This window comes from Polaromonas sp. JS666, assembly GCF_900103405.1.
Lineage (GTDB): Bacteria > Pseudomonadota > Gammaproteobacteria > Burkholderiales > Burkholderiaceae_C > Polaromonas.
The window spans coordinates 1-55,754 of sequence record NZ_FNHX01000004.1 but is presented as its reverse complement, the minus strand read 5'-3'; the positions used below and the strand labels follow the sequence as shown (position 1 = coordinate 55,754).

Sequence of the window (55,754 nt, the reverse complement as noted above, 5' to 3'; positions counted from 1 at the left end):
TTGGCCTGCATAGGCGGGGTGGCATCCAGGCCCCGGGCTTCCAGGGTGCGTGGCACCAGGGCCATGCGCGCCAGCAGGTCGCCCTCGGTCTTGCGAGTCATGTCCCAGAGGCCGGTGTGGGCCGGAAAGTCGCCATAGTCATAGCCCATGGCCTGCAAGTGGGCGCGCAGCAGGCTGAAGTGCTGGGCCTCCTCGGCGGCCACCTTGAGCCAGTCAAGGTAGTAGGCGCGCGGCATGCCGGAAAAGCGCCAGACCGCGTCCAGGGCCAGGTTGATGGCGTTGAATTCGATGTGCGTCACGGCGTGGAGCAGGGCGGCCAGGCCTTCGCGCGTGAAGGGCGAGCGTTTGGGCACGTCCAGGTGGGAGCGCAGCTCGGGGCGCTGCGGGCAGCCGGGCAGGCCGGCCGGGGCCTGGAGTTCGGCGTCGGCCGCAAGCGCCAGCGTGCCCGATTGCGCCATGGCCTGCCGCGCCACCAGTACTTTTTGCGCGGGATCACTTTCCAGCAGCGCCCGCAGCGCCAGCTGGCGCAGTTCCGCGGGAGGAGACTCGCTTGTCATGGGGGGATTGTCGGCGATACGGCAGTGGCTCCTTACAATCGGGGGTATCGGGGCCGGCTGGGTGCTGGCCTTCTTTTTTTGACCCTGACCCCCAAAGTACAAGACCCATGGCCCTCTACCAACTGGACAACCTCGCCCCCGCCGTTCATGAATCCGCCTGGGTGGCCGACAACGCCCAGGTGATGGGCAATGTGAAACTGGCCGAGGACAGCAGCGTCTGGTTTGGGGTGGTGATACGGGGCGACACCGAGACCATTTCCGTGGGCCGCGGCTCCAACATCCAGGACAACAGCGTGCTGCATGCCGACATGGGCCTGCCTCTCACCATAGGCGAAAACGTCACGGTCGGCCACCAGGTCATGCTGCACGGCTGCACCATAGGTGACGGCTCGCTGATAGGCATCCAGGCGGTGGTGCTCAACGGCGCCAAAATCGGCAAGAACTGCCTGGTCGGCGCCGGGTCGCTGGTTACCGAAGGCAAGGAATTCCCCGACGGCTCCATGATCCTCGGAAGCCCGGCCAAAGCTGTCAGGCAGCTGTCCCCGGAGCAGATAGAGGGTTTAAAAATGAGCGCGAAGCACTATGTAGACAATGCCCGGCGCTATAAGACCGGGCTCAAGAAGGTAGGCTGAGGCCGGCCTTCTTTTTTTATTGGCCCGCCACTTCTACCTTTTTCCCGCTATGTCTGAACTCCATAAATTCATCTTTGACGGTTTGCCCGTGCGCGGCATGCTGGTGCGCCTGACTGGCTCCTGGCAGGAAATCCTCAAGCGCCGGGAGGCAGCCGGCGGCTATCCGGCCGAGGTCACCAACCTGCTGGGGGAAATGACGGCGGCCGGCGCCCTGATGCAGAGCAACATCAAGTTCAACGGCTCGCTGATCCTGCAAATATTCGGCGATGGGCCGGTCAAGCTGGCCGTGGCCGAAGTGCAGCCCGACCTGAGCCTGCGCGCCACCGCCACGGTGACGGGCACGGTGGATCCGGGCAGTTCGCTGAGCCAGTTGGTCAATGTGAACAACCAGGGGCGCTGCGCGATCACCCTGGACCCGAAAGACAAGCTGCCCGGGCAGCAGGCCTACCAGGGCGTGGTGCCGCTGTACGGCGACCAGCGCGAGAAGATCGAAAACCTCGCCGAGGTGCTGGAGCACTACATGCTGCAGAGCGAGCAACTGGACACCAAGCTGATCCTGGCGGCCGACGGTGATGTGGCCGCGGGCCTGCTGATCCAGCGCCTGCCGGTCAAAGGCCAGGGCAACCTCGAAGGCCAGATAGACCGCGACGCCAACGAAGACCAGATAGGCGTCAACGAGGACTACAAGCGCATCGCGATGCTGGCCGGCACGCTCAAGCGCGAAGAGCTGCTGGGCCTGGATGCCGACACCATTTTGCGCCGGCTGTTCTGGGAAGAGCAGGTCACGCGTTTTGAACCGGTGACGCCCAGCTTTGCCTGCAGCTGTTCGCGCGAGCGCGTGGGCGGCATGCTGCGCAGCCTGGGTGCTGACGAAATCGAGAGCATTATTTCCGAGCGCGGCAAGGTGGCGGTCGACTGCGAGTTTTGCGGCGCGCAGTATGAATTCGACCCGGTGGATGCGGCGCAGCTCTTTACCAGCCAGACCAACCAGCAGCCGCCGACCTCAACGGTTCAATAAGCGGCGCGCTGCGCCAGCAGGTCGCTCAGCAGGCGGTGTTCGCAGGCCGGGTCGCTGCATTTGTCGCAGACCCACACCCAGGCCTTGCTTTTGCCGGCCGGCGCCTGTTGCCGCAGTGGCGACCCCGGCAGCAGGCGTTCAACGGCGGCGAGCGCCTGCTCCAGGCGCTGCGGGGCGCTTCCATAGAGCACGCAATAAGCCGTGCCGGCGGCGGCCAGGGCCGACCGTATGGACTGGTCGGCCGCCTGCCGGGCCGCTTCGGCCGACTCCAGCCCGCACAGCAGCGTCAGGCCATAGCCGGTATGGCTGGTATGGCCGGCTGCACTGCCTGAAGACGCGGGCGGATCTGTCACGGCCACCTGCGCGTCCCGGCCCGCGTCCTTGAGGGCGCGCTCCAAGGAGGAGGCCAGATGGTGTTTTCCGGTTGACAGGGCGCCGGTGATGGCGATTTTCAGCACGGTCAATCCGTCAAGCGCACCGGCAGGCCTGCCCCAAGCCTACTTGGTGACCTGCACGAAGATTTCATTGGGCTTGACCATGCCCAGTTCGCTGCGGGCCTTTTCCTCGACCATTTCCAGGCCCTCCTTCAAGTCCCTGACTTCCGCCGTGAGCTGGTCGTTGGCGGCCTGGGCCTGGGCGTTCTTGGCTTGCTGCTCGGTCAGCCGGTGCTGCATCTCGCGCACGCTGGGAACGCTGCCCCGGCCCACCCAGAGTTGCGCATGGAAGATGACCAGCAGCGCAATCAGGACGGCAGGGACGAGTCGGTTTCCCACGTGCGGCGCGTGCGTTTAACGCAGGTTGTAGAAGGCCGCGCGGCCGGGGTAGGACGCGACGTCACCGAGGTCTTCCTCGATGCGCAGCAGCTGGTTGTACTTGGCCATGCGGTCCGAGCGCGAGAGCGAGCCGGTCTTGATCTGGCCGGCGTTGGTGCCCACGGCGATGTCGGCGATGGTCGAGTCCTCGGTTTCGCCGGAGCGGTGCGAGATCACGGCGGTGTAGCCGGCGCGCTTGGCCATCTCGATGGCGGCGAAGGTCTCGGTCAGGGTGCCGATCTGGTTGATCTTGATCAGGATGGAATTGGCAATGTGCTTGTCGATGCCTTCCTTGAGGATCTTGGTGTTGGTGACGAACAGGTCGTCGCCGACCAACTGCACTTTTTTGCCGAGCTTCTCGGTGAGGATCTTCCAGCCGTCCCAGTCGCCTTCGGCCATGCCGTCCTCGATGCTGATGATGGGGTATTTGTCGACCCAGGTCGCCAGGATGTTGGTCCACTCTTCGGCCGAGAGGCTCAGGCCTTCGCCGGACAGCACGTACTTGCCGTCCTTGTAGAACTCGGAAGCCGCGCAGTCCAGGCCCAGGGCGATCTGCTCGCCGGCCACATAACCGGCCGCGGAAATGGCTTCCAGGATCATCTGGATGGCCGCCTCGTGGCTGGGCACGTTGGGGGCGAAGCCGCCCTCGTCGCCGACGGCCACGCTCATGCCCTTGTCATGCAGGATTTTCTTGAGCGCGTGGAAGACTTCCGCGCCGTAGCGCACGGCTTCACGAAAGCTCGGTGCGCCCACGGGGATGATCATCAGTTCCTGCAGGTCCAGGTTGTTGTTGGCGTGCGCGCCGCCGTTGACCACGTTCATCATGGGCACGGGCATCTGCATGGCGCCGCTGCCGCCGAAATAGCGGTACAGGGGCAGGCCGGCCTCTTCGGCGGCGGCGCGGGCGACGGCCATGCTGACGGCCAGCGTGGCGTTGGCGCCCAGGCGCGATTTGTTGTCGGTGCCGTCCAGGTCGATCAGCGTGCGGTCCAGGAAGGCCTGTTCGCTGGCGTCCAGGCCCAGCACGGCTTCGGAGATTTCGGTGTTGATGTGCTCGACCGCCTTGAGCACGCCCTTGCCGAGGTAGCGAGACTTGTCGCCGTCGCGCAGCTCAATCGCCTCGCGCGAACCGGTGGAGGCACCGGAGGGAACGGCCGCGCGGCCCATGACGCCGGACTCCAGCAGCACGTCGCATTCAACGGTAGGGTTGCCACGGCTGTCGAGAATTTCACGGCCGACGATATCAACAATTGCGCTCATTTAGGCTCTTTCAAAAATCAGAAAAACAAAGATAAAAAACAAAAACGGTTACACGCCTTCGACCAGCACCATGCGCATGACGGCAATGCCCTGGCGCGACTGGCGCGCCGCTTCGTATTCGGCGGATTCGTTGAAGGCGCGGGCCTGCTCCACGCTGGGGAACTTCAGCACCACGATGCGGCTGGGTGTCCAGTCGCCTTCCAGCACTTCGATCTTGCCGCCGCGCACGCAAACCTCGGCGCCGTGCGCCTGCATGGCAATGCTAGACAGTTTTTTGTACTGTTCGTATTGTTCGGGGTTCGTAACCGTCACGTTGGCAATGATGTAGGCGCTGGGCATGTGGGGTTCCAGAAGTTTTTAAGAGTATCCGCATGCCCGGCCGGCGCGGGACGGTGTGTTACCGGTGCCCGCGGGTGTGTCCGGGCACGCCACATCCATGGTCAGGCGGAAAAATTGTTTTCGAGGTAGCCGTTTTTCTTGGTGACGCGGTCGAGCGCCAGCAGTGTTTCGAGCAGCGCTTTCATGTGCCTGAGCGGCACGGCATTCGGGCCGTCGCTCATGGCCTTGGCCGGGTCGGGGTGGGTTTCCATGAAGAGGCCGGCGACGCCGACCGCCACCGCGGCGCGCGCCAGCACAGGCACCATTTCGCGCTGGCCGCCGCTGCTGGTGCCGTTGCCGCCGGGCAGCTGCACCGAATGGGTGGCGTCGAACACCACGGGGGCGTTTGTCTCGCGCATGATCGCCAGGCTGCGCATATCGGACACCAGGTTGTTGTAGCCGAAGCTTGCGCCGCGTTCGCAGGCCATGAAGCTGTCTTCGTTCAGGCCTTTTTCGCGCGCGGCGGCGCGGGCCTTGTCGATGACGTTCTTCATGTCGCCGGGGGCCAGGAACTGGCCTTTCTTGATGTTGACCGGCTTGCCCGATTGCGCCACGGCGTGGATGAAATCGGTCTGGCGGCACAAAAAGGCCGGGGTCTGCAGCACGTCGACCACCGAGGCGACGGCGGCGATGTCGGCTTCGGAATGCACGTCGGTCAGGATGGGCAGGCCCAGTTCTCGCTTGACCTTGGCCAGGATTTCCAGGCCCTTGGCCATGCCGGGGCCGCGAAAGCTGGTGCCGCTGGAGCGGTTGGCCTTGTCGTAGCTCGACTTGAAGATGAAGGGAATGCCCAGCGACGCAGTGATTTCCTTGAGCGTGCCGGCGGTGTCCATCTGCAGCTGCTCGGACTCCACCACGCAGGGGCCGGCGATCAGGAAAAACGGTTGGTCAAGGCCGATATCGAATCCACAAAGCTTCATGGTCAGGCCACCGCCTTCAGGGGCTTGGCCGCGGGTTTGCCGCCCTGGCCGGCAGTGGCGCGCAGCTGGAGCACGGCCGCGATGTAGGCGTTGAACAGCGGGTGGCCGGCCCAGGGCGTGGATTTGAACTCGGGGTGGAATTGCACGCCGACAAACCAGGGGTGGACGTCCTGCGGCAGCTCGACGATTTCGGTGAGCTGCTCGCGCTGCGTCAGCGCGGAGATGACCAGGCCCGAGGCGCGCAGGGCGTCCAGGTAGTTCACGTTGGCTTCATAGCGGTGGCGGTGGCGTTCGGTGACCACGTCGCCGTAGATCTTGTGCGCCAGTGTGCCGGGCGTGACGTCGGAACTCTGCGCACCCAGGCGCATGGTGCCGCCCAGGTCGGACTTGGCGTCGCGCGTCTTGATGGTGCCGTCGGCGTCTTTCCATTCGGTGATCAGCGCGATGACCGGGTGCGGCGTCGCGGGGTCGAACTCGGTGCTGTTGGCGTCCTTCAGGCCCGCGACATGGCGCGCGAACTCGATGGTGGCGACCTGCATGCCCAGGCAGATGCCGAGGTAGGGCATCTTGTTCTCGCGCGCGAAGCGGGCCGCGCAAATCTTGCCTTCGACGCCGCGCACGCCGAAGCCACCTGGCACCAGCACGCCGTCAAAGCGCGCCAGGCGCGAAACGTTGTCCGGCGTAATGGTCTCGGAGTCGACGTACTCGATGACCACCTTGGCATGGTTTTTCATGCCGGCGTGGCGCAGGGCTTCATTGAGCGACTTGTAGCTGTCGGAGAGGTCGACGTACTTGCCGACCATGGCGATGTGCACTTCGGTCTGGGGGTGTTCGGTCTCGTAGACCAGGTCGTCCCAGCGCCGGAGGTTGGCCGGCGGCGTATTGAGGCGCAGCTTGTCGCAGATCAGGCCGTCCAGGCCCTGCTCGTGCAGCATGCGCGGCACCTTGTAAATCGTGTCCACGTCCCACATGGAGATCACGCCCCATTCTGGGACGTTGGAGAACAGTGAAATCTTTTCGCGCTCTTCGCTGGGGATGGGGCGGTCCGCGCGGCACAGCAGCACGTCGGCCTGGATACCGATTTCGCGCAGCTGCTTGGCGGTGTGCTGGGTCGGCTTGGTCTTGAGCTCGCCGGCGGCGGCGATCCAGGGCAGGTAGCTCAGGTGCACAAAAGCGGTGTTGTTGGCGCCCAGGCGCAGGCTCATCTGGCGCACGGCTTCCAGGAAGGGCAGGGACTCGATGTCGCCGACGGTGCCGCCGATTTCGACAATGGCGACGTCGACGGCATCGGGTGTTTCGTAGCCGGCACCGCGCTTGACGAATTCCTGGATTTCATTGGTGACGTGCGGGATGACCTGCACGGTCTTGCCGAGGTAGTCGCCGCGGCGCTCTTTTTCGAGCACGCTTTTGTAGATCTGGCCGGTGGTGAAGTTGTTGGCCTTGCGCATGCGCGTTTCGATGAAACGCTCGTAGTGGCCCAGGTCCAGGTCGGTTTCGGCGCCGTCGTCGGTCACAAAAACCTCGCCGTGCTGGAAGGGCGACATCGTGCCCGGATCCACATTCAGGTAGGGATCGAGCTTGATTAAAGTGACTTTGAGGCCTCGCGATTCCAGGATCGCAGCTAAGGAGGCTGAGGCGATTCCCTTGCCCAGGGAAGACACCACACCGCCGGTGACGAAGACAAATTTGGTCATGTCAGGTACGAACCGCAAGTTCGTAGAGGTGGTAAACGGAGATTATACGGGTTGACCGCCGGGTTACCCCTTGCAGGGGATACTGAATTTCAGCCCAATGCCGTTTCAGGCCGCGCCTGGCGCCCGCAGCGAAAAGCGTGGGGGCTTAACTGATACATTGCGGAACATGACGAATCAAGCGAATCCCATGGGAAGCGGGCCGGACGGCGATGAAGCCCTGGACCTGGCCGGCAAACACATCGTGCTGGGCCTGTCGGGCGGGATCGCCTGTTACAAGGCGGCCGAGCTGTGCCGGGCACTGATCAAGGCCGGGGCCACGGTGCAGGTGGTCATGACCGAGGCGGCCGAGCAATTCATCACGCCTGTTACGCTGCAGGCCCTGAGCGGCCGGCCGGTCTACACCAGCCAGTGGGACAGCCGCGAAGACAACAACATGGCGCACATCAACCTGTCGCGCGAGTCCGACGCCATCCTGGTCGCGCCCATGAGCGCCGACTTCATGGCCAAGCTGTTGCACGGCCGCGCCGACGACCTGCTCAGTCTGATGTGCCTGGCCCGCCCCATCGACAAGGTGCCGCTGCTGGTGGCGCCGGCCATGAACCGCGAGATGTACGCCCACCCGGCCACGCAGCGCAATTTTGTGCAGCTGGACGCCGACGGCGCCACGGTGCTGGGCGTGGGCAGCGGCTTCCAGGCCTGCGGTGAGACCGGCGACGGGCGCATGCTGGAGCCCGAGCAGATCCTCGAAGACCTGGTGGCCTTCTTTGCGCCCAAGGCGCTGGCCGGCCAGCGCGTGCTGGTCACCGCCGGCCCCACTTATGAAGCCATAGACCCGGTGCGCGGCATCACCAACCTGTCCAGCGGCAAGATGGGTTTTGCTATTGCGCGCGCGGCGCGCGAGGCGGGCGCCGAGGTGACGCTGGTCGCCGGCCCGGTAAGCCAGCCCACGCCGCGCGGCGTGACGCGCATCGACGTGAGGTCCGCGCAGCAAATGCTGGAAGCCGTGGCGGCGCGCGCCCAGGCCGCCAGCGTCTTCATCGCCACGGCGGCGGTGGCCGACTGGCGGCCCGCCGCGCCCTCGGCCCAGAAAATCAAAAAAGACGGCTCCGGCCAGGCGCCGCAACTCGCGTTCACCGAGAACCCGGACATTCTGGCCAGCGTGGCCCAGTCCGCCGCGGCGCAGGCCGGCCGGCTTTTCTGCGTGGGATTCGCGGCGGAAAGCCAGGACCTGGCGGAAAACGCCGAGGCCAAACGCCTGCGCAAAAAAGTGCCGCTGCTGGTCGGAAACATCGGCCCCGACACCTTCGGCCAGGACCATAACGCGCTGCTGCTGGTGGACGCGCAGGGCAGCAAAGCCTTGCCCCGGGCTTCCAAGCTCTCGCTGGCGCGGCGGCTGGTAGGCGAGATCGCGGCCAGGATGGCGGATGCCTCCAAGGGGAAAGCGGCCGCACCGTGAACCTTCCCTCCAACACGCCGCCGGACGGCGATTTTGTGGCTTACGTGGAGCGCCTCACCCATGCGAATGCGCATGCGTCGGCCGAAGCCCGTGAAGACCGGCTCAAGCCCGGGGAAAAGGCCGCACCGCGCACCTCGCCTACGGCGAGCATCGCCAAGCCATCCGCTCAATCCGCTAAACCCGCGCCCGTCGCCGCCACCGTCGCCGCCTTTGCCACCCACGTCAAATGGGTGGTTATCCTATGGATCGCCACCCAGGTCTTGTCCGAGGTGGTGCCCGGAACCGGTTTCCTGTTCCTGCCCGCGTTGCTGGTGTACGGCGCGTGGGCGGTCTGGCAGGCCAACCGCCGGTCCTCCGGGGCGCTGCTCCAGCGCCTGCGCGAGCTCGCGCGGCAAGCTGCCGAAGAAGCCGAAAAGGCTCAAAAAAATCAACCATCCAAGAAAAAATAGTTCATGCACATCGACGTCAAGATTCTCGACCCGCGCCTTCAGAACAACCTTCCCACCTATGCCACGCCCGGCAGTGCCGGCCTGGACCTGCGCGCCTGCCTGGATGCGCCGCTCACGCTGGCGGCCAACGCCTGGCAACTGGTGCCCACCGGCATCGCCATCTACCTGCACAACCCGGGCTATGCCGCGCTGATCCTGCCGCGCTCCGGCCTGGGCCACAAGCACGGCATCGTGCTGGGCAACCTGGTGGGCCTGATCGACAGCGATTACCAGGGGCAGCTGATGGTCAGCGCCTGGAACCGCAGCGACGTGCCCTTCACGATTGAACCCATGGAGCGGATCGCGCAGCTGATGATCGTGCCCGTGGTACAGGCGCAGTTCAATGTGGTGTCTGAATTCCCCGCCAGTGAGCGCGGGGAAGGCGGCTACGGCTCCACCGGCAAGGCCTGAGTCTGGTCCGCCGCGCCTTGCAGGGGTGGGGGGTTTTCCTACAACCCTTGCAACAAGGCTCCCACGCCGCCACAGGCCCTATCCCCACCCGGGGAAGAGCGGGCCGCATCCTTAATAAGCCATGAGAGTCCATGCGCCTTGATGCCGGGATCTCATGAACTTACCAAAAGGAGAGACTCATGCGAAACACATCCCGCTTTATTTCATCCGCATCCGTGGTGCTGGCGCTGGCCGCCCTGGCCGCCTGCGCGCCCATGAGCCCGCCGTCGGTGTCCGACGCGAATTACCCGCCCCCCTATCCCAACACCGCCAGCTACCCTAACCAGACTTATCCGGCTGGAACCTACCCGGCAGGCACCTATCCCGCCAACCAGCAGAACCGCTATGTCGAATACGGACGCGTCAGCAACGTCGAAGTGTTTCGCACCCAGGAACAGGCCAGGAGCTCGGGCGTAGGTGCCATCCTCGGCGGTGTGGCCGGCGCGGTGGTGGGCCACCAGATCGGCGGCGGCACCGGCAAGGACGTGGCGACGGTTGTCGGGGCAGTGGGCGGCGCCGTGGCTGGTAATGCGATTGAGAAGAACCGCAATCCCGGTACGGTTCGCGAAACCTACCGCGTGTCTGTCCAACTCGACAACGGCACCGGCCGTGCCTATGACGTGCCTTCCACCGGCGACTTGCGCATAGGCGACCGCGTGAGGATTGAGAACGGCCTGCTGTACCGAATGTAAGCGGCCGGGGTTGTCAAAAGGCGGCGGCATGCCGCCGCCTTGGCCTTAGTGCAGGGTGCCGCTTCCGGGCGAGAGCGGCTCGAGCTTGAAGAAACCGGTGCCCAGGGAGCCCTGGCTGATTTCCTCTTCGCTTGCTTCACGCACCGACTCCACCTTGACCGTCAGCCGGATGGCGATGCCCGCGAGCGGATGGTTGCCGTCCAGAACCACGTGGTCGGGATAGATTTCGGTGACCGTATAGATATGGTCGTGCGGTGCCGTTCCGCTGACACCTTTGGGCAGCGCCGCGCCGTCGAAGGTCATGCCTTCTTCGAGTTCGGCCGGGAAAACCTTGCGGGGCTCGAGAAACACCAGGTTCTCGTCATAGTCGCCAAAGGCGTCTTCGGGCTCCAGGTGCAGCTCAAGCTTGTCGCCGGTTTCATGCCCTTGCAGGGCCTGCTCGATCTTGGCCAGCAGGTCGTCACCGCCCAGCAGGAACTCGATGGGCTCATCCAGTTCGTCCAGCACATCGCCCAGGGTGTCTTTCAGCGTCCATGTCAGGGCTACGACGCATTGCGGGGTGATTTTCATCGGACAATTGTCCCATGGATGTAAACCAATCTCTAGCGCTCCTTGCCGGCCTGAGCCCGGCGCAATTCATGCGCCGCCACTGGCAAAAAAAGCCGTTTCTCGTTCGCCAGGCTCTGCCCGGATTCCAGCCTTTGCTGAGCCGCGCGGCCTTGTTCAAACTGGCCGCGAGCGAACAGGTGGAGTCGCGCCTGATTGTCCAGCAGGCCAAGGGCTGGCGCATGAAGCAGGGGCCTTTTGCGCCGCGCAGCTTGCCGCCGCTGAGCCAGAAGGCCTGGACCTTGCTGGTGCAGGGCGTGGACCTGCATGATGCCGGGGCGCACGAGCTTCTGCAGCGGTTTCGTTTTGTTCCCGATGCACGGCTTGACGACTTGATGATCTCGTTCGCGACGGCGGGCGGCGGCGTGGGGCCGCACTTTGACAGCTATGACGTGTTCCTGTTGCAGGCCAGCGGGCGGCGGCGTTGGAGGATAGGGCAGCAAAAAGACCTGACGCTGCAGGAGGGCGTGCCGCTGAAGATTTTGCAGAACTTCGAGCCCGAGCAGGAGTTTGTGCTGGAAGCCGGCGACATGCTGTACCTGCCCCCGCGCTACGCCCATGACGGCGTGGCCGAAACGGCGGCACCGGGTGATGGCAAGGCGGCCGACTGCATGACCTATTCGATCGGCTTCCGGTCGCCGGGGCGCGGCGAACTGGCGGCGGAACTGCTGCAGCGCCTGGCGGAATTCAGCGAGGACGACAGGCAGGCGGATGCTCCGGCGGGGCGCCGCGCGGCCAAAGCACCCGAGATCTACCGTGATCCCGGGCAGGACGCCACCGCCAACCCGGCAGCCTTGCCGGTTGAGCTGGCCGCCTTCGCCAGCCAGGCCGTGCAGGACGCGCTGAAAGACCCCCTCGCGCTGGCCTGCGTCCTGGGTGAATACATGACCGAACCCAAGCCCTCCGTATGGTTTGACGAAGCCGCGGACGAATGGGATGCAGAGGCCGCGCGGGCCGGCCGCGCAGGGGTCAGGCTGGATGCGCGCACCCGGATGATGTATGACGCCGACCATGTGTTCATCAACGGGGAGAGCTACCGCGCCAAAGGCGCCGATGCGACGCTGATGCGCCGGCTGGCCGACGGACGCGGCTTGGCGCCGCATGAGTTGCGCAAGGCCGGCGCCTCCGCGATGGCCTTGCTGGGCGACTGGCACGATGCCGGCTGGCTGCGACAGGAGCCGTCTGCGGATTCATGATCGGCCCAGCGCCTGTTTGCCACTTTTGCCAAGGAGATGCTCCATGGAACCTGACACAACACCCACCCCGCTGCAGGCCTTGCCGGAAGGCCGTTTCAGCGGGCGCGCCGACTTTACCGAGATGATCCGCCAGGCTTTTTCCGCGGCGGCGCAGCAGGGCTGGCGTGAAATCATCGTCTGCGACCCGGATTTTGAAGACTGGCCCCTGGGAGAACGCGCGGTGGTGCAGGCCTTGAACGACTGGTCCAAGACCGGCCGGACCTTCACCATGCTGGCCAGGAACTACGACGAGGTGCTGCGCCGGCATGCGCGCTTCGTCACCTGGCGGCGGACCTGGGCCCATATCATTGAATGCCGTGCCAACGCGTCGGCCCCGGCCGATGACCTGCCCAGCGCCTTGCTGGGGCCGGGCTGGGTTTTTGAGCGCCTGGACCTGCAGCGTTGCACGGGCATGGCCGGGTCCGAGCCGGCGCGCCGGGTTGCGCTGAGGGAGCGGCTCCATGAAAGGCTGCTGAAAAGCTCACCGGCCTTCCCGGCCACCACCCTGGGTCTTTGAATGCAAGGATTGCGCAAGCCTCACACGGGGCCGTTATAAGGGCATGCTTTGCCGACTAAGGGTTTCCGGACTTGTAATATCCAGCATATAATTTAAAGCTGGGTAGAAAGAGCTCGAGTCCTTTCCCCGGTCAAAAATAACTTGAATTCCGGTTTGGGTTTCTTTTGACAATTTCCGGAAATTGTTTTCTTAAATATCATCAAGGATCGTAAAAATGAACAAGTCCCTCGTTTTGGCAGCAATCGTTGCCGCTGTTGCACTGGCTGCTTGCGGCAAGAAAGAAGAAGCCGCAGCTCCTGCAGCACCAGCCGCTGCAGCATCTGCACCTGCTGCTGAAGCTTCCGCACCAGCCGCTGCTGCATCCGCACCTGCTGCCGATGCGTCCGCACCTGCCGCCGCCGCATCCGCTGCTCCTTCCGCTGACGCTGCTGCTGCCGCTGCCACCTCCGCTGCTGCCAGCGCTGCCAAGAAGTAATTCTTCAGCGAGTCGAAAAAAGCCGCCGCAAGGCGGCTTTTTTTATGGCCGCTGTTTCCCTGTCGTGGACGCGGCCGGCGCTGCGTCCCATGTCCGCGGCCTCAAAGCGAAAGCCAGGGCGTTCCGGTGTCGGGCCTGGCCACGACGATGTCGTCCGAGCCGCAACCCAAGGTTTCGGCCATCAGCGCCTGCACCAGCGCAGGCCGGTTGTTCTGCGCGCTCAGGTGCGCGGCCACCAGGTGCCTGAAACGCCCATGAACCAGGGTGCGGGCAATCTCGACCGCCGCGGCATTGGAGAGGTGGCCGTACTGGCCGCCCACGCGCCGCTTTAAAAAGGGCGGATACGACGACCGCGCCAGCATGTCGGTGTCGTGGTTGCACTCCAGCATCAGGGCGTCGCAAGCCATGAGATGCGACATGACATGGGTGGTGGCGTGGCCCAGGTCGGTCAGGATGCCGAGCTTGGCAGAGCCGTCGGTGCAGCTGAGCTGCAAGGGTTCCCTGGCGTCGTGTGGCACGGTAAAGGGCGTGAGCTGCAGGCCTCCCAGTTCTATGGCTTTGCCGTCACGCGCGGTGTGCAGCAGCCCGTCGAAATCCGGCGCCCCTAGGGCGGCATGTGTGCCGTGGCTCATCCAGACCGGGATGCGGTAGCGCAGGGCAAGCGAGCGCGCGCAGCCGATATGGTCGCCGTGTTCATGCGTGATGAACACGGCATGGATGTCCTCGGGCTGCAAGCCGGCTTCGCCCAGCCGGTAAAGCAGGTGCTTGAGGCCCAACCCGCAGTCGACAAGAACCCGTGAAGGTGCGATCCCGGCCGCTTCGACCACGGTGGCATTGCCCGAACTGCCGCTGCCCAGGCTTTTAAACCTCAACATAGGCGTCGCAATGCGTGGCCGGGACGGTCGGGCGGCAAGCCCGGATTACTTGAGGTCGTCGGCGATCACCTGCACGATGCGCTGGGCATTGGCCGACGATTCGGCGGCGCCCTGTGCATTGAGGACGGAAACCGTGGTGCTCTCGCCTTGGCTCTTGACGGCGATACGGTACTTCAGGGGCGGCGTGGCGGCCGGCGATCCGCTGAACAGCTTGCTGAAGAAGCCGGGTTCGGTCTTGTTCACGACAGGCTCGACGTAGCGCACGAAGTAGGTGCCCTGGCTGCGGTCGCGGTCTTCAACGGTGAAGCCGGTGCGGTCCAGCGCCAGGCCAACCCGGCGCCAGGCGCGGTCAAAACCTTCGTCGATCTGCACGACAGGCAGGTTGTTGACAGTGGCGATGCGCGAGGTCTGTTTGGTGGCGCCCGCGGCCACCAGGGCCTTGGACTGCTCTTGCGACACGCCCAGCTTGACCATCAGGCGGCGCAGGAATTCGGCTTCGAGTTCCGGATCGGCGGGGCGGGGCTGCCAGACAGTGCTGTCGCCGGAAGCGGCGTTGCCGGTTTTTCCGCCGGTGATCACTTCAATCATGCCGCGGTGGCTGACGTAAATTTCGGTGCCGCCATCGGGGCGGCGCTCCAGGCGCGTGCGGAACTTGTCGCGCTCACCGGTCGAATAGAGGCCGTCGAATACCTTGCCCAGCGCGCTGCGGATGAAGTCCTGCGGCAGCTTGGCGCGGTTTTCGGCGAAGTCGGTTTCCATGATGCCCAGGTTTTCCTGGTCCTGTGCGAGCAGGAAGCCGCTTTCCAGCCAGAAGTCGCGGACAGGGCCCCAGAGCTTGTCGGCGGGCCGGTTCACGACCAGCCAGCGCTGGCTGCCCGCGCGCTCGATGCGCACGTCGCCGACGGCGGTGGCGGCCGTCTGCACGGCCTGCGTGGGCTGGCCCACCTGGTAGCTGCTGGCGGATACCGCCGTGCCGGGCACCACATAACGGGTGTCACGGCTGAGCTGGGTCAGGTCGGGGGGGATGTCCAGCGAAGGACCCTTGGTGCCGCTGCTCTTGTAATCGACGCGTTCACCGTCCATCACATCGCGCAGGGAGGAACAGCCGGCGAGCAGGCCGAGGGCAACCAGCGCGGACACAGCTGCGGCGCTCCGGGCTTTTGAAAATGCAGGACGTGTTGGCGATATCTTCACTTGGGTTCCCTTAAAAATCAGATCAGGCAAATCAAATCAGGCCGCAGGCGCGCAAGGCATTTTCCACGGCCGCTTCGTTCGATGTTTCCAGCGGCGTCATGGGCAGGCGCAAGGTGCCGCCGCAAAGACCCATCCGGGCCATGGCCCATTTGACGGGAATCGGGTTGGCTTCAATAAACAGGTTTCTGTGCAGCGGCAGGAGCTTGAGCTGCAGTTCCATGGCGCGGCGCGTGTCGCCCGCCACGGCGGCGACGCATAGCTCATGCATGAGCCTGGGCGCCACGTTGGCCGTCACGCTGACGTTGCCCTGGCCGCCGCAGAGCATGAGCGCCACGGCGGTCGGGTCGTCGCCCGAGTACACCGCAAAGCCCTTGGGCACTTCCTTGATCAGCCACTGCGCACGCTCGATGTTGCCGGTGGCTTCCTTGATGCCGACAATGCCGGGCACCTGGGCCAGGCGCAACACGGTGGCGTGCGCCATATCGGCCACGGTGCGGCCGGGCACGTTGTAGAGCACGGTGGGCAGATCGCCGACGGCTTCGGCAATCGCCTTGAAGTGCCGGTACTGGCCTTCCTGCGTGGGTTTGTTGTAGTAGGGGACGACCTGAAGCTGGCAGTCGGCGCCCACCTGCTTGGCGAATTTGGCGAGTTCGATCGCCTCGGCGGTGGAGTTGGCGCCGCAGCCGGCCATGATGGGCACGCGCTTTTTGGCCTGCTCCACCGAGACGCGGATGATTTCGCAGTGCTCCTCGACGTTGACGGTCGGGGATTCGCCGGTGGTGCCGACCACGCCTATGCAGTCGGTGCCTTCGGCGATGTGCCAGTCCACCAGTTTGCGCAGGGTGGGGTAATCTACGCTGCCGTCATCATGCAAGGGCGTTGCCAATGCAACGATGCTGCCAGTAATGGGTTTCATGCTGTACTTGTAAACGTTCGCGGCCGGATAGGGCCTGGCCGAAATAACGCCGGGCCGGCCCCGAAAAGCCAATCCTGCATTCTACCCAGAGCCTAGGGCAGGAAATAGCGCGGCGGTGCGGGCAAACCCGCAGTCGAGGCGGTTTCACGGACGGCCGCGATGCGCTGGATGAAGCGCTGCGGGTTTTCGTGGAACCCTTCCTCGAAGGCCACTACCCGCAGGCCCGCGCAGATTTCCAGCAATTCGCCGGTGCGCAGCAAAAAATCGGGCCGCGAGGGCTTGCCCACGGACTCATTGCCTTGCGTAAAAGTTTCGTAAATCAGCACGCCACCCGGCGCCAGGCCGGCCAGCAGGGTCGGCAACAGCGGGCGCCAGAGGTAGTTGGTGACGACGACCGCGTCAAACTGGCGACCCGCAAAAGGCCAGGGGCCGGCTTCAATATCGGCCACCACGGCCTCGCAAGCCGATGCCGGGAGGGCGCTTGCGGCGGCCTCCAGGGCTTCCTGTGACCGGTCCACCAGCACCAGGGAGTGGTTTCGCCCGTGAAACCAGCGGGCATGGCGGCCATAACCGCAGGCGACGTCCAGCACCACGCCGCCTTCGCGCACCAGGTGCGACCAGCGCTGCACCCAGGCGGAGGGCTGCTCCATGCCATGCGGGACACTGCTCATATCAAAGCGGCTTTACTTCGTCTTTAAGCGCCGCCAGCGCCATCGCCTCGACCCGGCCGGGCGCGATCAGCTTGAGCCAGCGGCCCAGCTTGCCCTTGGCCGTCATGACCACCTCGCGGTCCCGGCGCTCCATGCCCTGCAGGATCAGCCGGGCGCATTCCTCCACGCTCATGGCCTTGTCCTCCTTGAGCCCGCTGGATCCCGCGGCCACGCCCGCCGCGTTGAAGCCGCGGTGGCGGATGTGGGTGGCGACCACACCCGGGTAGGCGGTGGTCACGCCGACCCCGGCGCCCTTCATTTCGGCGCGCAGCGCCTCGAAAAATCCCACCATGGCGAATTTGGTGGCGCTGTAGGCCGTGCGGCCCGGCACGCCTATCAGCCCGGCCAGGCTGGAAACGGCGACGATGCTGCCGTGGCGCAGCCTCAGGTAGGGCAGGGCGGCATGGGTGCACCAGACGCTGCCCCAGAAGTTGATGCGCATGAGCTGCTCGTACCAGCCCAGGTCCTGGGCCTTGACATCCTCCAGCAGCGCCTGCGCCGACATGCCGGCGTTGTTGATCAGGGCGTCGATGTGCCCGAAGCGGCCGACGGCGGCATCCACCAGGTGCCGGCATTGGGCCTCGATGGACACATCGGTCTTGACGGCCAGGGTTTGGGCGCCGTGCGCGGCGCACTGGTGCGCGACCTCGTCCAGCAGCGTTTCATTGCGCGCGGCCAGCACCAGTGCCACGCCGGCGCCATGGGTTTTGGCCAGCTGCCGCGCCATTTCCGCGCCTATGCCGTCCGATGCGCCGGTGATGATGATGGTTTTCATGCTGTCCTCTTCCCGTTTTTTAGGGGCGCTGCCCCTGATCAGTCGCAAAACCGCCGGGCAGGCCCTAAAAACAAGCCCAGATCTGGTTGGCGAGTGTGAACAGGAATTCCGGCCGTGTGTAGAGGGCAAACACCCCCAGCGACGCGATGACCGCGAGCGCCCACAGGCCGGCTTTTTTGGCCATCTCAGGCCCCTTGCGGCACGCCGGCGCGCGCAATCGGCGCCTCGCGCACCGGCAGGTTCACCAGGGCGGCGAACACGCCCAGCGCGATGGCGATGTACCAGACGATGTCGTAGCTGCCGGTGCGGTCATATAGATAGCCGCCCAGCCAGACGCCCATGAAGGAGCCGATCTGGTGGCTGAAGAAGATGAAGCCGCCCAGCATCGACAAATGCTGGATGCCGAAGATCTGCGCCACCACCGCGTTGGTCGGCGGGATGGTCGACAGCCACAGCAGTCCCATCAGGCTGGCGAAGATGTACACGCTCAGCGGGCTCAGCGGCGCCGCCAGGAACACGGCGATCACCACCGCGCGCGAGAAATAAATCGTCGCCAGGATTTTCCGCTTGGCGATTTTCTGGCCCAGCGAGCCGGCGATATAGGTGCCGAAGACATTGAACAGGCCTATCAGCGCCAGCGCGTAGCTGGCCACCTGGGGCGACAGGCCCTTGTCCTTGAGGTAGCTGGGCATGTGCACGCCGATGAACACCACCTGGAAGCCGCAGACGAAATAGCCCGCCATCAGCAACTGGAAGCTCGGGTACTTGAAGGCCTCGCGCAGCGCCTGGCCTATGGTCTGTTCGCGTTTGGCCGGCTGGCCGCCGGCAAAGCCAGCCTCGCGCAGGCCCAGCGCCAGCGGCGCGATCAGCAGCACCGCGCCGCTGAGCGCCAGCAGCGCCTCTTTCCAGCCCAGGCCGCTGATCAGCAGGCCCTCGACCGGCACCATCAGGAACTGGCCGAAAGAGCCCGCCGCCGCGGCCACGCCCATGGCCCAGGAGCGCTTTTCCGCCGGGATGTTGCGGCCTATCACGCCGTAGATCACGGCATAGGTGGTACCGGCCTGCGCTGCGCCTATCAGCACCCCTGCCGTCATCGTGAACAGAAAGCCCGTGGGCGACAGCGCCATGCCCACCAGGCCCAGCCCGTACAGCAGGGCGCCGCCCGCGATCACGCGGAACGCGCCGAAGCGGTCGGCCGCCATGCCGGCGAAGATGCCGAACACGCCCCAGGACAGGTTTTGCACCGCCAGCGCGAAGGCAAAGGTCTCCCGCGTCCAGCCCTGGGCCTGGGTGATGGGCTGCAGCCACAGCCCGAAGCCGTGGCGTATGCCCATGGACAGCGTGACGATGGTGGCGCCGCAGATCAGCACCTGCAGCATGGAGAGTTTTTTGGTGTCGGTGGTCATGGGTGGCCGCCGCAAGCGGCGAAAAAAGGAAGAGGCCTGGGTGGCCAGGAACTGATTCGCCGACTGTAACGAAAATGGCAAAACGCTGCCGTACCCGCCCCCGGTTTCCACGCCCAAATCAGGTTGGCTGTATGTCCATACAGTGACTTTTGCGGCCCGGACTACAATTGCGGCAATTCTTTCATCTGCCATGGCTGACAAACTACCCACCGAATATTCCGAAGGCTCGATCCGCGTGCTCAAGGGCCTGGAGCCCGTCAAGCAGCGCCCGGGCATGTACACGCGCACCGACAACCCCCTGCACATCATCCAGGAAGTGCTGGACAACTCCGCCGACGAGGCCCTGGCCGGCTACGGCAAGAAGATCAAGGTCACCCTGCACAGCGACGGCTCGGTCAGCGTGGACGACGACGGCCGGGGCGTTCCCTTCGGCATGCACCCGGAAGAAAAAGCGCCCGTGATCGAACTCGTGTACACCCGGCTGCACGCCGGCGGCAAGTTCGACAAGGGCAAGGGCGGCGCCTACAGTTTCTCGGGCGGCCTGCACGGCGTGGGCGTCAGCGTGACCAACGCGCTGTCCAAGCGCCTGGAGGTCACCTCCTACCGCGAAGGCATGGTCGCCCACCTGGTGTTTTCGGGAGGCGACGTCACCGAAAAGCTGCACCTGCGCAAAAACGGCGACGGCGACCGCAAGACCGGCACCACCGTGCGGGCCTGGCCGGACGCCAAGTACTTCGAGTCGGCGGCCTTGCCCATGGCCGAGCTCACCCACCTGCTGCGCAGCAAGGCCGTGCTCATGCCCGGCGTCACCGTCACGCTGGCCAACGAGAAAACCAAGGACACCCAGACCTGGCTCTATAAGGGCGGCCTGCGCGACTACCTGATGCAGACCCTGACCGGCGACCCGGTGATCCCGATGTTTGAGGGCGAGGGGTTTGCCGACGCCCAGCACGACAGCTTTGCCGAAGGCGAGGGCGCCCAGTGGTGTGTGGCCTTCATCGAAGACGGCCAGCCCATGCGCGAGAGCTACGTCAACCTGATCCCGACCAGCGCCGGCGGCACCCACGAAAGCGGCCTGCGTGACGGCCTCTTCAACGCCGTCAAGAGCTTTATCGACCTGCATTCGCTGCTGCCCAAGGGCGTCAAGCTGCTGCCCGAAGACGTTTTCGCCCGCGCCAGCTATGTGCTGAGCGCCAAGGTGCTGGACCCGCAGTTCCAGGGCCAGATCAAGGAGCGCCTCAATTCGCGCGACGCGGTGCGCCTGGTTTCCAGCTTTGTGCGGCCGACGCTGGAGCTGTGGCTCAACCAGCACGTCGATTACGGCCGCAAGCTGGCCGAACTCGCCATCAAGGCCGCGCAAACCCGCCAGAGGGCCGGCCAGAAGGTCGAAAAGCGCAAAGGCTCGGGCGTGGCTGTGCTGCCCGGCAAGCTGACCGACTGCGAAAGCCGCGACCTGGCACACAACGAAGTCTTCCTGGTCGAGGGCGACTCGGCCGGCGGCAGCGCCAAAATGGGCCGCGACAAGGAAAGCCAGGCCATCCTGCCGCTGCGCGGCAAGGTGCTCAACACCTGGGAGGTTGAGCGCGACCGCCTGTTCGCCAACACCGAAATTCACGACATCGCGGTCGCCATCGGCGTCGATCCGCACGGCCCCAACGACACGTCCGACCTCAGCGGCCTGCGCTACGGCAAGGTTTGCATCCTGAGCGACGCCGACGTCGACGGCTCCCACATCCAGGTGCTGCTGCTCACGCTGTTTTTCCGCCACTTCCCCAAGCTGATTGAATCGGGTAATGTGTATGTCGCGCGGCCGCCGCTGTTCCGGGTGGACGCGCCGGCCCGGGGCAAAAAGCCGGCATCCAAGTTTTATGCCCTTGATGAGGGCGAGTTGACCGCCATTCTGGATAAATTGCGCAAGGACGGCGTGAAAGAAGGCGCCTGGAGCATCAGCCGCTTCAAGGGCCTGGGTGAAATGAGCGCGGAACAGCTCTGGGAGACCACGCTGAACCCGGATACCCGCCGTTTGCTGCCCGTGCAACTGGGCAACCAGGATTTCCTGCAAACCGAGAGCCTGATCACCAAGCTGATGGGCAAGGGCGAAGCCGCGGCGCGGCGCGAACTGATGGAGTTGCACGGTGACGCCGTGGAAATTGATATTTGATGAACTTGCCTGAGACTTTTCTTTCCTTTCTGCGGCGGCCCCTGCGCGCGCTGGGCCTGCCGCTGGCGGCCATGGGCCTGGCCGCGCTGTTCGCCTCCCCCGCCCATGCCGACATCTGGGGTTATGTCGACAAGGATGGCATCGCGCACTTCTCTGCCGTGCGGCTGGACGACCGCTATGAACTCTTCTTCCGCGGCGGCGAAAGCTTCAGTGCCGACGGCAGCAACACCGGCCGCAGTGGCAAGGCCGTGGGCAGCGGCGCCAACCGCGCCACCGGCGTGGCCGCCGCGCCGCCCAAGCTGCTGGCTTACTTCGACGTGTCGCCCAACTACAAGGCCGTCAAGCATTTGCTGCGTGAAGCTTCGGCCACGCACGGCATCGACTACGAACTGCTGCAGGCCCTGATCGCCACCGAGTCGGGCTTTAACACCCAGGCCGTCTCGCCCAAGGGCGCGGTCGGGCTGATGCAGCTGATCCCGCCGACGGCGGAGCGCTACGGCGTGCGGGCCAGCAAGGATTCCACGGTCCACAAAAAGCTCACCGACCCCAAGACCAACATCCGGGCCGGCTCCAGCTACCTCAGCGACCTGATCGCCATGTTCCCCGGCCAGCTCGAGCTGGCGATTGCCGCCTACAACGCCGGCGAGGGCGCGGTGCAGCGCGCGGGCAACAAAATCCCCAATTACCCGGAAACCAAAAACTACGTCAAGACCGTGATGCAGCTCTACAACCACCTCAAACCCCCCAGCATGATGGCCCCCGGCGGCCGCGTGCGCATGGAGATGATGGGCGGCAGCACGGGCCGCGGCAACATGGTGCCGACCACGGTCGCGGCCACCACCACGCCAGAGGCCCCACCCGAGCGGAACTGAGACCCATGCAGCTGGCGTTTCGCCGGAACATCCGGCAGCGCTGCAAAGCGGCGCCCCCTTTTTTCTTTTCATCATTCCGTACCGGCTGCGCTTAAGCATGCCGGCCCGGTATCAACCGACTTAGCCCCAAGCCAAATTCACGATGGACGATCTCTTTACACCGGACGCAGTCGCCCCCATTCCCGAACCCGCCGACCAGGATTCGCTGGCCGCGTACGCGCAGCGGGCCTATCTTGAATACGCGCTCAGCGTCGTCAAGGGCCGGGCCTTGCCCGACGTCTGCGACGGCCAGAAGCCGGTGCAGCGCCGCATTCTTTTCAGCATGTCGCGCATGGGCCTGGGTTTTGGCGGCGCCAACGGCGCCAGCGGGGCCAAGCCCGTCAAAAGCGCCCGCGTGGTCGGCGACGTGCTCGGTAAATACCACCCGCACGGCGACCAGGCGGCTTATGACGCCATGGTGCGCATGGCCCAGGATTTCAGCCAGCGCTACCCGCTGATCGACGGCCAGGGCAACTTCGGTTCGCGCGACGGCGACGGAGCGGCGGCCATGCGCTACACCGAGGCGCGGCTGGCGCGCATCACGACCTTGCTGCTCGACGAGCTTGACGAAGGCACGGTCGACTTCGTGCCCAACTACGACGGCTCCTTCGAGGAGCCGCGCCAGCTGCCCGCGCGCCTGCCGTTTGCGCTGCTCAACGGCGCCAGCGGCATCGCCGTCGGCCTGGCCACCGAAATCCCCAGCCACAACCTGCGCGAAGTCGCCGACGCCTGCGTGGCCCTCATCAAGACGCCCAAGCTGTCCGACGACGAGCTGTTTTCGCTGATCACCGGCCCTGACTACCCGGGCGGCGGGCAGATCATCTCCGGCAGCGCGGAAATCGCGGCCGCCTACAGCACGGGCCGCGGCTCGCTCAAGGTGCGCGCGCGCTGGAAAATCGAGGAACTCGCGCGCGGGCAGTGGCAGCTGGTGGTGCAGGAACTGCCGCCCGGCGTCAGCACCCAGCGCGTGCTCGAGGAGATCGAGGAGCTCACCAACCCGAAGATCAAGGCCGGCAAAAAAGCCCTGAGCCAGGACCAGGTGCAGCTCAAGCAGACCGTGCTGGCCGTGCTCGACGTGGTCCGCGACGAGTCCAGCAAGGACGCCCCGGTGCGCCTGGTGTTCGAGCCCAAGACCAGCAAGATCGGCCAGTCCGAACTCATCAACACCCTGCTGGCCAACACCAGCCTTGAAAGCTCCTCTCCGATCAACCTGACCATGGTCGGGCTGGACGGCAAGCCGACGCAGAAAACCCTGCGCCAGATGCTGGGCGAGTGGATTGAATTCCGCCAGACCACGGTGCAAAAACGTTCACAGCACCGCCTGGACAAGGTGCTGGACCGCATCCACATCCTCGAAGGGCGGCAACTGGTGCTGCTCAATATCGACGAGGTGATCGCCATCATCCGCCAGTCGGACGAACCCAAGGCCGCGCTGATTGAGCGTTTCAAACTCAGCGACCGCCAGGCCGAGGACATCCTGGAAATCCGCCTGCGCCAGCTGGCGCGGCTCGAAGCCATCAAGATCGAGCAGGAGCTCAAGAACCTGCGTGAAGAGCAAGGCCGGCTCGAGGAAATCCTCGGCAGCCCGGCAGCGCTCAAACGCCTGCTGGTCAAGGAAATCGAGGCCGACGCCAAGCAGTTCGCCGACGCGCGCCGCACGCTGATCCAGGCCGAGAAAAAAGCCGTGCTCGAAGTCAAGGTGCTCGACGAACCCGTGACCGTGGTCATCAGCGACAAGGGCTGGGTGCGCGCGCGCAGCGGCCACGGCCATGACCCGGCGGGTTTTGCCTTCAAGGCCGGTGACGGGCTGTACGGCACTTTTGAATGCCGCACCGTCGACACGCTGCTGGCCTTCGGCTCGCGCGGCCGGATTTATTCGGTGCCGGTGTCCTCGCTGCCTGGTGCGCGCGGCGACGGCCAGCCGCTGACCACGATGATCGACCTTGAATCGGGCACGCAGCTGGTGCACTACTTCGCGGGCCCGTCCAACGCCGCGCTGCTGCTCAGCGCCAGCGGCGGCTACGGCTTCCTCGCCACGGTCGAGAACATGACGTCGCGCCTGAAAGCCGGCAAGGCCTTTATCAGCTGCGCCGAGGGCGAAACCATCTGCAGGCCCTCGCACGCGGCCTTCAACAGCGGCGCGACGCCCATGCTGCCGGCCACCCACGTAGCCTGCGCTTCCACGGGCGGCCGCATCCTGACCTTTGAAATCGGCGAACTGAAAATGCAGGCCGCCGGCGGCCGCGGCCTGATGCTGATAGACCTTGAAGCCAAGGACACCCTGGCCGGCGCGGCGGCTTACACCCGCAGCGTGAAGATTGAAGGCATAGGCCGCGGCGGCAAGGCTCGTGAAGAGACGCTGGAAATCCGCACGCTGAACAACGCCCGCGCGGCACGTGCGCGCAAGGGCAAGGCGGCCGACCTGGGCTTCAAGCCCACCGGCGTCACCCGCGTCGAGTAAGAAGTTCGGCGCCCGCCGCCTTGTGAAAGGGGGCGGGCATCCGGCCTCAGGCCACGAGCAGCGTTTCGAGCTTCCTGAGGCCCGCCACGGTCTCCAGGCAGGCCTGCGCCACTTCCTTGCCCTTGGTCAGGAAGTGGGCGGTGAAGAACTGGCGGTGCTCTTCATGCTCGTGGAAATGCTGCGGCGTCAGCACCGCGGAGAACACCGGCACGCCGGTCTCCAGCTGAATGCCCATCAGCGCGCTGATCACCGCATCGGCGACGAATTCGTGGCGGTAGATGCCGCCGTCCACCACCAGCCCGCAGCAGACCACGCCCGCATAACGGCCCGACTGCGCGAGTTTTTTGGCATGCAGCGGAATCTCGAAAGCGCCCGGCACTTCAAAGGTGTCTATGGATTCGGGGCCCACGCCCTGCCTGGCCATTTCGGCCAGGAAGGCGCCGCGCCCCTGGTCCACGATGTCTTCGTGCCAGGACGACTGGATAAAGGCGAAACGCGCCTTGGAAGGGGAGCCGCCAGAATGGGCGGTGGAAGGGGAGGAAACAAGGGTCTGACTCATGGATGGCCTCTCACTAGGTGTTACCAGAATCAGGGCGCACGAGCCTGCGGCCAGCCAGGGGCGCGCAGGCGCCCACGGCACAGCCGATGGCATCGCGCTCTCTTTCATCCGGACTGTGACCGTCGGCTTTGGACTTGAACCAAATCTGCTGACCCCGGCCCACCGTGAGGAGGGCCGGGCGCTCGCGGGCTGATGCAGTTGCCTGCAAACACCGCCGGTGGGGAATTTCACCCCGCCCTGAGAACGCTGCCCCGGCAGGATGGCCGGGGCCTCATGAGTTTAAGGGCTCGCGTGAGCCGCTGCTTGCCGCCGCCTTGCCGGCCCCACAGTGACTGCGGGTGCTCGCCGCGGCAGCGGGGATTACTCGACTTCCGCGACCAGGTCGATCTCGACACAAGCGCCCATGGGGACTTGCGCCACGCCGAAGGCGCTGCGCGCATGCTTGCCGGCATCGCCGAAGATCTCGCCGAACAGTTCGCTGGCGCCGTTGGTCACCAGGTGCTGCTCGGTGTAGTCGCCGGTCGAGTTGACCAGGCTCATGAGCTTGACGATGCGCTTGACCTTGCCCAGGCCGACGGCGGCTTCCAGCGTGCCCATCAGGTCGATGGCGACCGAGCGCGCGGCGGTCTTGCCTTCTTCGGTTGTCATGTTCTTGCCCAGCTGGCCGACCAGGGGCTTGCCGTCTTTCTTGGCGATATGGCCGCTCAGGAACACCAGGTTGCCGGTGCGCACAAAAGGCAGGTAGGCCGCGACGGGCGTTGCCACGGCGGGCAGGGTGATGTTTAGTGCTTTCAGCTTGTCGTAGGCGCTCATGGTGTTCCTTTGGTTGAAGACAGGCCCCGGCGGGCGGTTCGGGGAATTGTAGGACGGGCCCGTCCGCGCGCCGGCCTGTAGCGGCATGAAAGGAAGTGATGCAGCCCCGGCCGGCGTAGCCGCTTATTCGGGCTTGATGCCGGCCTTGCGCACCACCGCGCCCCAGCGGTCCACCTCGCTGCGCATAAAGGCGCGCAGCTCGTCGCGGCTCGAACCCTTGAGGTCTATGCCTAGCGTGGTGAGTCGCTCGCGCGTCGACGGGTGGGCCAGGGCCGCGACGGCTTCGCTGCGCAGCCGCTCGACGATCTCGATGGGCGTGGTGGCCGGCGCCACCAGGGCCCACCACTGGTTGAACTGCATGCTGTCCATGCCGGCTTCGCGCGCGGTGGGCACCTCGGGCAGCGAGGCCACGCGGGTGTTGCCCGTCACCATCAGGGCCGAGATTTTTCCCGCGCCCAGCAGCGCGCTGGCGCTGGCCAGCGTCGCGAAATGGGCGTCCACCTGGCCGGCCGCGACGTCGGTGAGCGCCGGCGCCGAGCCGCGGTAGGGGATCGCGTTGACCTTGATGCCGGCAGCCGTGGCGAACAGCTCGCTGGAGAGATGGCTGATGGAGCCGTTGCCGCTGTTGGCCAGCGCCAGCGGCGCCTTGCTGGCGCGGTAGTGTTTGAGGAAACCCTTGATGTCGCCGTTCTTGTAGGGCGTGCCGCTGGCAAACAGCATCAGCGGCGAGGTGCCGACCATGGAGATCGGCGTGAAGTCGCGCAGCAGGTCATAAGGCATTTTGTTGAACACGGCCGGCGCGATCGCATGCGGCAGCTCGACGATGGCGAAGGTGTAGCCGTCGGGCGCGGCCTTGGCTGCGGCCTCGGTGCCTATGCGGCCCGAGGCGCCGGAGCGGTTGTCCACCACCACGCTCTGGCCCATGGTCTCGCCCATGCGCTGCGCGACGGCGCGCGCAATCGCGTCCGTGCTGCCGCCGGGCGCCCAGGGCACGATGAGGCGCAGCGGTTTGTCGGGGTAGGCCGCATGGGCGGCGGTGCTGATCAGGCTGGCGCCGGCCAGCAGCAAGGTGGTGAGCAATCGGGTCTTCATGGGGAAATCCTTTACGGGAGGTCGGTTCAAGGAGGGTTCAGGGAGGGTTCAGGGAGTCAGGAAAAAGTGTCAAAGGTGTCGCGGTCGCCCTTGGCGGTCAGCAGCAGCAGGGCGTGTTCGGAAGGCGCGACCTCACCGCGCGCGCGCAACTGCGCGAGCGCGCTGAGGCAGGCGCCCGCGCACAGCTCCACCCACAGGCCTTGCGCGGCCAGCCGGGCGCTGCCTTCGGCGGCGCCGGCATCGTCCACCACCACCGCGCCGCCGCCGGAGCGCTGCACGGCCAGCGCCTGCTGCAGCGTGACGGTGCCGCCGCCGGTGGAAAACTGCATGGTCTGGCCGGCGAAGTCGGCCTGCAGCGGCTCGCCGCCCAGCACGCGGGCCAGGCGGGGAAAGGGTTCAACCGCCCAGAGCCGCGGCATGCGCGCGATCAGCCCGGCTTGCAGCAGGTCGCGCAGGCCGCTGTAAACACCCCAGAGCAGGTCGCCGCGCGCGGTGGGCACCAGCACGTGGTCGGGGATGCAGCCGTCGGCCACACATTCGAGCGCCACCGCGCGGTAGCCTTCGACACCGAAGGCCGGGCTGCCGACGGCGGGCACGCTGTAGTTGGTCAGCGCAAAGGCGCCGTCCTGCTCCACGCGCCGGCGCAGGTGTTCCCAGCGGCCGAAGCCGCGCTCGAACATCAGGCGTTTGGCGCCCAGGCGCTGCAGCGCGCGCGCAAAAGGCTCCGGCATGTCGTGGTAGGTGGCGATTTCGCAGGCCAGGCCCGCGGCCGCGCAATAAGCCGCCGCCGACACCGCCGCATTGCCGCTGGAGGCCAGCACCACGGTTTGCGCGCCCGCGTCCAGCGCCCGGCTCACGGCCTGGGCCGACATGCGGTCCTTGTGCGAGCCCGTGGGGTTCATGCCCTCGTGCTTGGCCGAGAGCTGGCGCAAGCCCAAGGCACGCGCCAGGCGCGGCAGGTCCAGGCAGGGCGTGCCGCCTTCGCCCAGGGATATGCCCTGGGTGTAGGGCAGCCAGGCACCCCACTTATAACCTGTGCTGGCGGTTTTTAGGGTTTTGGGCAGTTCGGCATACACCGCTTCCAGGCTCGCCGGCGTGCCGGCCGTCGCGCAGTGCGGGCAACCGGCGGGCAGGTCCTGCAAGGGGTATTCGCGGGCGCAATGGATGCAGCGTAGCCCGAACAACTGCGGGTTGCGGGTCACGGCGGGGGATTCGAAAACAAGGGGATTCATGCGGCCAATGGTAGGAAGGCCTGGGCCTGCCGTGCACGCCTTGTTGGCGATTTAGAATAAGTGAAACTTATAAGGAGACGGCCATGGCCGAAGCCAGTGCGCGCCAGATCGAGGTATTCCGCATGGTCATGCGGCTGGGCACGGCCAACCGCGCGGCCGCGGCCCTGCATGTGAGCCAGCCGGCGGTCACGCAGCTGTTGCAGCAACTGGAGGCGCGCGCCGGCCTCAAGCTGTTTGACCGGCCCAAGGGCAAGCTCACGCCCACGCCCGAAGCCCATGCGCTGATGGAGGAGGTCGAGCGGGTCTATGAAGGCCTGGAAGCGGTGCAGCGAAAAATCGTGGCGCTGCAGTCGCATGAAGACACGGTGCTGCGTATCGGCTCGTTGCATGCCATGGCCGCCAGCGTCATGCCCTGGGCCCTGGCCGAATTCCAGCGCAGCTACCCGCGCACGCGCTGCCTGCTTTTGGTCGACAGCTCCAAGGTGCTGCGCGAGGCCTTGTTCCAGGGCGCGGTGGACCTGGCTTTCCTGGGCGACGAGGCCGATGCCAGCGGGCTGGTGTCCTCGCTGTTCTACCAGGCGCCCGCCGTCTGCATCATGCCGGCCGCCCATCCGCTGGCGCGCAAGCAGGTGTTGCGGCCGCAGGATTTGCAGGAGGTGCCGCTGGTGGGCCTGTCGGCGTCCGACCCGGCGCAGCGGCGCCTGGAAGCGGCGCTGGCGCAGGCCGGTGTGCAGCCGCGTTTTGTGATTGAAACCCCTTACAGCGCGACGCAATGCGCGCTGGTGCTGGCCGGCGCCGGGCTGGCCGTGACCAATCCGCTGGTGGCGCGCGAATACCTGGCGCTGGGCCTGCGCAGTGTGCCGCTGGCGGCCGAAGTGTGGTTCCGCGCCTTGCTGGCCTTCAAGCCCAAGCAGGCGCAGTCGGGCGCGGCGCAGGAGTTTGTGGGCCTGTGCAGGCGCCGCCTGGTGGGCAGCCTGCCCGAGGGTTCGCTGCTAGGGGAGTCGTTTAGTTCGCGGTAGCCAGGGACTGGGCCTCGGTCTCGGCCAGGGGCTCCACCGTCACCGCCACGTCCAGGATGTGCTGCGCCCCGCCGCGTATCACGCCGCGCATGGGCGAGACATCGAGGAAGTCGCGCCCCGTGGCCAGCGTGACATAGTCTTCGCCCGGCGCGCGGTTGTTGGTGGGATCGAAGTCCAGCCAGGCGCCCAGGCCCGGGCAATAGACCGAGGCCCAGGCATGCGAGGCGTCGCTGCCGACCAGGCGCGGCTGGCCGGGCGGCGGGCTGGTCAGCAGGTAGCCGCTCACATAACGCGCCGGCAGGCCCATGGCGCGGCAGCAGGCCACCATGATGTGGGCGAAGTCCTGGCACACGCCCTTGCCCTGCCTGAGCGCCTCGAGCGCCGGCGTGTTGACCTCGGTGCTTTCGCTCTCGTAAGTCATGGTGTCGTGGATGCGCTCCATCAGGTCGCGCGCCGCCTCGGGCAGCGGCCGGCCGGGCAGGAAGCTGGGTCGGGCGAATTCGACGAAGGCCTCGTCGCGCGGCACATAGGGCGAGGCGAACAGGAATTCGGAGGCGCTGTCGTAGGCCGCGCCGGCGCGGTAGCGGAACTGCTCGCGCACCTGCTCCCAGGGCTGCGACACCGCAGCGCCGGCGGAGAGGGCACTTTCGGACTGCAGCGGGTTGAGGGCCGTGGTGGCCACCACGCTGTCGGCCACCACGGTCAGGCTTTCATGCGCGGCCTGCAGCGAAAAATAGCTGCGCGTGTTGCCGTAGACATCTACGGTCTCGCGCAATTGCACGGGCGCCGGGTCGACGCGAAGCGCGTAGCTCAGCAGGGTCTGGCCGTTGCGGCTGGCGGGTTTGAGGTGCACCACATGGTGGGCGTTTTCCACCGCCGGGGCATAGCGGTAGCGGGTTTCGTGGACGACGTGCAGCAGCATGGGATGACTCCGCGCCCGGGGATCAGGCGCCCAGGCTCTGGCTGCCGGAGGCCGCGTGGCTGAAGTAGCGGCGGCTCAGGGTGTCCGACAGATCCAGCGCGGCGTCGCAGCATTGCTCCAGCATCTGCACCAGGCGGCCGTCGTGCTGCCGGCAGTCTTCATCGCCTTCATTCTCATCATCGGCTTGCATGCCCGCGCACAAATCGGCCAGCGCCCAGCTGCCGGGGTCGGGTAGTTCCATCGCGAGTTCGGGCATATCGCCCGGCGCGCTGCCGGCCAGCTTGGCCAGACGCCCGCGCAGGGTCTGCACCACCCAGCCCAGGGAGCGCGGGTTGTCGCGGTCCAGCACCAGCAGGTCGAGCAGGGCCGGGATGTCGCGGCGCTGCTGGTATTGCGCGTGGAAGGTGATGGTGCTGTCGAACAGCGCCACCATGGCGTTGAAGCCGCCTTCCTCGAAGACCGAGCCGGTTTCAAAACCGCGCGCCAGCGCGCCGGCCAGGGTGTTGAGCCGCTCGATGAGCCGGCCCACGCTGAGCAGGCGCCAGCCGTCGTCGCGCGTCATGCGGTCGGTCTGCGCGCCCGTCATGGCCGAGAGGAAGCCGCTGGCCGATTCGAGCGCGCGCAGCGCCTCGACGGAAGAGTATTCGAGCAGGTACTGGCTCTGGCCCTGGCCGCCCTGGCTTTGCGACTGGCTTTGGCCCACGCTGCTGAACACCGCGCAGCGCTGGAAAAAATCGGCTTCGGTGCGCACGATCATGTGCCACTGTTCCTGCGACAGGCGTTCGCGCACCGCCGAGGCCGCGCTCTTGAGCGCGCGCAGGTTAAAGCCCACGCTGGCGGCCTGTTCGGTGTCGGCCAGGTTGGCGATCAGCGCGCGTTCAAACACGCGGCGCGCCTGCGTGGCCGGCGGCACGGTGTCCAGCACCAGCGCATTGCCGACCGCCATGCTGCTAAGCCAGGCCAGCAGCGGCTGCGAGGTCTGGTCTTCGCCGCCCAGGCATTGCAAGGTGATCTGCGCCAGGCGCGTGGAGTTCTCGGCACGCTCGGTGTAGCGGCCCAGCCAGAAAAGGTTTTCGGCCGCGCGGCTGGTAACCGGCGGGCGATGCCGCAGCGGGGCGGTGGCCCAGGCGGGCGAGGGCTGCTCGGCACGCGGGGCTGCCGCCTTGGCCGCGGACGCATCGCCCAGCACCCAGACGTCGGCACTGCTGCCGCCGTGTTGCATGGAGGACATGTTTTCGTTCTTGCCGGCCAGCCGCGCCAGCCCGCCGGGCAGCACCTGCCAGGAGCCCTTGCCGTCGGCCACGGCAAACACGCGCAGCATGGCCGAGCGCGGGGAAATCCGCTCGCCCTGCCAGGTCGGCGTCTGCGGCAGCGGCAAATAGGCCTGTACCGTGTAGTCCTCGCCGCGGCGCACGATGCGGCCGGCCCATTCGTCGAGTGCGCGGCGCGACAGGGTGTGGCCTATCACCGACTCCATGCCCGAGCCCGGGTAGGTCGGCTTGATCACGCAGTTCTTGAGCTGGCCCAGCACATCCTGCAGCACCGCCTGCTCGCCGCACCACCAGGTGGCCAGCGAGGGCAGGGCCAGGGTTTCGCCCAGCAGGTGTTCCGACAGCGCGGGCAAAAAGCCCAGCAGCGCGCTCGATTCAAGAAAGGCCGAGCCCGGCGTGTTGACCACCAGCACATTGCCCGCGCGTATCACCTGCAGCAGGCCGGGCACGCCCAGCGTGGAGTCCGAGCGCAGCTCCAGCGGGTCCAGGAACTCGTCGTCCAGGCGCTTGAGCAGGCCGTGCACCGGCTCCAGGCCGCGCAGGGTTTTCAGGTAAAGCTTGTCGTCGCGCACCAGCAGGTCGCTGCCCTCGACCAAGGTCAGGCCCAGGAAGCGCGCGAGGTAGGCGTGTTCAAAATAGGTTTCGTTGTACGGCCCCGGGGTCAGCAGCACCACGCGGCTCTCCTCGCTGCCGTCGGCCGGGCTCATGGCCTTGAGGCCGTCGACCAGCGCCTTGTAGGAGGCGGCCAGGCGCTCGACCTTCATTTCGCGGAAGGCTTCGGGGAACAGCAGCGAAATCGTCAGGCGGTTTTCCAGCAGGTAGCCCAGGCCCGAGGGCGCCTGCGTGCGCTGCGACACCACCGACCAGCGGCCGTCGGGGCCGTGGGCGATGTCGAAGGCGGCGATGTGCAGGTAGGTGCCGCCGGCCGGCTGCACGCCCTGCATGCCGCGCAGGTAGCCCGGGTGGGCATGCACCAGCGCGCTGGGCAACAGGCCTTTGGAGAGCAGTTCCTGCGGGCCGTAGATGTCGGCCATGACACGGTCCAGCAGGCGCGCGCGCTGCTGGATGCCGGCCTCGATCTGCGCCCAGTCGCCGGCCGAGACCATCATGGGGAAGAGGTCCAGCGCCCAGGGGCGCTGCGGGCCGTTGGCGTCGGCGTAGACGTTGTAGGTCACGCCGTTATCGCGGATCTGGCGGCGCAGGTTGGCGGTGCGGTGATTCAGGTCGTAAAAACCGTCGGCGCCCAGGAAGTTGAAAAAGCGCGTCCAGTCGGGCGACAGGCTGTCGTCGGTGGCGGTGGCTTCGGGCGGGGGCGCGGCGGTTTCAGGGGTGCCGGCCGCGCGCAGCACGGGCTGGGCGGGCGCAGCCGTTTCCACGGGCGCGGGGCCTTCGGAGACACGGCCCCGCAACTCGTCGAAATGGCCGGCTGCCGCATGCGGCGCCAGCGCGGCGGCCAGGGCGCAGGGGGATTCGAGCGCCTGGGCGGCAAAAAGTGACTGGGTGTTATTTTCCACGTGCTGCAAGTATGCCTGCGGCCCGCGGGCGCAAAGCCTCAATCAAGGGCGGCTTTCCCGCCAAATGGACGATTTATGCCGCTTGCGCATGCAATTGTTGCAGCCATAAGACAGGCTGATGGGCGCCGGGGAGGGCGCCCCCGGCCGCCCTCAGCGCAGGTCCAGCGTGAACGGGAACTCCCGGCTGGGCTGCGCCGGCGCCACGCGCATCTTGCCGGGCGTGTGGCCCATGCGGAAAAAGCGCGTGAGGCGGCGGCTTTCGGCCTCGTACGAATTGACCGGCAGCGTGTCGTAGTTACGCCCGCCTGGGTGCGCCACATGGTATTGGCAGCCGCCCAGCGAGCGTTCCATCCAGGTGTCGACGATGTCGAAGGTCAGCGGCGCATGCACGCCTATCGAAGGGTGCAAGGCCGAAGGCGGGTTCCAGGCCTTGTAGCGCACGCCCGCCACATATTCGCCGACGCGGCCCGTGCTCTGCAGCGGCAGGGCCCGGCCGTTGACGGTGATGACGTAGCGGTTGTCGTTGAGGCCGGTGACGTGCACCTCGAGGCGCTCCAGCGAGGAGTCGACATAACGCACCGTGCCGCCGGCCGAGCCTTCCTCGCCCATCACATGCCAGGGCTCCAGCGCGCTGCGCAGCGTCAGCTCGATGCTGTTGCTCTTGACCTGGCCTATCAGCGGGAAGCGGAACTCGAAATGCGGCTCGAACCAGGCCATGTCGAAGGCGTAGCCGGCTTCGCGCAGCTCGGTCAGCACATCCTCGAAGTCCATGCGCACAAAGCCGGGCAGCAGGAAGCGGTCGTGCAGCTCGGTGCCCCAGCGCGTGACGCGGCCGTGGTAGGGCTTGTTCCAGAAGCGCGCCACCAGCGCGCGCAGCAACAACTGCTGGGCGATGCTCATGCGCGCATGCGGCGGCATTTCAAAGGCGCGCAGCTCCAGCAGGCCCAGGCGGCCCGTGGTGGAGTCGGGCGAGTACATCTTGTCGATGCAGAACTCGCTGCGGTGGGTGTTGCCGGTCACGTCGACCAGGATGTTGCGCAAGGTGCGGTCCACCAGCCAGGGCGGCATGTCGGCGCCGTATTTCTTGCGGTTGTTCTCGATCTCGCGCAGCGCGATTTCGAGTTCGTAGAGTTGGTCGTTGCGGGCTTCGTCCACGCGCGGCGCCTGGCTGGTCGGGCCTATGAACATGCCCGAGAACAGGTAGCTCAGCGAGGGGTGGTTGTGCCAATAGGCGATCAGGCTGCCCAGCAGCTCGGGCTTGCGCAGGAAGGGGCTGTCGGCCGGCGTGGCGCCGCCCAGCACAAAGTGGTTGCCGCCGCCGGTGCCGGTATGGCGGCCGTCGGTCATGAACTTTTCGGCCGACAGGCGCGTCTCGTGTGCGATCTTGTAGAGGAACTCGGTGTGCTCCACCAGCTCGCCCCAGTTGTAGGCCGGGTGGATGTTGACCTCGATGACGCCGGGGTCGGGCGTGACCTGCAGCATTTTCAGGCGCGGGTCGCGCGGCGGCGGGTAGCCTTCAAGCACGATGCTCACGCCCAGCGATTGCGCCGTGGCCTCCACCGCGGCCAGCAGGTCCAGGTAGTCTTCGAGACGCTCCATGGGCGGCATGAAGACATAGATCGCGCCCACTTCGCCGCGGCCCGATTTGTTGGCCTGGCTGTCCGGGTCGGCCTTGGGTTTGTCCCTGGGGCCGTTGGCGCGCTGCGGGTCGCGCACTTCCACGCACAGCGCGGTGCGTGTCAGCCAAGCGGCCGACTCAAAGGGTTTGGGCGCGCGGTCGTCGGCGGGCGCGGCCGCCTCGGGCGATGCGCCGGCCGGCTGGTTGCCCGCGCCGCCAGTGCCGTTGTTGCCCGTCGGGCGGAACTGCAGGATGCGGCTGGCCTGCGACAGCGCGGTGTTGCCGCTCAGGTAGCGCGCCATGTACTGCGCCAGCGAACTGGCGCTGCCGCCCGCGGAAGGGCTTGCCGCTGTGGCGCCGCGAGCATCGCTGAAGCTGCCGTTGTAGCGGGCCGCCAGCGCCGAGGCATCCGGCAGGTCCTGCCGCGGAGCGAAGGGATCGGATTCGATCATGTAGGGGTAGTCGGTCTTGGACACCCAGGGCACGGAATCCAGCGGCAGGCGGTAGCCCATGGGGGAGTCACCCGGCATCAAGTACATGCGCTCGTCGCGGAAGAACCAGGGGCCCGTGGTCCATTTCGGGCCGGCCAGCGTGGGCGAGACGCCGGCTCTTTGTTTGAGTTGCTCCTTGGTCTGCAGCGGCAGTACATAGCCCACCACCGAATCCAGGCCCTGCATAAAGACGCGGCGCAGGCGCTCGCGCTCCATCGCGTCGTCCAGCCGCGAGTCAAAGGGGTCGACATTGACCGGCAGCCGGCGTTCGCGCCAGAGGTAGTACCAGGTGTCTTCGTAGCCCGGCGTGATGTAGGTCGTGGCCAGGCCCAGCTTGCCGGCCAGGGTCTGCACAAAGCGCTGCGCGTCGGCGCTGGTGTAGCTGCAGGGCTGGCGCTCGTCGGCGAACAGGGCCGGGTTCTGCCAGATCGGCTGGCCGTCCTTGCGCCAGAAAATGCTCAACGCCCAGCGCGGCAGCTGCTCGCCCGGATACCACTTGCCCTGGCCGAAATGCAGGAAGCCGCCTTCGCCGTATTCGGCGCGCAGTTTTTGCACGAGCTCGGTCGCATAGCCTCGTTTGGTCGGGCCCAGCGCGGCGATGTTCCATTCGGCCGCATCGCGGTCGGTGGTGGCCACAAAGGTGGGCTCGCCGCCCATGGTCAGGCGCACGTCGCCGGCCGCCAGGTCCTGGTCGACCTTCTCGCCGAGCGCCAGCACCTCCTGCCATTGCTCCTCGGTATAGGGCTTGGTCACGCGCGGCGATTCGTAAATACGCTGCACCGCCATGTGGTGCTCGAACTCGACTTCGGATTTGTCGACGCCGCCCTCGACAGGCGCGGCGCTCGAGGGTTCGGGCGTGCAGGCCAGCGGGATGTGGCCTTCGCCGGCCATCAGGCCCGAGGTCGGGTCCAGGCCCACCCAGCCCGCGCCCGGCAAAAACACCTCGCACCAGGCGTGCAGGTCGGTGAAATCGGCTTCGGCGCCGCTGGGGCCGTCGATGGATTTGACGTCGGCCTTGAGCTGTATCAAATAGCCCGAGACAAAACGCGCGGCCAGGCCCATGTGGCGCAGCAGCTGCACCAGCAGCCAGCCGGTGTCGCGGCAGGAGCCGCAGGCCAGGCGCAAGGTTTCTTCGGGCGTCTGCACGCCCGGCTCCATGCGGATGGAATATTGGATGTCCGACTGCAGGCTCTGGTTCAGGCCCACCAGGAAATCGATGGTGCGTTTGGGCGTGCGGTCGATTTTTTCGAGGTAGCGCTTGAACAGCGGCGTGGCCGGCTGGGTGGCCAGGTAGGGTGCCAGCTCCCGGGCCTGCAGCGCGTTGTAGCTGAAGGGGAACTCCTCGGCGGCCGGCTCCAGGAAGAAGTCAAAGGGGTTGAACACCGCCATTTCCACGACCAGGTCCACCGTGACCTTGAACTCGCGCGTCGGCTCGGGAAACACCAGCCGGGCCTGGTAGTTGGCGAAGGGATCCTGTTGCCAGTTGATGAAATGCCCGGCGGGCTCGACCTTGAGGGAATAGGACAGCACCTGGGTGCGGCTATGCGGCGCGGGCCGCAGGCGGACCACCTGGGGGCCCAGCCGCACCAGGCGGTCGTATTTGTAATGGGTGATGTGGCTCAGGGCAACGTGGATGGACAAGGCAACCTCGCTTAAAAAAATAACTGGGCGCGGGGACCGCCACATCATGCGGTCTTCATTCAAAGCACAGTGTGAACAGCTTACCCGGATTTGGCGGTATTTCTGAAAGCAAGAGCTGCGCCATGCGGAGTTTGCATGGCGCGCTGTCGGCTTCCTGCTTCGCCTTCCCGTTAAACAAGTTCTAAAAAAGCAAAAAAAGCAGGGGAGGCGGCTTTGGGGCCAGCTGTATTCATCATCGTGTCATGGCACGCGCCATGAGCCCGGGGCTCGCCCTGGCCGGTTTTATCGCGGGCGTGGCCTTGCAATTGCAGCAGCCCGCGCTGTGGCCGTGGCAAGCTTATGCCCTGTGTGCCGGGCTGGCCTGCGTGGCGGCCTTGTTATGGCGGCGGGCGCGCCATCAAGCCAAAACCTCCTGGAGCAGGGCCCTGCTGGTAGGGGGCCTGGCGGCGCTGCTGGGTTTTGGCTCCACCGGCTGGCGGGCCTGTGTTTTCCAGTCCGACGCGCTGGACCCGGCCCTGGAAGGCCGCGACATCGAGGTGACAGGCAGTGTGCCGGCCATGCCGCAGCCCGGTGAGGACGGCTTGCGTTTTCGCCTTGACGTGGAATCCGCACGCCTGGACGGCCGCAAGCTGGCCTTGCCGCCGCGCATCCTGCTGGGCTGGTATTCGGGCTTTGCCGGGCGGGAGGCGCGCAGCCCCGCGCAGAACATGCAGGATGCGGACCCCTTCGAAGCGGCACTGGCCCTGCAGCGCCAGCCGCAGCCCTTGCGCGCCGGCGAGCGCTGGCACATGACGGTGCGGCTCAAGGCACCCCACGGCAACAGCAACCCGCATGGCTTTGATTACGAACTGTGGCTGTGGGAGCAGGGCGTACAGGCCACCGGCTATGTGCGCGCAGGCGCGCATGACGCGCCGCCCGAAAAGCTTGCCGGCAGCTGGCAGCACCCCATCGAGCAGGCCCGGCAGGCGGTGCGCGAGAAAATTTTCGCGCGTGTGGAGAACCGCCAATGGGCCGGCATCATTGCCGCGCTGGTGGTGGGCGACCAGAACGCCATAGAGCGCGCCGACTGGGATGTGTTCCGCGCCACGGGCGTCGCGCATTTGATGAGTATTTCCGGCCTGCATATCACCATGTTTGCCTGGGCCGCCTCGCTGCTGGTCGGCGGCCTCTGGCGCCGTTCCGCGCTTCTCACGCCCAGGCTGTGCCTGGCATTGCCGGCCGCAGGTGCCGGCGCGCTGGGCGGCCTGCTGCTGGCCGCCCTGTACGCGCTGTTTTCAGGCTGGGGTGTGCCCGCGCAGCGCACCCTCTTGATGCTGGCCACCGTGATCCTGCTGCGCCAGGGCGGCCGGCAATGGCCCTGGGCACAGACCTGGTTGCTGGCCATGGCCGTGGTGGTGGCCGTGGACCCCTGGGCGCTGATGCAGGCCGGCTTCTGGCTGTCTTTTGTGGCGGTCGGCGTGTTGTTTGCGACGGATTCCGGTATGCGTCCTGGCCATGGCCTTCAAGAGCCGGTTTCGCCAGGCGGATGGCGGCGGCATGGGCCGCGCTGGCTGGCCGGCCTGGCCCGCGCGGTGCGCGAGCAATGGGTGGTGACGCTGGCGCTCACGCCGCTGTCGCTGCTGCTGTTCAACCAGGTCTCGCTGGTCGGCCTGCTGGCCAATGCCGTGGCGATTCCCGCCGTGACCCTACTGGTCACGCCGCTGGCCCTGCTGGGTGTGCTGTGGGCGCCGGCCTGGGCCGCGACAGCCGCCTGCGTGAGCGTGCTGGCGCTGTTCCTGCAGTGGCTGGCAAGCTGGCCGCTGGCGTCGGTCAGCGTGGCCGCGGCGCCGCTGTGGTGCGCCGTCGCCGGTGTGGCGGGCGGCGGCTTGCTGGCCACGCGCCTGCCCTGGCATTGGCGGGTGCTGGGCATCCCGCTGCTGCTGCCCGTGCTGCTGTGGCAGCCCCCGCGGGTCGCGCCCGGGCAGTTCGAGCTGCTGGCGGCCGACATCGGCCAGGGCAATGCGGTACTGGTGCGCACCGCGGGCCACAGCCTGCTTTACGACGCGGGGCCGCGCTTTTCGCGCGAAAGCGATGCCGGCCACCGTGTGCTGGTGCCGCTGCTGCGTGCGCTGGGCGAGCGGCTGGACATCCTGATGGTCAGCCACCGCGATATCGACCACATAGGCGGGGCGGCCGCGGTACTGGCCATGCAGCCCGGGGCGCGCTTGCTCAGTTCGATTGAAGACACGCACCCGCTGCAGGCCCAGCGCAAGGCCGAGCGCTGCAGGGCCGGCCAGCGCTGGGAATGGGACGGCGTGCAGTTCGAGCTGCTGCACCCGCCCGCCGCGGCCTACGGCACGGTGGCCAAGCCCAATGCCATGAGCTGCGTGCTGCGCGTCTCCAATGGCAGCCGCACGGCCTTGCTGGTGGGCGACATCGAAGCGCCGCAGGAAGCGGCGCTGGCCGCCGGCGATCCGGCCCGCCTGCAGGCCGATTTTCTGCTGGTGCCGCACCACGGCAGCAAGACCTCGTCGAGCGCGGCCTTTCTGGACGCCGTCCAGCCGCAATGGGCCATGGCGCAGGCGGGCTACCGCAACCGCTTCGGCCACCCGGCCGAGCCGGTGGTCGCGCGCTACGAGGCGCGCGGCATCAGTCTTGTCAAATCCGCGACATGCGGGGCGGCGACATGGGACAGCCAGCATGCTGAGGCTGTACGCTGCCAGCGGGAAGAGGGCAAACGCTACTGGCATCATGTACCCGGGCGTTAAAAATAGGGCGGGGCAGCGCCGCCTTGGCGCATAACTTGCTAAGCTATGTCAAAACAGTGCCCTGCGCATAACTTGCTGGAGATCAAGCCAATGAGCCGACCGATGTTTGATGAAATGAATGCCACGGAATCCAGCGTCCGTGAACACTACCAGGGCTACCAGCGCTGGCTGGCGAAACAGCCGGCCGACGTGATGGAGGCGCGCCGCGCCGAAGCCGAGATGATTTTTCGCCGCGTCGGCATCACCTTTGCCGTCTACGGCGCCAAGGACGAGGACGGCGCCGGCACCGAACGCCTGATCCCCTTTGACCTGATTCCCCGCATCATTCCCGCGCACGAGTGGGCCAGCATGGAAAAAGGCCTGGTCCAGCGCGTTACGGCGCTGAACCGCTTCATCCACGACGTCTACCACGGCCAGGAGATTATCAAGGCCGGTGTCATCCCGTCCGAGCAAATCTTCCAGAACGCGCAGTTCCGCCCCGAGATGATGGGCGTGGACGTTCCCGGCAACATCTATTCGCACATCAGCGGCATCGACATCGTGCGCGCGCCCAATGCCCAGGGCGAGGGCGAGTACTACGTGCTCGAAGACAACCTGCGCGTGCCCAGCGGCGTGAGCTATATGCTGGAAGACCGCAAGATGATGATGCGGCTGTTCCCCGAGCTGTTCAGCGAAAACCGCGTCGCGCCGGTCGCGCACTACCCCGACTTGCTGCTGGAAACCCTGCGCGCCATGGCGCCGCCCGCCACGGCTGAGCCCACGGTGGTGGTGCTCACCCCCGGCATGTACAACTCGGCCTACTTCGAGCACGCCTTCCTCGCGCAGCAGATGGGCGTGGAGCTGGTCGAAGGGCAGGATCTCTTCGTCAAGGACAACTTCGTCTACATGCGCACCACGCGCGGCCCGCGCCGCGTCGACGTGATTTACCGCCGCGTCGATGACGACTTCCTGGACCCGCTGGCCTTCCGCCCCAATTCCACGCTGGGCTGCGCGGGCCTGCTCAACGTCTACCGCAGCGGCAATGTCTCGCTGTGCAATGCCATAGGCACCGGTGTGGCCGACGACAAGTCCATCTATCCCTATGTGCCCAAGATGATCGAGTTCTACCTCGGTGAAAAACCCATCCTCAAGAACGTGCCCACCTATATGTGCCGCAACAACGAGGATTTGCAATACACCCTGGCCAACCTCAAGGACCTGGTCGTCAAGGAAGTGCACGGCGCCGGCGGCTACGGCATGCTGGTCGGCCCGGCCGCCACCAAGGCCGAGATCGAGGAATTCCGCGCCGCCTTGCTGGCGAACCCCTCGGGCTATATCGCCCAGCCCACGCTGAGCCTTTCCACCTGCCCGACCTATGTCGAAAGCGGCATCGCGCCGCGCCACATCGATTTGCGGCCTTTTGTGCTGAGCGGCAAGGAAGTGCAGATGGTGCCCGGCGGCCTCACGCGCGTGGCGCTCAAAGACGGCTCGCTGGTGGTCAACTCCTCGCAGGGCGGCGGCACCAAAGACACCTGGATTCTGGAAGGCCCGTCATCACCGGTGGGGTTCCAGTCTCAGTCGCAGTCTCAATTGCAGTCGCAGACCCAAGTCCAAGTGGGAGGGAAATAATCATGTTGTCTCGTACTGCCGATCACCTCTTCTGGATGTCTCGCTATACAGAGCGTGCGGAGAACACCGCGCGCATGCTCGACGTCAACTACCAGACCTCGCTGCTGCCGCAATCGGCCGCCGTGGTGCAGGGCGGCTGGCAAAGCCTGCTGAGCATCAGCGAGCTCAAGCCCTCTTATGCCGCCAAATACGGCGACAGCATCAACCCGCGCGAAGTCATGGACTTCATGGTGCGCGACGAGCAGAACTCCTCGAGCATCGTCTCCTGCCTGAAGAATGCCCGCGAGAACGCGCGCGCCGTGCGCGGCACCTTGACCACCGAAGTCTGGGAAACCCAGAACCAGACCTATCTCGAAGTGATCCGCATGCTGCGCAACGGCGACTTCGAGCGTGACCCTGGCCAGTTCTTTGAATGGGTCAAGTTCCGCTCGCACCTCTCGCGCGGCGTCACGGCCGGCACCATGCTGCAGGACGAAGCCTTCCACTTCCTGCGCCTGGGCACCTTCCTGGAGCGCGCCGACAACACCGCCCGCCTGGTGGACGTGAAATTCCACGCGGTGCAAAACGACTTCATCGCCACCGACGGCGAGAAGGACCAGGAGTACGACTTCTACCACTGGAGCGCGATCCTGCGCAGCGTCTCCGGCTTTGAGGTCTACCGCAAGGTGTATCGCGACGTGATCAAGCCCGAACGCGTGGCCGAGCTGCTGATCCTGCGGCCCGACATGCCGCGCTCGCTGCTGGCCTGCCTCAACGAACTCATGGGCAACCTCGCCATGGTGACCAGCGACACGGCCAGCGAAACCCAGCGCCGCGCCGGCAAGCTGCGCGCCGACCTGCAGTACGCCCGCATTGACGAGATCCTCGCCACCGGCCTGCACGCCTTCCTGACCCAGTTCCTGGACCGTGTCAACGAGATAGGCGCGCACATCAGCCGCGAGTTTCTTGTGCCGGCTACGCATTGAAGCTTCACGTTCGGCACACCACCGACTATCGGTACACCGAGCCGCTACGCTACGCGCTGCAAACCCTGTGGCTCACGCCGCAGTCCGGCCCGGCGCAGACGGTGAACTACTGGAGCCTGGGCGCGCCTGAGAAACTCTTCACCCAGCGCGACGCCTTCGGCAACACCACCAGCTCCTACACCTTTGTCGGCAGCGATGCCAACAATGTGCGCTGGAGCCTGGTCAATGCGGCCGGCGAGGTCGAAACCTTGGGCGTGCCCGAGTTCAACGATGACGAAACCCTGCCGCATCCCTATTTCTTTCTGCGCGCCACCCACCTGGCTGAGCCGCACTGGGAACTCGCCGAGTTCGGCCGCCGCTTTATCCCGCAAAGCCTGGACGGCACCGCCAGCCTGCCCGCCTTGCTGGCCCTGAGCCGAGGCGTGGCCGACGCGGTGAGCTACCGCAAGAACAGCACCAGCGTGACCACCACCGCACTCGAGGCCTTCAAGGCCGGCGCGGGCGTCTGCCAGGACCAGGCCCATGTGATGGTCGCCATCTGCCGCAGCCTGGGCTACCCGGCGCGTTATGTCAGCGGCTACTTTTATGCCGCCAACGAACCCGACCTGGCCAGCCACGCCTGGTGCGATGTCTGCCTCGATGTCGCCACGCGCCGCTGGGCCAGCATAGACGTGACCCACAGCTGCCTGATCGACCAGCGCCACGTGCGCCTGGCCATGGGTACCGACTACAACGCCTGCCCGCCCATCAAGGGCGTGCGCCAGGGCGGCGGGAAAGAGTCCATGACAGTGCAGATTACGATTGAGCCGGTGTGAGGTTTCCCCTATGACCGATATCAAGCCCGCAAAATTTCCCGACGACCTTGAGCATGTCGTTGCCATCTTTCGCGAATACATCGCCAGCCCCACCGTGGACCTGGGCTTCCAGGACTACGAGGCGGAATTCGCCGCCTTGCCGGGAAAGTACGCCGCGCCCGAGGGCCGGTTGCTGCTCGCATGGAAGGGCCAGGCCGTCGTCGGATGCGCGGCGCTTCGCCGCGTTGATGCAAGCACTTGCGAAATGAAGCGCGTCTATGTGCGGCCGGGTGCGCGAGGCGAGAACCTGGGCCGGCGCCTTGTCGAAAGCATACTCGCCGAGGCGCGCGCCGCGGGCTACTCGCGCGTTTGCCTGGATGTGCTGCCCGAGTTCTCCGCCGCGCAGCGCATTTACGAATCGCTGGGTTTTTTGCCGGCGGAGCCCGTGGCCTTTAATCCCGTTCCCGGCACCAAGTTCCTGGCGCTTGAACTCACCCCCTCGGGGCTCACGGATGCGGCCTGAGCCTTCCTGGATGCTGATTGCCCGCGCCGAGGCCGGCGTTCGCACATTCCCTGCGGGCCAGAGCAATCCCCGGGTCACCGAATACCATGCGCTCACCAATATCCGCGGTTATGACGACAAGGCCTCGTGGTGTTCTTCCTTCGTGAACTGGGCTTTGGACCAGGCCGGCATTCCCGGCACCGGGTCGGCGCTGGCGCGTTCATGGCTGGAGTGGGGCGAGCCGCTGGACGCACCCGTGCCCGGCTGCATCGCCGTGCTCTCGCGTGAAGACCCGGGCGGCTGGAAAGGCCATGTCGGTTTTTTTCTTCGCGCGGATGCGGAGTATGTGTATTTGTGGGGCGGCAACCAGCTCGATGAGGTGCGCGAGCATTTTTATCCATTGGCCAATGTGCTGGCCTATCGCTGGCCTTCGCAAAAGACGGCCTGACTTTTCGCCTCGGGGCCGTGTTGGGCCATATCTTTCATTCTGCTTTCGATGTCTGGCGCAGATGGCCACCCGCGTAGGGGAAAGCACGGGTCGCTGTGCCAGCGGATTGACAGCTACGCGCATTAATGTTGCGGGACACCCATCACAACAAGGACCCGACATGAAACGCCGCCATCTTCTGCAAGCCGCTTCGGCCGTCATCGCATTGCCCTCGCTGGCCTGGGCCCAGGACAAATATCCCGGCAAGCCCATCACGCTGATTTGCCCTTACGCGGCGGGGGGCAATGCCGACCAGCGCTCGCGCCAGATCGGCCGTTTCATTTCCACGGCGCTGGGCCAGCCAGTGCTCGTAGACAACAAGCCAGGCGCGGGCGGCAATATCGGCACCGAGGCCGTTGCGCATGCCAAGCCGGACGGCTACGTCATCGGCATGGGCAACTTCGCCCCGCTGGCGGTCAACCCCACCATGTTCAAGAAGATGAACTTTGACCCCGCCAAGGAACTGGTGCCGGTCTGCCTGATCGAGAAGGGCCCGCTGGTGCTGATGGTGCCGGCGAGTTCCCAGTTCAAGAGCGTCAAGGACATCATCGCCGCCGCCAAGGCCAGCCCCGGCAAGCTGTCCTTCGCTTCGGGCGGCTTGGGCGGCTCGCACCATTTGTCGGGCGAGATGTTCAAGTCGCTGGCCGGCCTGTCCATCACCCACATTCCCTACAAGGGCGGCGCGCCCGCCACGACCGACCTGATGGGCGGCCAGGTCGACATGATGTTTGAGCAGATGTATTCCGCCGCGCCCTCGATCCGTGCCGGAAAGCTGCGCGCGTTGGCCATCACCAGCAAGACGCGTTCGCCGCTGTTTCCCGATCTGCCCACCATGGCCGAGGCTGGTGTGCCGGGCTTCGAGGTCCAGAACTGGCAAGGGCTGGTGGCGCCGGCCGGCACACCCGCGGCCCTTATCAAGCTGCTCAATGAAACCGTCAACAAGGCGCTTGCCGACCCGACCATCAAGGAACAGATGCTGGGCCAGGGCAACGAACTCGGCGGCGGCACACCCGAGCAGTTCGCCGCCTTGATCAAGTCGGAGGCCGATCGTTGGGGCAAGCTGGTGAAGAGTGCGAACATCAGGCCTGAGTAAGTGGTTTGCGGTGGCTGGGCCACCTGTGATCGCATGCCTCAAAAAAGAATGCTGAATTACCTGGCCCCACTTTTCCTCTGCGCCTCACTGCTGTTGCCGTCGGTGGCGGGAGCTCAGGCGCCCGCCGATGAGGCTCCGGTTTACCCCGGAAAGTCGTGGGAGGCGATCCCTCCTTCGTCCTTGAGTCCCGAATGCCATGCGCAGCTAGACCGGGCGCGCGACTACCTGCGGACGCTGGACACAACATCACTGATGGCGGTGCAGCAGGGGAGGGTATTGTTCAGCTACGGCCCGACCGAGCTGGTCAGCATTTTGTTCTCGGCCCGCAAAAGCATCCTGTCCATGCTTTACGGCAAATATGTGGCGGACGGAACGATTGATCCCGAGAAAACCCTGGCCGATCTTGGTATCGACGATGCAGGCGGACTCCTGCCTATCGAACGGCAGGCCAGGCTCAGGCATCTGCTCACGGCGCGTTCCGGTGTGTACCATCCGGCCGCCAACGGCGGCGACGACCTCGCGTCCGCCCCGGCGCGAGGCTCGCAAGTGCCCGGTACCTACTTTCTCTACAACAACTGGGATTTCAACGCCGCCGGCACGGTGTTTGAATCGCTGACGGGGAAGAGTATTTACCGTGCATTTGCCGATGACCTCGCCGCCCCTTTGCAGCTTGAGGACTTTCAGCTGGAACGCCATCGCCGCACTGGCGACCTCACGAAGTCGCAGCACGCCGCTTACCACTTCTTTCTTTCCACCCGGGACATGGCGCGCCTGGGCTATCTGATGCTTCAGCAAGGCAACTGGCGCGGGCAGATACTCGTTCCGCAGCACTGGGTTGCCCAGACCACTGCTGTCGTGACCCCTGCCGCGGAGATGCATCCGCCCCGAACGGCCAGGCGCCACTTTGCTTACGGCTACCTGTGGTGGGTACTCGAGGAGCCATCGGATTCCCCGCTCCAGGGTGCCTACATGGCGTGGGGTGTGCATGGCCAGTACATTCTTGTCGTGCCCAAGCGCCAGATGGTGATTGCCCACAAGCGCCAGGTCCCCGTCGCGGGGAATTGGGACGTCAGCTGGGTTGCGCCCGGGGATTTCTTGACGGCGGCCAGAACACTGGCGGGGGCGCCCTGCCGCTAGGCGGCCGGTTCCTCAGCCTACTGCCTTACCCGCGCCGCCACTTCCCGGCCCAGCTCAATCACCGCCATTGCGTAGTAGCTGCTCCAGTTGTAGCGCGTGATGGCGTAAAAGTTTTCGGTGCCGGCGACGTATTGCGGGGCGTCCTGGCCGTTCAGCAGCTCGACCAGGGCCAGCGGCCCCTGGTGCTGAAGGGCCGGGCCTTCGAGCACTGCGCCTTTTTCGGTAAAGCTGGCGACGCTGAAAGTCGGCAGGATGTCGGGCGCCATCAGCGCTTCCATGTCGAGCCGGCTTTTGTCGAAGCTCACGGGGTAGTGGGTGGGCATGCCGGGCTGCCAGTTGAAGGCCTTGAAATAGCTCGCGACGGAGCCGATCACGTCGGCCTTGCTGTTCCAGAGGTCTACCGTTCCGTCGCCGTCGAAGTCGACGGCGTACTTGATCCAGCTGGAAGGCATGAACTGCGGCATGCCCATGGCGCCGGCAAAGCTGCCGCGCGCGTCAAAGGGGTTGGCTGCCAGCCGGTTCTGCAGGGTCAGGAATTGCTCGATCTCGCCTTTGAAGAATTCGCTGCGTTCCTTCGCACGCGGATGGTTGGGGGGGAAATCAAAGGCCAGCGTGGTCAGCGCGTCCATCACGCGAAAGTTGCCGGTGTCGCGGCCGTAAATGGTTTCCACGCCGATGATGCCGACGATGATTTCGGCGGGCACGCCGTATTCCTTTTCGGCGCGCTCCAGTGTTGCCTGGTTCTCCAGCCAGAAACGCCGGCCGGCCTCTATGCGCACCGGATCTATGAAGCGGCTCCTGTAGACGCGCCAGTTCTTGACAAAGGTTTTGGTGGGCGGCTGCATGAGGCGCACGACGGTGGCGTTGTAGCGCGACTGGCCTATGGCGTCGCGCACCCAGTCCGGGTCCAGGTCGCGGCGCGCGGCCATGTCGTCGGCGAACTGCATGGCCTCGGGGCGCGTCGCATACAGTGGCCCCTGGTTTTGCACCGGCGCGGCCACTTTTTTCCGTAAGGGTTTGGCGTCACCGGCCCAGGCGGAACAGGCCAGCGCGGCGATCAGGAAAAGGGCGGACCCGGAACGGTAAAAGGGCATGAGCGGGATGGTGGGATGAGGTGGGGGAGGCGCGAAGGGGCGGCGGAGCCAGTCCCGATTTTAAGCAGGCCAGCTCAGCCGGCTGAACTCTTGCCTGAGCGCATGCAGTTGCGGCGCCGCCTTGCCCGCACCGGCCGGCGCAGCGGCGTAGCGTTGCTGCTCCAGGCGCAGCAGCCAGTCGGCCAGGGCCTGCGCGGCGCTGCCCGGCTGCCGGCCGTAGCGGGCCAGCACCTCCTCGGCGAGCTGGCGGGGCGAGGTGGCCGGTGTGCTGGGGATGCCGGCCTTGTCCAGCCGGTGGCGCGCGCGCGTGAGCAAACGCACCCAGGGGTCGTGCTGGCTGCGGTCCCACCAACTCCAGCCGGCGCCCAGCAGCGCGGCCGCCACGAGGATGGCGATCAGCATATAACTGAGGTCTTCCCAGCTCGGCGATTCAAAGCCGAGGTTTTTCAGCAGGTTGAGCTGCCTGCCCTGGGTGTAGTTGAGCACCCACTGGTTCCAGCTGTTGTTGGTCGCCTCCCAAAAGAGGCGCAGCTGGGCCATGAGCGTCGGGCTGAAAGTGCGCAAGGCCCGCGCGACCGCGCCTTGCGGCGCCTCCAGCCGCTCGAACGCGCCGATGCGCCCCGGGGCGACCACTGAGGTCGGGTCCACACGCACCCAGCCGCGGCCGGCTTCCCAGACTTCGGCCCAGGCATGGGCGCTGCTCTGGCGGACCACCCAGAAGCCGTCCAGGGTATTGAGTTCGCCGCCCTGGTAGCCGGTGACGATGCGTGCCGGGACGTCCATGGCGCGCATCAGGATGACAAAGGCCGAGGCGATGTGTTCACAAAAGCCCTGCTTGCGGTCGAACCAGAATTCGTCGGCGCTGTGCTGGCCGTAAACCCCGGGCTCCAGCGTGTAGCTGTAGCCACCCGTGCGCAGGCGGTTCATGACCTCTTCCACGAGCGCGGCGGTGCCGGCGCGCGCCAGGCGGGGTGTGTTGCGTATCTCGCCGGCAAGGGCCCGCGTGCGCGGGTTGAAGCCGGACGGCAGGTCGATGAACTCCTGCAGGCCTGGCACGGTTTGCAAGGGGCCGTGCTGAAAGCTCGGGTAGCTTTGGGCCTGGTAGCGCAGCAGGTCGTTGATGGGGCGGTTCGCCAGCCATTGCAGGTCGGGCTGCATCGTGCCCTGGAAGCCGGACGGCAGCGCGGGGACCTGGGCCGCCGCTTCCATCACGAACAGCCAGGGCCGGTTGGTGGGCTCCAACGTGACCTCGTATTTGAGCGGCGCGCCGGAGACGGCGAGGTCGGCGGCCACGCCGAAGCGCGCGGAGGCGTTCAGGCGCGAGGGCCGCCATTCGCGGCCGTCGAATGTGGCCAGCACCGGGCCGCGAAAGTACATGTCCTGCTTGCGCGGCGGCGCGCCGTCGAACTTGATGCGCATGGCCACGCTCTCGTCCAGCGCCAGGCTGGCAATGGTGCCGACCTGCATGCTGGAACTCAGGCCGCTGCGCCCGGCCGGCGCGTCGCTGGGCACACCCCACAGGGGCGCCAGCCGCGGGAACAGCAGGAACAGCACCAGCATGATGGGCGTGCCCAGCAGGGCCATCCAGCCGGCGGTTTTGGCGGCTTGCGACAGCGGCGGCCTGCCGACAGGCATGTGCGCGTTGACCAGCATGGTCAGCAGTCCCAGCAGTCCCAGCAGCATGCTGAGCGCCGTCAGCAGGGACTGCGAATAAAAGAAATTGCTCAGCATGCAAAAGAAGCTGAGGAAAAAAATCACAAAGGCATCTCGCTTGGCGCGCAGCTCCAGCGTCTTGAGAGTCAGCAGCACCACCAGCAGCGTCACGCCCGCGTCTCGCCCTAGCAGCGTGCGGTGCGTGAGCCAGGTCGCGGCCAGGGTGAGCGCCATCAACAGCAGCAACCAGCGCTTGCCCGGCAGCGGCTGCGCCTTCACGGCCAGCCAGCCGCGCCAGAGGAGTACCGCGCCGGCCAGGGCGCTGCACCAGAGGGGTAGTTCGTTCACTTGCGGCAGTAACACCCAGGCGATGACTGCCAGCAGGAAGAGGGTGTCGCGGGCGTCGCGATGCAGGGATTGGAGGCGGCTCAGCATGTGTGCACCTGCTGGCCGCCGGCCGGGTCTTGCTCCGGCGGTGCGTCCTCTGCTAAGGGTAGCTGGCCGGGAGTGGCCCGGCGGCCAGTAACTTTCTTTTGCTTCGCCAAAAGAAAGTCACCAAAGAAAAGGCGACCCGCAGTCTGGGTCCCTCCGCTTCGCTTCGGGCAACCTGCGGTGCTCGAGCCAAGCGGGGTCTGGCTAAACTCGCTGCGCTGCGCTTCGCTCAGACAACGCCAGCCCTGATCCGCTTGTCTCTGCGCTCCTCGGCCCAGCCAGGACGGGGCAATCGGAAGCGGGAACCAAATACCCACAAGGACACGCCATGGCGTGTCCTTGTGGTTTTCGGTATGTGGTTTTCTGTCTTTGGCTGTTTGGTATTCCTGTCCCCACCCCCTTGTGGATGCGCCGAGGAGCGCAGGGCCAGACGGATCAGGGCAAAAACTTGTTTGAGCGAAGCGAGTTGTTTTTGACCCCGGCTGGACCGAGCACCGCAGGTTGCCCCGTAGCGCAGCGAAGGGGACGCAGGAACCAGGGTCGCCTTTCTTTTGCTTACTTTTCTTTGGCGAAGCAAAGAAAAGTGAGTTGCTGCCGGGCAACCCCCGGCCAGCAGGATTCAAAAGAGAACCCGCCCGTCGGGCAGACAAAAGAACCTTCAACATACCGCCAACGCCTCCAGGCACAAGCGCTTATGTGCCTCCCCACTACCAGGCTTGACCTCCAAAGAGGGCAAACGCAAACCATAGTCCAGCGACAGCTTGTCAGCCAAGAGAACCCAGGCACACAGCCGTGACAGCTTCTGCTCGACGCCAGCCGAGCCGGCCTGGGCGAAGTCCAGCCAGAGTTCGTGCCGCTGGGCTTGCTGGGTGTCGCGTACCACCAGGCTGTTGCCTTGGCCGTCGTCTTTCGCGGCTTTTTTCCAGACCACGAGTTTCATCGGGTCGCCGCGGCGGTAGCCGCGCACGCCGTCGAATTCGCCGCTGCTTTGCGCGCGCAGGGCGGCCGCGGCGCCGCCGGAGCGCGGCTCGCCGGGGGGCAGGGGTGGCGGGTGGGCTTCGGGCGCGGGATAGACCAGCACCTGCGCGGCGGGCCGCCAGACGGTCCAGACGCGGAAGGTGCCCAGCGGAAAGCGGGTTTCGGCGGTCAGCGTGGGCAGCCTGTGCAGCCCGCGCCGCCGCGGGGTGAAGGCCACCTGCACCGTGCTGCTGCCCTGTGCGGGCACGTCGGTCCAGGCCCAGTGCCGTTCGCGACCTTTTTCGATGTCCACGTCCTGCGGGTTGAGCACGCTCAGGCCTATGCCGTGGCGCGCGGCGCGCCGGGTGTTGGTCAGTTTGACCTCAAAGGTGGCGGTGGCGCCCACGTACTGGGCATGGGGCGCGGCCAGGTTCATGGACAGGCCGCGCAGCGTGCCATGGCAGACATGCATGCCGACCAGCGCGCTGCCGGCCAGCAAAAACGTCAGCAGGTAGCCCAGGCTTAACTGGTAATTGATGGAGGCCACCAGCAGCACCAGCAGGGTGAGGCCCATCATCCAGCCCGGCCGCGTGGGCAGGATGTAGACGTTGCGCTGGGTCAGCGTCACGCTGTCGGTAAAGGGCAGCTTGCTTTGCCACCAGGCCTGGAAGCGCGCGCGGGCAAAAGCCGCGGGGTTGGGGAGGGCGATCGGCGCGGCCATGGGAAAGCGGTTTCGCTCGGTTCGTGCTCAGGGTAGGGGCACGGCTTCCAGCATGGCGCGCACCTGTTCAACCGCGCCGCGCCCCGCGTCGCTGACGGGAATCAGCCGGTGCGCGGCGGTCTGCGGCAGCACGGCGGCGATGTCGTCGGGCGCCACGTAGTCGCGCTTGCTCAAAAAGGCCTGGGCCCTGGCGGCCCGCATGATGGCGATGCCGGCGCGCGGGCTCAGGCCTTGCAGAAACCAGCGTCCCGAGCGCGTGGCGGCTACCAGGTCCTGCAGGTAGTTGAGCAGGGCTTCCGAGGCGTGGACCTGGGCCACCAGCTGCTGCAGCTCCAGCAGGTCGTGCGGCGCCAGCAGGGCCGGCAGCTGCTCGACCATCTCGCGCCGGTCGGCGCCGCGCAGCAGCTCGCGCTCGGCGGCGCGGTCGGGGTAGCCCAGGGAAATCCGCATGTGGAAGCGGTCCAGCTGCGATTCGGGCAGGGCGTAGGTGCCGAGCTGGTCGTGCGGGTTTTGCGTGGCGATCACAAAAAAGGGCAGGGGCAGGGGGCGGGTTTCGCCTTCGACCGTGACCTGCTTTTCCTCCATGGCTTCCAGCAGGGCGCTCTGGGTTTTGGGACTGGCGCGGTTGATCTCGTCGGCCAGCAGCACCTGGGCGAATACCGGCCCGGGGTGGAACACAAAACTTTCCTTTTGCCGCTCGTAAATCGACACGCCCGACAGGTCGCTGGGCATCAGGTCGGCGGTGAACTGCACCCGCGAAAACTGCAGGCCGAAGGAGCGCGACAGTGCATGCGCCAGCGTGGTCTTGCCGACACCGGGAACGTCCTCGATCAGCAGGTGGCCGCCGGCCAGCAGGCAGGCCACACAGTCCTGCACCTGGGCCGGCTTGCCGACGATGACCGTGTTAAGCTGATTCAGGAGCGCTTGGAGCTTTTCTGTGGCATTCATGCCGCCAACCATACCGTAATTTTTCGTAAAACATTTGCCGACGATTTCCCGATGAACGCGACTGGTTATTTCAGCCATCCCGACTGCCGCAGGCACGAGATGGGCGCCGGGCATCCTGAATGCCCCGAGCGGCTGGACGCCATCGACGACTGGCTGCTGGCGACCGGCGTCAAGGACGCGCTGGACACCCGCGAGGCGCCGCGCGCGGCCCTGGGCGACGTGGAGCTCGCGCACGACCGCATGATGGTGGCGGCGCTGCGCGGCCTGAGCGACCGGCTGGCCGACGACATCAAGGCGGGCGGGCCGGCCTATGCCCAGATAGACCCCGACACCGCCCTCAATGTGCACACCTGGAACGCCGCCCTGCGCGCCGCCGGCGCCGCGCTGGCGGCCACCGATGCGGTGCTGTCGGGCGAGCTCGAAAACGCGTTTTGCGCCGTGCGCCCGCCCGGCCACCATGCCTGCCATGACAAGGCGATGGGTTTTTGCTTTTTCAACAACATCGCCATCGCCGCCCGCTACGCGCTGGAGCGCCACGGCTTGAAGCGCGTGGCGATTGTCGACTTCGACGTGCACCACGGCAACGGCACCGAGGACATCCTGAGCGGCGACGAGCGCGTGCTGATGGTGAGCTTCTTCCAGCACCCGCTGTATCCCTACAGCGGCACCGAGGGCCGCGCCGGCAACATGCTCAACCTGCCGGTGCCGGCCTATACCAAGGGCATGGACGTGCGCGAGCTGATCGAGATGATGTGGATACCGCGCCTGGAAGAGTTCAGGCCCGAGATGATTTTTATCAGCGCCGGCTTTGACGCCCACCGCGACGACGACCTGGGCCAGATGGGCCTGGTCGAGCAGGACTACGCCTGGATCACACAGCGCATCAAGGATGTCGCCAAACGCCATGCGCAGGGCCGTATCGTCTCCTCGCTCGAAGGCGGCTACAACCTGAACGCACTGGCGCGCAGCGTGGAGGCCCACATCCGCGTGCTGGCCGACCTGTAGGAGTTTTGTTCATGAGCGCCGCATCCGCCGCCGACCTTTCGGCTCCCGTGCTGCACAGCCAGGACAGGCGCGGCGTGCACCGCCTGGTGCTGAACCGCCCGGCTGCTTTCAATACCCTGGGCGAGGACATGCTGGCCGCGCTGCAGGCCGGGCTCGATGCCGTCGCCGCCGACGGCGCGGCGCGCGCGCTGGTCATCGCGGCCGAGGGCAAGGCTTTTTGCGCCGGCCACAACCTCAAGGAAATGCGCGCGCAACCTGATCTGGCCTATTACCAGAAGCTGTTCGCCCAGTGCACGCGCATGATGCTGGGCATCCAGAAGCTGCCGGTGCCGGTGATCGCGCGGGTGCAGGGCCTGGCCACCGCGGCCGGCTGCCAGCTGGTGGCGCAGTGCGACCTGGCCGTGGCGGCCGAGGGCGCGAGCTTCGGCGTCAACGGCATAGACGTGGGCCTGTTCTGCGCCACGCCCAGCGTGCCGCTGGTGCGCAACATGCCGGCCAAGCAGGCCATGGAGATGCTGCTGACCGGCGACTTCATCACGGCCGGTGAAGCCCGTGCACGGGGGCTGGTCAACCGCGTCGTGCCGCTTGAAGCGCTGGACGACGAGGTCGAAAAACTGCTGCAGTCGCTGCTGTCCAAGCCGCGCGAGGCGCTGGCCATGGGCAAGGCGCTTTTTTACCAACAACGTGAAACCGGCATAGAGGCCGCCTACCAGCTGGCGGGCCAGTCCATGGCCCGCAACATGGCCCATGCCGTTGCACAGGAGGGCGTGCAAGCCTTCATCGAGAAAAGGAAACCCCAATGGCCGGCGCCGTAACGACCCGTCCCCCCGCCCGTATCGACAGCCTGGACGCCTGGTTTGCCGCGCTGGCCCAGCCCACGGCCCTGACGGAGCTCGCTGCGCTGGTGGCCTGCGCGATGCTGGCCTGGCTGGTGGTGCGCGTGGCGGGCCGCGCGCGCATGGCGGTCGACAACACCTCCATCCTGTTCGGGCGCCGCGTGATCGACGGCGTGCTGTTTCCGTTGCTGCTGCTGTTCCTGGCTTATGCGGCCCAGGCCTTGCTGGAGCGCCTGTTCCCGCTGGCGCTCTTCAAGGTGGCGATTCCCGTGCTGGTGTCGCTGGCCGCGATACGCCTGGGCGTCAAGGTGCTGCAGGTGGCCTTCAAGGACGCGCCGCTGGTGCGCGCGCTGGAGCGCACCATCTCCTGGCTGGCCTGGATTGCCATGGTGCTGTGGGTCAGCGGCCTGCTGCCCGTGGTGCTCGATGAGCTCGACGGCATCAAGTGGAAGATAGGCAACAGCAACCTGTCGGTGCGCACCATGCTCGAAGGCGCGGTGACGGCCGGCGTGGTGTTGCTGATCACACTGTGGATCTCCTCGGCCATAGAGGCGCGCCTGCTGCGCTCGGCCACCGGCAATGAGTTGTCCCTGCGCAAGGCGGTGGCCAATGCGGTGCGCGCCGTGCTGATGTTTGTCGGCCTGCTGCTGGCGCTGTCCTCGGTGGGCATAGACCTCACGGCGCTCTCGGTGCTGGGCGGCGCGGTCGGCGTGGGCGTGGGCTTCGGCCTGCAGAAACTGGCCGCCAACTACGTCAGCGGCTTTGTCATGCTGGCCGAGCGCAGCGTGCGCATAGGCGACAACGTGCGGGTGGATACTTTCGAGGGCCGCATCACCGACATCAACGCGCGCTACACCGTGGTGCGCGCGCCCTCGGGGCGCGAGTCCATCGTGCCCAACGAGATGTTCATCAGCACCCGCATCGAAAACCTCTCGCTGAGCGACCCGCAGGTGCTGCAGTCCACCGTGGTCTCGGTGGGCTACGACAGCGATGTGGAACTCGTGATGCGCCTGCTGAACGAGGCGGCGCTCAGGCAGGACCGCGTGCTGCGCGACCCGGCTCCCGGCGTTAACCTGACCAATTTCGGCCCCGACGGGCTGGAGTTCACACTCAACTACTGGATGGCGGACCCGGAAAACGGCCAGCAAAACCTGCGCTCCCGCATCAACCTGGCCATCCTGGAATCCCTGCGCGCCCACAACATCGACATTCCCTACCCGCAGCGCGTGGTGCATACCCGCGTCATGGCGGACGAAAAGAACCCCGCCAAGCCCTCCTGAGCCGGCGCGCGTCCCCGGCCGTCACCCAATTGACGCCTGAAAGACACCTTTAGGACAACGGTTGGGCAGGATGCTCTAATTCCCCCTGTTCCGCCCTCTATAATGAAAAATAGAACGACCGTTCTTTTTCTGCCCGGCGCCCCTGGATACCCTCCGGCCGCCGGTTCCGCAGCCCGCACCCGGCATGCCGCAGCATAGAATGCAAAGCTTACGTTTACGTCAACGTCAATTGATACGCCATATTCTGCCAATCAACAACTCTGGAGCCCTGTCATGAAGGTCTTGGTCCCCGTCAAACGTGTAGTCGACTACAACGTGAAAGTCCGCGTCAAATCCGATGGCAGCGGTGTCGACATCGCCAACGTCAAGATGAGCATGAACCCGTTTGACGAGATCGCCGTCGAGGAAGCCACGCGCCTGAAAGAAAAGGGCGTCGTCACCGAAGTCATCGCCGTCAGCTGCGGCGTCGCGCAATGCCAGGAAACCCTGCGCACCGCCATGGCGATCGGCGCCGACCGCGCCATCCTGGTCGAGACCGCCGAAGAACTGCAGCCCCTGGCCGTGGCCAAGCTGCTCAAGGCCCTGGTCGAGAAAGAACAACCCCAGCTCGTCATCCTGGGCAAGCAGGCCATCGACGACGACTGCAACCAGACCGGCCAGATGCTGGCCGCGCTGCTGGGCTGGCCCCAGGCCACCTTTGCCTCCAAGGTCGAGGTCGAAGGCG

General features: G+C 66.0%; 49 protein-coding genes, 1 pseudogene and 1 riboswitch (1 of these 51 running past the window's edge). Of the genes and pseudogenes, 25 read left to right on the top strand and 25 right to left on the bottom strand.

Annotated features, from left to right (window positions below):
* Positions 1-557: the 5' portion of a ferritin-like domain-containing protein gene (locus BLQ85_RS11170; RefSeq protein WP_074576959.1), read on the bottom strand. 256 nt of this gene lie to the left of the window's left edge; 557 of the gene's 813 nt are visible here — the first part of the coding sequence; the start codon lies at positions 555-557; the stop codon falls past the left edge of the window.
* 107 nt (positions 558-664) lie between these two features.
* On the opposite strand from BLQ85_RS11170, the gene BLQ85_RS11165 reads away from it, so the two are divergent.
* Together BLQ85_RS11165 and BLQ85_RS11160 are read left to right on the top strand one after the other, a co-directional pair.
* Positions 665-1,189 carry a gamma carbonic anhydrase family protein gene (locus BLQ85_RS11165; protein WP_007873223.1) on the top strand — a complete coding sequence of 175 codons (525 nt, stop codon included), beginning with the start codon at positions 665-667 and terminating at the stop codon, positions 1,187-1,189.
* 49 nt (positions 1,190-1,238) lie between these two features.
* Positions 1,239-2,207 carry an Hsp33 family molecular chaperone HslO gene (locus BLQ85_RS11160; protein WP_074576957.1) on the top strand — a complete coding sequence of 323 codons (969 nt, stop codon included), beginning with the start codon at positions 1,239-1,241 and terminating at the stop codon, positions 2,205-2,207.
* On the opposite strand, the gene BLQ85_RS11155 is transcribed toward BLQ85_RS11160, so the two are convergent.
* The 6 genes from BLQ85_RS11155 to BLQ85_RS11130 form a co-directional block, all read right to left on the bottom strand.
* The gene (locus BLQ85_RS11155; RefSeq protein ID WP_139200951.1) at positions 2,201-2,665 is read right to left on the bottom strand and encodes a hypothetical protein; all 465 of its coding nucleotides are present in this window, start codon (positions 2,663-2,665) and stop codon (positions 2,201-2,203) included. The two genes, BLQ85_RS11160 and BLQ85_RS11155, sit on opposite strands and share 7 nt — an antisense overlap.
* Positions 2,666-2,704: 39 nt before the next feature.
* Positions 2,705-2,980: a septum formation initiator family protein gene (locus tag BLQ85_RS11150; protein ID WP_074576952.1), complete on the bottom strand. Its 276-nt coding sequence runs from the start codon at positions 2,978-2,980 to the stop codon at positions 2,705-2,707.
* A gap of 15 nt (positions 2,981-2,995) precedes the next feature.
* Complete coding sequence (gene eno, locus BLQ85_RS11145; protein WP_007873230.1) at positions 2,996-4,279, bottom strand: phosphopyruvate hydratase; 1,284 nt, start codon at positions 4,277-4,279, stop codon at positions 2,996-2,998.
* A 48-nt stretch (positions 4,280-4,327) separates the two neighbouring features.
* On the bottom strand, positions 4,328-4,618 hold the full coding sequence (locus BLQ85_RS11140) for a DUF1330 domain-containing protein (RefSeq protein ID WP_036840093.1): 291 nt from the start codon (positions 4,616-4,618) through the stop codon (positions 4,328-4,330).
* Positions 4,619-4,719: 101 nt separating this feature from the next.
* Complete coding sequence (gene kdsA, locus BLQ85_RS11135) at positions 4,720-5,577, bottom strand: 3-deoxy-8-phosphooctulonate synthase (RefSeq protein ID WP_074576950.1); 858 nt, start codon at positions 5,575-5,577, stop codon at positions 4,720-4,722.
* A gap of 2 nt (positions 5,578-5,579) precedes the next feature.
* Positions 5,580-7,271: a CTP synthase gene (locus BLQ85_RS11130; protein ID WP_074576948.1), complete on the bottom strand. Its 1,692-nt coding sequence runs from the start codon at positions 7,269-7,271 to the stop codon at positions 5,580-5,582.
* Positions 7,272-7,458: 187 nt separating this feature from the next.
* Between BLQ85_RS11130 and coaBC the strand changes: the two genes are divergently transcribed.
* The 4 genes from coaBC to BLQ85_RS11110 all read left to right on the top strand — a co-directional run bounded on the left by coaBC (position 7,459) and on the right by BLQ85_RS11110 (position 10,357).
* Positions 7,459-8,727: a bifunctional phosphopantothenoylcysteine decarboxylase/phosphopantothenate--cysteine ligase CoaBC gene (gene coaBC, locus BLQ85_RS11125; RefSeq protein WP_074576946.1), complete on the top strand. Its 1,269-nt coding sequence runs from the start codon at positions 7,459-7,461 to the stop codon at positions 8,725-8,727.
* Positions 8,724-9,176 (top strand): hypothetical protein, encoded by a 453-nt coding sequence (locus BLQ85_RS11120; RefSeq protein WP_074576944.1) that lies wholly within the window; start codon positions 8,724-8,726, stop codon positions 9,174-9,176. Before coaBC ends, BLQ85_RS11120 begins: the two co-directional genes overlap by 4 nt.
* A gap of 3 nt (positions 9,177-9,179) precedes the next feature.
* Complete coding sequence (gene dut / locus BLQ85_RS11115) at positions 9,180-9,626, top strand: dUTP diphosphatase (protein WP_074576942.1); 447 nt, start codon at positions 9,180-9,182, stop codon at positions 9,624-9,626.
* A gap of 179 nt (positions 9,627-9,805) precedes the next feature.
* On the top strand, positions 9,806-10,357 hold the full coding sequence (locus tag BLQ85_RS11110) for an outer membrane lipoprotein (protein WP_074576941.1): 552 nt from the start codon (positions 9,806-9,808) through the stop codon (positions 10,355-10,357).
* A gap of 45 nt (positions 10,358-10,402) precedes the next feature.
* On the opposite strand, the gene BLQ85_RS11105 is transcribed toward BLQ85_RS11110, so the two are convergent.
* A complete protein-coding gene (locus BLQ85_RS11105) occupies positions 10,403-10,927 on the bottom strand; it encodes an FKBP-type peptidyl-prolyl cis-trans isomerase (RefSeq protein ID WP_074576940.1) in 525 nt (174 codons plus the stop codon).
* A gap of 14 nt (positions 10,928-10,941) precedes the next feature.
* Between BLQ85_RS11105 and BLQ85_RS11100 the strand changes: the two genes are divergently transcribed.
* The 3 genes from BLQ85_RS11100 (at position 10,942) to BLQ85_RS11090 (ending at position 13,190) form a co-directional block, all read left to right on the top strand.
* On the top strand, positions 10,942-12,159 hold the full coding sequence (locus BLQ85_RS11100; protein WP_074576939.1) for a cupin domain-containing protein: 1,218 nt from the start codon (positions 10,942-10,944) through the stop codon (positions 12,157-12,159).
* 43 nt (positions 12,160-12,202) lie between these two features.
* Positions 12,203-12,715, top strand: coding sequence for a hypothetical protein (locus tag BLQ85_RS11095; protein WP_074576938.1), 513 nt, complete (start codon positions 12,203-12,205; stop codon positions 12,713-12,715).
* A gap of 214 nt (positions 12,716-12,929) precedes the next feature.
* Entirely contained in the window at positions 12,930-13,190 is a 261-nt protein-coding gene (locus BLQ85_RS11090; RefSeq protein WP_074576937.1) for a hypothetical protein, read from the top strand.
* A 101-nt stretch (positions 13,191-13,291) separates the two neighbouring features.
* Here the strand turns inward: BLQ85_RS11090 and BLQ85_RS11085 are convergent, their stop codons facing one another.
* The 6 genes from BLQ85_RS11085 to BLQ85_RS11060 all read right to left on the bottom strand — a co-directional run bounded on the left by BLQ85_RS11085 (position 13,292) and on the right by BLQ85_RS11060 (position 19,066).
* The gene (locus tag BLQ85_RS11085) at positions 13,292-14,065 is read right to left on the bottom strand and encodes an MBL fold metallo-hydrolase (protein WP_074576935.1); all 774 of its coding nucleotides are present in this window, start codon (positions 14,063-14,065) and stop codon (positions 13,292-13,294) included.
* 45 nt (positions 14,066-14,110) lie between these two features.
* A complete protein-coding gene (gene bamC / locus BLQ85_RS11080) occupies positions 14,111-15,205 on the bottom strand; it encodes an outer membrane protein assembly factor BamC (RefSeq protein ID WP_139200950.1) in 1,095 nt (364 codons plus the stop codon).
* Positions 15,206-15,290: 85 nt separating this feature from the next.
* Positions 15,291-16,175 carry a 4-hydroxy-tetrahydrodipicolinate synthase gene (gene dapA / locus BLQ85_RS11075; protein WP_074577734.1) on the bottom strand — a complete coding sequence of 295 codons (885 nt, stop codon included), beginning with the start codon at positions 16,173-16,175 and terminating at the stop codon, positions 15,291-15,293.
* Between the two features lie 92 nt (positions 16,176-16,267).
* Positions 16,268-16,846 (bottom strand): class I SAM-dependent methyltransferase, encoded by a 579-nt coding sequence (locus BLQ85_RS11070; protein ID WP_074576930.1) that lies wholly within the window; start codon positions 16,844-16,846, stop codon positions 16,268-16,270.
* Position 16,847: 1 nt separating this feature from the next.
* Entirely contained in the window at positions 16,848-17,660 is an 813-nt protein-coding gene (locus tag BLQ85_RS11065) for an SDR family oxidoreductase (protein WP_074577733.1), read from the bottom strand.
* Positions 17,661-17,845: 185 nt separating this feature from the next.
* Entirely contained in the window at positions 17,846-19,066 is a 1,221-nt protein-coding gene (locus BLQ85_RS11060) for an MFS transporter (protein WP_074576928.1), read from the bottom strand.
* 190 nt (positions 19,067-19,256) lie between these two features.
* Here BLQ85_RS11060 and BLQ85_RS11055 point away from each other — a divergent pair, with 190 nt between their 5' ends.
* The 3 genes from BLQ85_RS11055 (at position 19,257) to parC (ending at position 24,599) form a co-directional block, all read left to right on the top strand.
* Positions 19,257-21,227: a DNA topoisomerase IV subunit B gene (locus tag BLQ85_RS11055; RefSeq protein WP_074576925.1), complete on the top strand. Its 1,971-nt coding sequence runs from the start codon at positions 19,257-19,259 to the stop codon at positions 21,225-21,227.
* Complete coding sequence (locus BLQ85_RS11050; RefSeq protein WP_074576923.1) at positions 21,227-22,099, top strand: lytic transglycosylase domain-containing protein; 873 nt, start codon at positions 21,227-21,229, stop codon at positions 22,097-22,099. Before BLQ85_RS11055 ends, BLQ85_RS11050 begins: the two co-directional genes overlap by 1 nt.
* Before the next feature lie 142 nt (positions 22,100-22,241).
* The gene (parC, locus tag BLQ85_RS11045) at positions 22,242-24,599 is read left to right on the top strand and encodes a DNA topoisomerase IV subunit A (RefSeq protein ID WP_074576921.1); all 2,358 of its coding nucleotides are present in this window, start codon (positions 22,242-22,244) and stop codon (positions 24,597-24,599) included.
* A gap of 46 nt (positions 24,600-24,645) precedes the next feature.
* Here parC and BLQ85_RS11040 read toward each other — a convergent pair whose 3' ends face one another.
* The 4 genes from BLQ85_RS11040 to BLQ85_RS11025 form a co-directional block, all read right to left on the bottom strand.
* A complete protein-coding gene (locus BLQ85_RS11040) occupies positions 24,646-25,158 on the bottom strand; it encodes a 6,7-dimethyl-8-ribityllumazine synthase (protein WP_074576919.1) in 513 nt (170 codons plus the stop codon).
* Between the two features lie 92 nt (positions 25,159-25,250).
* Positions 25,251-25,407: riboswitch (FMN riboswitch) on the bottom strand.
* 111 nt (positions 25,408-25,518) lie between these two features.
* Positions 25,519-25,971 (bottom strand): RidA family protein, encoded by a 453-nt coding sequence (locus BLQ85_RS11035; RefSeq protein WP_074576917.1) that lies wholly within the window; start codon positions 25,969-25,971, stop codon positions 25,519-25,521.
* Between the two features lie 123 nt (positions 25,972-26,094).
* Positions 26,095-27,063 carry a tripartite tricarboxylate transporter substrate binding protein gene (locus BLQ85_RS11030; protein WP_074576914.1) on the bottom strand — a complete coding sequence of 323 codons (969 nt, stop codon included), beginning with the start codon at positions 27,061-27,063 and terminating at the stop codon, positions 26,095-26,097.
* A gap of 56 nt (positions 27,064-27,119) precedes the next feature.
* The gene (locus BLQ85_RS11025) at positions 27,120-28,295 is read right to left on the bottom strand and encodes a threonine synthase (protein WP_074576912.1); all 1,176 of its coding nucleotides are present in this window, start codon (positions 28,293-28,295) and stop codon (positions 27,120-27,122) included.
* Positions 28,296-28,378: 83 nt separating this feature from the next.
* Between BLQ85_RS11025 and BLQ85_RS11020 the strand changes: the two genes are divergently transcribed.
* On the top strand, positions 28,379-29,314 hold the full coding sequence (locus BLQ85_RS11020) for a LysR family transcriptional regulator (protein WP_074576910.1): 936 nt from the start codon (positions 28,379-28,381) through the stop codon (positions 29,312-29,314).
* On the opposite strand, the gene BLQ85_RS11015 is transcribed toward BLQ85_RS11020, so the two are convergent.
* From BLQ85_RS11015 to BLQ85_RS11005, 3 genes are all read right to left on the bottom strand, one after another.
* Positions 29,301-30,236 (bottom strand): transglutaminase family protein, encoded by a 936-nt coding sequence (locus tag BLQ85_RS11015; protein WP_074576908.1) that lies wholly within the window; start codon positions 30,234-30,236, stop codon positions 29,301-29,303. The genes BLQ85_RS11020 and BLQ85_RS11015 overlap by 14 nt on opposite strands.
* A 22-nt stretch (positions 30,237-30,258) precedes the next feature.
* Positions 30,259-33,021 (bottom strand): circularly permuted type 2 ATP-grasp protein, encoded by a 2,763-nt coding sequence (locus tag BLQ85_RS11010; RefSeq protein ID WP_074577732.1) that lies wholly within the window; start codon positions 33,019-33,021, stop codon positions 30,259-30,261.
* A gap of 150 nt (positions 33,022-33,171) precedes the next feature.
* Positions 33,172-36,771, bottom strand: a complete 3,600-nt coding sequence (locus tag BLQ85_RS11005; protein ID WP_074576905.1) for a transglutaminase family protein — start codon at positions 36,769-36,771, stop codon at positions 33,172-33,174.
* A gap of 254 nt (positions 36,772-37,025) precedes the next feature.
* On the opposite strand from BLQ85_RS11005, the gene BLQ85_RS11000 reads away from it, so the two are divergent.
* The 8 genes from BLQ85_RS11000 to BLQ85_RS10965 all read left to right on the top strand — a co-directional run bounded on the left by BLQ85_RS11000 (position 37,026) and on the right by BLQ85_RS10965 (position 46,104).
* Positions 37,026-39,518, top strand: coding sequence for a DNA internalization-related competence protein ComEC/Rec2 (locus tag BLQ85_RS11000; RefSeq protein ID WP_074577731.1), 2,493 nt, complete (start codon positions 37,026-37,028; stop codon positions 39,516-39,518).
* Between the two features lie 90 nt (positions 39,519-39,608).
* The gene (locus BLQ85_RS10995) at positions 39,609-41,126 is read left to right on the top strand and encodes a circularly permuted type 2 ATP-grasp protein (RefSeq protein ID WP_074576903.1); all 1,518 of its coding nucleotides are present in this window, start codon (positions 39,609-39,611) and stop codon (positions 41,124-41,126) included.
* Between the two features lie 2 nt (positions 41,127-41,128).
* The gene (locus BLQ85_RS10990; protein ID WP_074576901.1) at positions 41,129-42,091 is read left to right on the top strand and encodes an alpha-E domain-containing protein; all 963 of its coding nucleotides are present in this window, start codon (positions 41,129-41,131) and stop codon (positions 42,089-42,091) included.
* Complete coding sequence (locus tag BLQ85_RS10985) at positions 42,088-42,906, top strand: transglutaminase family protein (protein WP_074576899.1); 819 nt, start codon at positions 42,088-42,090, stop codon at positions 42,904-42,906. Before BLQ85_RS10990 ends, BLQ85_RS10985 begins: the two co-directional genes overlap by 4 nt.
* 10 nt (positions 42,907-42,916) lie before the next feature.
* On the top strand, positions 42,917-43,408 hold the full coding sequence (locus BLQ85_RS10980) for a GNAT family N-acetyltransferase (protein WP_074576897.1): 492 nt from the start codon (positions 42,917-42,919) through the stop codon (positions 43,406-43,408).
* A gap of 10 nt (positions 43,409-43,418) precedes the next feature.
* The gene (locus tag BLQ85_RS10975; protein ID WP_083336828.1) at positions 43,419-43,835 is read left to right on the top strand and encodes a TIGR02594 family protein; all 417 of its coding nucleotides are present in this window, start codon (positions 43,419-43,421) and stop codon (positions 43,833-43,835) included.
* A 160-nt stretch (positions 43,836-43,995) separates the two neighbouring features.
* Entirely contained in the window at positions 43,996-44,967 is a 972-nt protein-coding gene (locus BLQ85_RS10970) for a Bug family tripartite tricarboxylate transporter substrate binding protein (RefSeq protein WP_074576893.1), read from the top strand.
* Positions 44,968-45,015: 48 nt separating this feature from the next.
* Complete coding sequence (locus BLQ85_RS10965) at positions 45,016-46,104, top strand: serine hydrolase domain-containing protein (protein ID WP_074576891.1); 1,089 nt, start codon at positions 45,016-45,018, stop codon at positions 46,102-46,104.
* Positions 46,105-46,121: 17 nt separating this feature from the next.
* Here BLQ85_RS10965 and mltB read toward each other — a convergent pair whose 3' ends face one another.
* From mltB to BLQ85_RS10945, 4 genes are all read right to left on the bottom strand, one after another.
* On the bottom strand, positions 46,122-47,198 hold the full coding sequence (mltB, locus tag BLQ85_RS10960; protein WP_074576889.1) for a lytic murein transglycosylase B: 1,077 nt from the start codon (positions 47,196-47,198) through the stop codon (positions 46,122-46,124).
* A 60-nt stretch (positions 47,199-47,258) separates the two neighbouring features.
* On the bottom strand, positions 47,259-49,286 hold the full coding sequence (locus BLQ85_RS10955) for a transglutaminase TgpA family protein (RefSeq protein ID WP_074576887.1): 2,028 nt from the start codon (positions 49,284-49,286) through the stop codon (positions 47,259-47,261).
* Positions 49,287-49,941: 655 nt separating this feature from the next.
* Complete coding sequence (locus tag BLQ85_RS10950) at positions 49,942-50,961, bottom strand: DUF58 domain-containing protein (protein WP_074576885.1); 1,020 nt, start codon at positions 50,959-50,961, stop codon at positions 49,942-49,944.
* Positions 50,962-50,988: 27 nt separating this feature from the next.
* The gene (locus BLQ85_RS10945; RefSeq protein ID WP_074577730.1) at positions 50,989-51,909 is read right to left on the bottom strand and encodes an AAA family ATPase; all 921 of its coding nucleotides are present in this window, start codon (positions 51,907-51,909) and stop codon (positions 50,989-50,991) included.
* Between the two features lie 51 nt (positions 51,910-51,960).
* Here BLQ85_RS10945 and BLQ85_RS10940 point away from each other — a divergent pair, with 51 nt between their 5' ends.
* The 4 genes and pseudogenes from BLQ85_RS10940 to BLQ85_RS10925 form a co-directional block, all read left to right on the top strand.
* On the top strand, positions 51,961-52,914 hold the full coding sequence (locus tag BLQ85_RS10940; RefSeq protein ID WP_074576883.1) for a histone deacetylase family protein: 954 nt from the start codon (positions 51,961-51,963) through the stop codon (positions 52,912-52,914).
* Between the two features lie 11 nt (positions 52,915-52,925).
* Positions 52,926-53,729 carry an enoyl-CoA hydratase gene (locus BLQ85_RS10935; protein WP_074576881.1) on the top strand — a complete coding sequence of 268 codons (804 nt, stop codon included), beginning with the start codon at positions 52,926-52,928 and terminating at the stop codon, positions 53,727-53,729.
* The gene (locus tag BLQ85_RS10930; protein WP_074576879.1) at positions 53,714-55,030 is read left to right on the top strand and encodes a mechanosensitive ion channel family protein; all 1,317 of its coding nucleotides are present in this window, start codon (positions 53,714-53,716) and stop codon (positions 55,028-55,030) included. Before BLQ85_RS10935 ends, BLQ85_RS10930 begins: the two co-directional genes overlap by 16 nt.
* A 273-nt stretch (positions 55,031-55,303) precedes the next feature.
* Positions 55,304-55,754, top strand: a pseudogene (locus BLQ85_RS10925) (electron transfer flavoprotein subunit beta/FixA family protein); the annotation flags it as partial.

Excerpts from the sequence above, each read along its gene's own strand:
- BLQ85_RS11165 (WP_007873223.1), top strand. The coding sequence starts at position 665 with ATGGCCCTCTACCAACTGGACAACCTCGCCCCCGCCGTTCATGAATCC.
- BLQ85_RS11160 (WP_074576957.1), top strand. The coding sequence starts at position 1,239 with ATGTCTGAACTCCATAAATTCATCTTTGACGGTTTGCCCGTGCGCGGC.
- eno (WP_007873230.1), bottom strand. The coding sequence starts at position 4,279 with ATGAGCGCAATTGTTGATATCGTCGGCCGTGAAATTCTCGACAGCCGT.
- BLQ85_RS11140 (WP_036840093.1), bottom strand. The coding sequence starts at position 4,618 with ATGCCCAGCGCCTACATCATTGCCAACGTGACGGTTACGAACCCCGAA.
- kdsA (WP_074576950.1), bottom strand. The coding sequence starts at position 5,577 with ATGAAGCTTTGTGGATTCGATATCGGCCTTGACCAACCGTTTTTCCTG.
- BLQ85_RS11130 (WP_074576948.1), bottom strand. The coding sequence starts at position 7,271 with ATGACCAAATTTGTCTTCGTCACCGGCGGTGTGGTGTCTTCCCTGGGC.
- coaBC (WP_074576946.1), top strand. The coding sequence starts at position 7,459 with ATGGGAAGCGGGCCGGACGGCGATGAAGCCCTGGACCTGGCCGGCAAA.
- dut (WP_074576942.1), top strand. The coding sequence starts at position 9,180 with ATGCACATCGACGTCAAGATTCTCGACCCGCGCCTTCAGAACAACCTT.
- BLQ85_RS11110 (WP_074576941.1), top strand. The coding sequence starts at position 9,806 with ATGCGAAACACATCCCGCTTTATTTCATCCGCATCCGTGGTGCTGGCG.
- BLQ85_RS11105 (WP_074576940.1), bottom strand. The coding sequence starts at position 10,927 with ATGAAAATCACCCCGCAATGCGTCGTAGCCCTGACATGGACGCTGAAA.
- BLQ85_RS11100 (WP_074576939.1), top strand. The coding sequence starts at position 10,942 with ATGGATGTAAACCAATCTCTAGCGCTCCTTGCCGGCCTGAGCCCGGCG.
- BLQ85_RS11095 (WP_074576938.1), top strand. The coding sequence starts at position 12,203 with ATGGAACCTGACACAACACCCACCCCGCTGCAGGCCTTGCCGGAAGGC.
- BLQ85_RS11090 (WP_074576937.1), top strand. The coding sequence starts at position 12,930 with ATGAACAAGTCCCTCGTTTTGGCAGCAATCGTTGCCGCTGTTGCACTG.
- BLQ85_RS11085 (WP_074576935.1), bottom strand. The coding sequence starts at position 14,065 with ATGTTGAGGTTTAAAAGCCTGGGCAGCGGCAGTTCGGGCAATGCCACC.
- dapA (WP_074577734.1), bottom strand. The coding sequence starts at position 16,175 with ATGAAACCCATTACTGGCAGCATCGTTGCATTGGCAACGCCCTTGCAT.
- BLQ85_RS11070 (WP_074576930.1), bottom strand. The coding sequence starts at position 16,846 with ATGAGCAGTGTCCCGCATGGCATGGAGCAGCCCTCCGCCTGGGTGCAG.
- BLQ85_RS11065 (WP_074577733.1), bottom strand. The coding sequence starts at position 17,660 with ATGAAAACCATCATCATCACCGGCGCATCGGACGGCATAGGCGCGGAA.
- BLQ85_RS11060 (WP_074576928.1), bottom strand. The coding sequence starts at position 19,066 with ATGACCACCGACACCAAAAAACTCTCCATGCTGCAGGTGCTGATCTGC.
- BLQ85_RS11055 (WP_074576925.1), top strand. The coding sequence starts at position 19,257 with ATGGCTGACAAACTACCCACCGAATATTCCGAAGGCTCGATCCGCGTG.
- BLQ85_RS11050 (WP_074576923.1), top strand. The coding sequence starts at position 21,227 with ATGAACTTGCCTGAGACTTTTCTTTCCTTTCTGCGGCGGCCCCTGCGC.
- parC (WP_074576921.1), top strand. The coding sequence starts at position 22,242 with ATGGACGATCTCTTTACACCGGACGCAGTCGCCCCCATTCCCGAACCC.
- BLQ85_RS11040 (WP_074576919.1), bottom strand. The coding sequence starts at position 25,158 with ATGAGTCAGACCCTTGTTTCCTCCCCTTCCACCGCCCATTCTGGCGGC.
- BLQ85_RS11035 (WP_074576917.1), bottom strand. The coding sequence starts at position 25,971 with ATGAGCGCCTACGACAAGCTGAAAGCACTAAACATCACCCTGCCCGCC.
- BLQ85_RS11030 (WP_074576914.1), bottom strand. The coding sequence starts at position 27,063 with ATGAAGACCCGATTGCTCACCACCTTGCTGCTGGCCGGCGCCAGCCTG.
- BLQ85_RS11025 (WP_074576912.1), bottom strand. The coding sequence starts at position 28,295 with ATGAATCCCCTTGTTTTCGAATCCCCCGCCGTGACCCGCAACCCGCAG.
- BLQ85_RS11020 (WP_074576910.1), top strand. The coding sequence starts at position 28,379 with ATGGCCGAAGCCAGTGCGCGCCAGATCGAGGTATTCCGCATGGTCATG.
- BLQ85_RS11015 (WP_074576908.1), bottom strand. The coding sequence starts at position 30,236 with ATGCTGCTGCACGTCGTCCACGAAACCCGCTACCGCTATGCCCCGGCG.
- BLQ85_RS11000 (WP_074577731.1), top strand. The coding sequence starts at position 37,026 with ATGAGCCCGGGGCTCGCCCTGGCCGGTTTTATCGCGGGCGTGGCCTTG.
- BLQ85_RS10995 (WP_074576903.1), top strand. The coding sequence starts at position 39,609 with ATGAGCCGACCGATGTTTGATGAAATGAATGCCACGGAATCCAGCGTC.
- BLQ85_RS10990 (WP_074576901.1), top strand. The coding sequence starts at position 41,129 with ATGTTGTCTCGTACTGCCGATCACCTCTTCTGGATGTCTCGCTATACA.
- BLQ85_RS10980 (WP_074576897.1), top strand. The coding sequence starts at position 42,917 with ATGACCGATATCAAGCCCGCAAAATTTCCCGACGACCTTGAGCATGTC.
- BLQ85_RS10975 (WP_083336828.1), top strand. The coding sequence starts at position 43,419 with ATGCTGATTGCCCGCGCCGAGGCCGGCGTTCGCACATTCCCTGCGGGC.
- BLQ85_RS10970 (WP_074576893.1), top strand. The coding sequence starts at position 43,996 with ATGAAACGCCGCCATCTTCTGCAAGCCGCTTCGGCCGTCATCGCATTG.
- BLQ85_RS10965 (WP_074576891.1), top strand. The coding sequence starts at position 45,016 with ATGCTGAATTACCTGGCCCCACTTTTCCTCTGCGCCTCACTGCTGTTG.
- mltB (WP_074576889.1), bottom strand. The coding sequence starts at position 47,198 with ATGCCCTTTTACCGTTCCGGGTCCGCCCTTTTCCTGATCGCCGCGCTG.
- BLQ85_RS10955 (WP_074576887.1), bottom strand. The coding sequence starts at position 49,286 with ATGCTGAGCCGCCTCCAATCCCTGCATCGCGACGCCCGCGACACCCTC.
- BLQ85_RS10950 (WP_074576885.1), bottom strand. The coding sequence starts at position 50,961 with ATGGCCGCGCCGATCGCCCTCCCCAACCCCGCGGCTTTTGCCCGCGCG.
- BLQ85_RS10945 (WP_074577730.1), bottom strand. The coding sequence starts at position 51,909 with ATGAATGCCACAGAAAAGCTCCAAGCGCTCCTGAATCAGCTTAACACG.
- BLQ85_RS10940 (WP_074576883.1), top strand. The coding sequence starts at position 51,961 with ATGAACGCGACTGGTTATTTCAGCCATCCCGACTGCCGCAGGCACGAG.
- BLQ85_RS10935 (WP_074576881.1), top strand. The coding sequence starts at position 52,926 with ATGAGCGCCGCATCCGCCGCCGACCTTTCGGCTCCCGTGCTGCACAGC.
- BLQ85_RS10930 (WP_074576879.1), top strand. The coding sequence starts at position 53,714 with ATGGCCGGCGCCGTAACGACCCGTCCCCCCGCCCGTATCGACAGCCTG.